The 55328-nt window shown below is 69.4% G+C and carries 58 protein-coding genes (2 of these 58 only partly in view); 30 read left to right on the forward strand and 28 right to left on the reverse strand.

Annotation, left to right across the window (positions count from 1 at the left end; translation table 11 throughout):
* The 4 genes from ACPCHZ_RS00940 to ACPCHZ_RS00955 all read right to left on the reverse strand — a co-directional run.
* A protein-coding gene (locus tag ACPCHZ_RS00940; protein ID WP_423483022.1) for an endonuclease domain-containing protein crosses the window boundary here: on the reverse strand, window positions 1-260 show its 5' portion. 646 nt of this gene lie to the left of the window's left edge; 260 of the gene's 906 nt are visible here — the first part of the coding sequence; it begins with the start codon at window positions 258-260; its stop codon lies beyond the left edge, outside the window.
* A 112-nt stretch (window positions 261-372) separates the two neighbouring features.
* Complete coding sequence (locus ACPCHZ_RS00945; RefSeq protein WP_423483023.1) at window positions 373-1227, reverse strand: 3-hydroxybutyryl-CoA dehydrogenase; 855 nt, start codon at window positions 1225-1227, stop codon at window positions 373-375.
* 67 nt (window positions 1228-1294) lie between these two features.
* Complete coding sequence (aceA, locus tag ACPCHZ_RS00950) at window positions 1295-2581, reverse strand: isocitrate lyase (protein ID WP_264013083.1); 1287 nt, start codon at window positions 2579-2581, stop codon at window positions 1295-1297.
* A gap of 267 nt (window positions 2582-2848) precedes the next feature.
* On the reverse strand, window positions 2849-3625 hold the full coding sequence (locus ACPCHZ_RS00955; protein WP_423483772.1) for an acyl-ACP thioesterase domain-containing protein: 777 nt from the start codon (window positions 3623-3625) through the stop codon (window positions 2849-2851).
* Between the two features lie 161 nt (window positions 3626-3786).
* Here ACPCHZ_RS00955 and ramB point away from each other — a divergent pair, with 161 nt between their 5' ends.
* Complete coding sequence (gene ramB / locus ACPCHZ_RS00960; RefSeq protein WP_364973513.1) at window positions 3787-5220, forward strand: acetate metabolism transcriptional regulator RamB; 1434 nt, start codon at window positions 3787-3789, stop codon at window positions 5218-5220.
* 54 nt (window positions 5221-5274) lie between these two features.
* Window positions 5275-5826 carry a carboxymuconolactone decarboxylase family protein gene (locus tag ACPCHZ_RS00965; protein WP_423483024.1) on the forward strand — a complete coding sequence of 184 codons (552 nt, stop codon included), beginning with the start codon at window positions 5275-5277 and terminating at the stop codon, window positions 5824-5826.
* Window positions 5827-5829: 3 nt separating this feature from the next.
* Here the strand turns inward: ACPCHZ_RS00965 and ACPCHZ_RS00970 are convergent, their stop codons facing one another.
* The 6 genes from ACPCHZ_RS00970 to adh are packed head-to-tail and all read right to left on the reverse strand — an operon-like array spanning window position 5830 to window position 10427.
* Complete coding sequence (locus ACPCHZ_RS00970; RefSeq protein WP_423483025.1) at window positions 5830-6099, reverse strand: hypothetical protein; 270 nt, start codon at window positions 6097-6099, stop codon at window positions 5830-5832.
* On the reverse strand, window positions 6096-7490 hold the full coding sequence (gene lpdA / locus ACPCHZ_RS00975; protein WP_364973520.1) for a dihydrolipoyl dehydrogenase: 1395 nt from the start codon (window positions 7488-7490) through the stop codon (window positions 6096-6098). The genes ACPCHZ_RS00970 and lpdA overlap by 4 nt, the downstream gene beginning before the upstream one ends.
* 31 nt (window positions 7491-7521) lie before the next feature.
* On the reverse strand, window positions 7522-8058 hold the full coding sequence (locus tag ACPCHZ_RS00980; RefSeq protein WP_423483026.1) for a hypothetical protein: 537 nt from the start codon (window positions 8056-8058) through the stop codon (window positions 7522-7524).
* The gene (locus ACPCHZ_RS00985; RefSeq protein ID WP_423483027.1) at window positions 8051-8329 is read right to left on the reverse strand and encodes a putative holin; all 279 of its coding nucleotides are present in this window, start codon (window positions 8327-8329) and stop codon (window positions 8051-8053) included. The genes ACPCHZ_RS00980 and ACPCHZ_RS00985 overlap by 8 nt, the downstream gene beginning before the upstream one ends.
* Window positions 8330-8359: 30 nt before the next feature.
* The gene (locus ACPCHZ_RS00990; protein WP_423483028.1) at window positions 8360-8875 is read right to left on the reverse strand and encodes a DUF779 domain-containing protein; all 516 of its coding nucleotides are present in this window, start codon (window positions 8873-8875) and stop codon (window positions 8360-8362) included.
* 28 nt (window positions 8876-8903) lie between these two features.
* Window positions 8904-10427 (reverse strand): aldehyde dehydrogenase, encoded by a 1524-nt coding sequence (gene adh / locus ACPCHZ_RS00995; RefSeq protein ID WP_423483029.1) that lies wholly within the window; start codon window positions 10425-10427, stop codon window positions 8904-8906.
* Window positions 10428-10491: 64 nt separating this feature from the next.
* Between adh and ACPCHZ_RS01000 the strand changes: the two genes are divergently transcribed.
* The 5 genes from ACPCHZ_RS01000 to ACPCHZ_RS01020 all read left to right on the forward strand — a co-directional run bounded on the left by ACPCHZ_RS01000 (window position 10492) and on the right by ACPCHZ_RS01020 (window position 14897).
* Window positions 10492-12525, forward strand: a complete 2034-nt coding sequence (locus ACPCHZ_RS01000; RefSeq protein WP_423483030.1) for a prolyl oligopeptidase family serine peptidase — start codon at window positions 10492-10494, stop codon at window positions 12523-12525.
* A 66-nt stretch (window positions 12526-12591) separates the two neighbouring features.
* Window positions 12592-13077, forward strand: coding sequence for a YkgB family protein (locus ACPCHZ_RS01005; protein ID WP_423483031.1), 486 nt, complete (start codon window positions 12592-12594; stop codon window positions 13075-13077).
* Window positions 13074-13736 carry an RNA polymerase sigma factor gene (locus tag ACPCHZ_RS01010; RefSeq protein WP_423483032.1) on the forward strand — a complete coding sequence of 221 codons (663 nt, stop codon included), beginning with the start codon at window positions 13074-13076 and terminating at the stop codon, window positions 13734-13736. Before ACPCHZ_RS01005 ends, ACPCHZ_RS01010 begins: the two co-directional genes overlap by 4 nt.
* A gap of 8 nt (window positions 13737-13744) precedes the next feature.
* Entirely contained in the window at window positions 13745-13969 is a 225-nt protein-coding gene (locus tag ACPCHZ_RS01015; protein ID WP_423483773.1) for an anti-sigma factor family protein, read from the forward strand.
* A 31-nt stretch (window positions 13970-14000) separates the two neighbouring features.
* Window positions 14001-14897, forward strand: coding sequence for a crotonase/enoyl-CoA hydratase family protein (locus ACPCHZ_RS01020; protein ID WP_423483033.1), 897 nt, complete (start codon window positions 14001-14003; stop codon window positions 14895-14897).
* Here ACPCHZ_RS01020 and ACPCHZ_RS01025 read toward each other — a convergent pair.
* From ACPCHZ_RS01025 to ACPCHZ_RS01045, 5 genes are all read right to left on the reverse strand, one after another.
* Window positions 14877-15749, reverse strand: coding sequence for a hypothetical protein (locus tag ACPCHZ_RS01025; protein ID WP_423483034.1), 873 nt, complete (start codon window positions 15747-15749; stop codon window positions 14877-14879). The two genes, ACPCHZ_RS01020 and ACPCHZ_RS01025, sit on opposite strands and share 21 nt — an antisense overlap.
* A gap of 40 nt (window positions 15750-15789) precedes the next feature.
* The gene (ppk2, locus tag ACPCHZ_RS01030; RefSeq protein WP_423483035.1) at window positions 15790-16647 is read right to left on the reverse strand and encodes a polyphosphate kinase 2; all 858 of its coding nucleotides are present in this window, start codon (window positions 16645-16647) and stop codon (window positions 15790-15792) included.
* 75 nt (window positions 16648-16722) lie between these two features.
* Complete coding sequence (locus ACPCHZ_RS01035; RefSeq protein ID WP_423483036.1) at window positions 16723-18243, reverse strand: aldehyde dehydrogenase family protein; 1521 nt, start codon at window positions 18241-18243, stop codon at window positions 16723-16725.
* Window positions 18244-18296: 53 nt separating this feature from the next.
* Entirely contained in the window at window positions 18297-18824 is a 528-nt protein-coding gene (locus tag ACPCHZ_RS01040; protein WP_423483037.1) for a PA-phosphatase, read from the reverse strand.
* Between the two features lie 7 nt (window positions 18825-18831).
* A complete protein-coding gene (locus tag ACPCHZ_RS01045) occupies window positions 18832-19350 on the reverse strand; it encodes a mycothiol transferase (RefSeq protein WP_423483038.1) in 519 nt (172 codons plus the stop codon).
* A gap of 72 nt (window positions 19351-19422) precedes the next feature.
* Between ACPCHZ_RS01045 and ACPCHZ_RS01050 the strand changes: the two genes are divergently transcribed.
* Window positions 19423-19884: a hypothetical protein gene (locus ACPCHZ_RS01050; RefSeq protein WP_423483039.1), complete on the forward strand. Its 462-nt coding sequence runs from the start codon at window positions 19423-19425 to the stop codon at window positions 19882-19884.
* Here the strand turns inward: ACPCHZ_RS01050 and ACPCHZ_RS01055 are convergent.
* Window positions 19881-20270, reverse strand: a complete 390-nt coding sequence (locus ACPCHZ_RS01055; RefSeq protein WP_423483040.1) for a VOC family protein — start codon at window positions 20268-20270, stop codon at window positions 19881-19883. The two genes, ACPCHZ_RS01050 and ACPCHZ_RS01055, sit on opposite strands and share 4 nt — an antisense overlap.
* A 22-nt stretch (window positions 20271-20292) precedes the next feature.
* On the opposite strand from ACPCHZ_RS01055, the gene ACPCHZ_RS01060 reads away from it, so the two are divergent.
* Both ACPCHZ_RS01060 and ACPCHZ_RS01065 read left to right on the forward strand, forming a co-directional pair.
* Window positions 20293-22017: an N-acyl-D-amino-acid deacylase family protein gene (locus ACPCHZ_RS01060; RefSeq protein ID WP_423483041.1), complete on the forward strand. Its 1725-nt coding sequence runs from the start codon at window positions 20293-20295 to the stop codon at window positions 22015-22017.
* The gene (locus ACPCHZ_RS01065) at window positions 22014-22571 is read left to right on the forward strand and encodes a carboxymuconolactone decarboxylase family protein (RefSeq protein WP_423483042.1); all 558 of its coding nucleotides are present in this window, start codon (window positions 22014-22016) and stop codon (window positions 22569-22571) included. The genes ACPCHZ_RS01060 and ACPCHZ_RS01065 overlap by 4 nt, the downstream gene beginning before the upstream one ends.
* Here the strand turns inward: ACPCHZ_RS01065 and ACPCHZ_RS01070 are convergent.
* Together ACPCHZ_RS01070 and ACPCHZ_RS01075 are read right to left on the reverse strand one after the other, a co-directional pair.
* The gene (locus tag ACPCHZ_RS01070) at window positions 22560-23378 is read right to left on the reverse strand and encodes an SDR family NAD(P)-dependent oxidoreductase (protein ID WP_423483043.1); all 819 of its coding nucleotides are present in this window, start codon (window positions 23376-23378) and stop codon (window positions 22560-22562) included. The two genes, ACPCHZ_RS01065 and ACPCHZ_RS01070, sit on opposite strands and share 12 nt — an antisense overlap.
* A gap of 17 nt (window positions 23379-23395) precedes the next feature.
* Entirely contained in the window at window positions 23396-24397 is a 1002-nt protein-coding gene (locus ACPCHZ_RS01075; protein ID WP_423483044.1) for a zinc-binding alcohol dehydrogenase family protein, read from the reverse strand.
* A gap of 93 nt (window positions 24398-24490) precedes the next feature.
* Here ACPCHZ_RS01075 and ACPCHZ_RS01080 point away from each other — a divergent pair, with 93 nt between their 5' ends.
* The gene (locus tag ACPCHZ_RS01080) at window positions 24491-26101 is read left to right on the forward strand and encodes a DUF222 domain-containing protein (protein ID WP_423483045.1); all 1611 of its coding nucleotides are present in this window, start codon (window positions 24491-24493) and stop codon (window positions 26099-26101) included.
* A 39-nt stretch (window positions 26102-26140) separates the two neighbouring features.
* Complete coding sequence (locus ACPCHZ_RS01085) at window positions 26141-26512, forward strand: pyridoxamine 5'-phosphate oxidase family protein (protein ID WP_423483046.1); 372 nt, start codon at window positions 26141-26143, stop codon at window positions 26510-26512.
* Between the two features lie 8 nt (window positions 26513-26520).
* On the opposite strand, the gene mbtM is transcribed toward ACPCHZ_RS01085, so the two are convergent.
* The 3 genes from mbtM to ACPCHZ_RS01100 form a co-directional block, all read right to left on the reverse strand.
* A complete protein-coding gene (mbtM, locus tag ACPCHZ_RS01090; protein ID WP_423483047.1) occupies window positions 26521-28101 on the reverse strand; it encodes a long-chain-fatty acid--ACP ligase MbtM in 1581 nt (526 codons plus the stop codon).
* Window positions 28102-28498: 397 nt separating this feature from the next.
* Window positions 28499-30124, reverse strand: a complete 1626-nt coding sequence (gene groL, locus ACPCHZ_RS01095) for a chaperonin GroEL (RefSeq protein WP_264015204.1) — start codon at window positions 30122-30124, stop codon at window positions 28499-28501.
* A 183-nt stretch (window positions 30125-30307) separates the two neighbouring features.
* Window positions 30308-30865 carry a TetR/AcrR family transcriptional regulator gene (locus ACPCHZ_RS01100; RefSeq protein ID WP_423483048.1) on the reverse strand — a complete coding sequence of 186 codons (558 nt, stop codon included), beginning with the start codon at window positions 30863-30865 and terminating at the stop codon, window positions 30308-30310.
* A gap of 98 nt (window positions 30866-30963) precedes the next feature.
* Between ACPCHZ_RS01100 and ACPCHZ_RS01105 the strand changes: the two genes are divergently transcribed.
* The 4 genes from ACPCHZ_RS01105 (at window position 30964) to ACPCHZ_RS01120 (ending at window position 35215) form a co-directional block, all read left to right on the forward strand.
* Entirely contained in the window at window positions 30964-31866 is a 903-nt protein-coding gene (locus ACPCHZ_RS01105; RefSeq protein ID WP_423483049.1) for an SDR family NAD(P)-dependent oxidoreductase, read from the forward strand.
* 19 nt (window positions 31867-31885) lie between these two features.
* Window positions 31886-32386, forward strand: a complete 501-nt coding sequence (locus ACPCHZ_RS01110; protein ID WP_269896677.1) for a cupin domain-containing protein — start codon at window positions 31886-31888, stop codon at window positions 32384-32386.
* Between the two features lie 32 nt (window positions 32387-32418).
* Window positions 32419-33303 carry a hypothetical protein gene (locus ACPCHZ_RS01115; RefSeq protein WP_423483050.1) on the forward strand — a complete coding sequence of 295 codons (885 nt, stop codon included), beginning with the start codon at window positions 32419-32421 and terminating at the stop codon, window positions 33301-33303.
* Between the two features lie 205 nt (window positions 33304-33508).
* Window positions 33509-35215 (forward strand): DEAD/DEAH box helicase, encoded by a 1707-nt coding sequence (locus tag ACPCHZ_RS01120; RefSeq protein WP_423483051.1) that lies wholly within the window; start codon window positions 33509-33511, stop codon window positions 35213-35215.
* Window positions 35216-35218: 3 nt separating this feature from the next.
* Here ACPCHZ_RS01120 and ACPCHZ_RS01125 read toward each other — a convergent pair whose 3' ends face one another.
* From ACPCHZ_RS01125 to ACPCHZ_RS01135, 3 genes are read right to left on the reverse strand one after another with little or no spacing between them, the layout of a single operon-like run.
* Window positions 35219-36034 carry an HAD-IIA family hydrolase gene (locus tag ACPCHZ_RS01125; protein ID WP_364976848.1) on the reverse strand — a complete coding sequence of 272 codons (816 nt, stop codon included), beginning with the start codon at window positions 36032-36034 and terminating at the stop codon, window positions 35219-35221.
* A 27-nt stretch (window positions 36035-36061) separates the two neighbouring features.
* Entirely contained in the window at window positions 36062-37510 is a 1449-nt protein-coding gene (locus tag ACPCHZ_RS01130; protein ID WP_423483774.1) for a PH domain-containing protein, read from the reverse strand.
* A gap of 38 nt (window positions 37511-37548) precedes the next feature.
* Window positions 37549-38055: a PH domain-containing protein gene (locus ACPCHZ_RS01135; protein WP_423483052.1), complete on the reverse strand. Its 507-nt coding sequence runs from the start codon at window positions 38053-38055 to the stop codon at window positions 37549-37551.
* A 40-nt stretch (window positions 38056-38095) separates the two neighbouring features.
* On the opposite strand from ACPCHZ_RS01135, the gene ACPCHZ_RS01140 reads away from it, so the two are divergent.
* From ACPCHZ_RS01140 to ACPCHZ_RS01165, 6 genes are all read left to right on the forward strand, one after another.
* Complete coding sequence (locus ACPCHZ_RS01140) at window positions 38096-39016, forward strand: SDR family NAD(P)-dependent oxidoreductase (protein WP_423483053.1); 921 nt, start codon at window positions 38096-38098, stop codon at window positions 39014-39016.
* Window positions 39017-39022: 6 nt separating this feature from the next.
* Window positions 39023-40228, forward strand: a complete 1206-nt coding sequence (glp, locus tag ACPCHZ_RS01145; RefSeq protein ID WP_423483054.1) for a gephyrin-like molybdotransferase Glp — start codon at window positions 39023-39025, stop codon at window positions 40226-40228.
* Window positions 40229-40277: 49 nt separating this feature from the next.
* Window positions 40278-40985, forward strand: a complete 708-nt coding sequence (locus ACPCHZ_RS01150) for a phosphatidylserine decarboxylase (RefSeq protein WP_423483055.1) — start codon at window positions 40278-40280, stop codon at window positions 40983-40985.
* Window positions 40982-41848 (forward strand): CDP-diacylglycerol--serine O-phosphatidyltransferase, encoded by an 867-nt coding sequence (gene pssA / locus ACPCHZ_RS01155; RefSeq protein WP_423483056.1) that lies wholly within the window; start codon window positions 40982-40984, stop codon window positions 41846-41848. The genes ACPCHZ_RS01150 and pssA overlap by 4 nt, the downstream gene beginning before the upstream one ends.
* 1 nt (window position 41849) lies before the next feature.
* Window positions 41850-44072 carry an AAA family ATPase gene (locus ACPCHZ_RS01160; RefSeq protein WP_423483057.1) on the forward strand — a complete coding sequence of 741 codons (2223 nt, stop codon included), beginning with the start codon at window positions 41850-41852 and terminating at the stop codon, window positions 44070-44072.
* Window positions 44073-44172: 100 nt separating this feature from the next.
* On the forward strand, window positions 44173-44610 hold the full coding sequence (locus ACPCHZ_RS01165) for a DUF1707 domain-containing protein (RefSeq protein WP_423483058.1): 438 nt from the start codon (window positions 44173-44175) through the stop codon (window positions 44608-44610).
* On the opposite strand, the gene ACPCHZ_RS01170 is transcribed toward ACPCHZ_RS01165, so the two are convergent.
* Window positions 44578-45189, reverse strand: a complete 612-nt coding sequence (locus tag ACPCHZ_RS01170; protein ID WP_423483059.1) for a TetR/AcrR family transcriptional regulator — start codon at window positions 45187-45189, stop codon at window positions 44578-44580. The two genes, ACPCHZ_RS01165 and ACPCHZ_RS01170, sit on opposite strands and share 33 nt — an antisense overlap.
* Before the next feature lie 21 nt (window positions 45190-45210).
* Between ACPCHZ_RS01170 and ACPCHZ_RS01175 the strand changes: the two genes are divergently transcribed.
* The 8 genes from ACPCHZ_RS01175 (at window position 45211) to ACPCHZ_RS01210 (ending at window position 52717) form a co-directional block, all read left to right on the forward strand.
* A complete protein-coding gene (locus tag ACPCHZ_RS01175; protein WP_423483060.1) occupies window positions 45211-45606 on the forward strand; it encodes a hypothetical protein in 396 nt (131 codons plus the stop codon).
* A gap of 158 nt (window positions 45607-45764) precedes the next feature.
* Window positions 45765-48623, forward strand: coding sequence for a Na+/H+ antiporter subunit A (locus ACPCHZ_RS01180; protein WP_423483061.1), 2859 nt, complete (start codon window positions 45765-45767; stop codon window positions 48621-48623).
* A complete protein-coding gene (locus tag ACPCHZ_RS01185; RefSeq protein WP_423483062.1) occupies window positions 48620-49093 on the forward strand; it encodes a Na(+)/H(+) antiporter subunit C in 474 nt (157 codons plus the stop codon). The genes ACPCHZ_RS01180 and ACPCHZ_RS01185 overlap by 4 nt, the downstream gene beginning before the upstream one ends.
* The gene (locus tag ACPCHZ_RS01190) at window positions 49090-50688 is read left to right on the forward strand and encodes a Na+/H+ antiporter subunit D (RefSeq protein ID WP_423483063.1); all 1599 of its coding nucleotides are present in this window, start codon (window positions 49090-49092) and stop codon (window positions 50686-50688) included. The genes ACPCHZ_RS01185 and ACPCHZ_RS01190 overlap by 4 nt, the downstream gene beginning before the upstream one ends.
* Window positions 50689-50699: 11 nt before the next feature.
* Window positions 50700-51272 carry a Na+/H+ antiporter subunit E gene (locus ACPCHZ_RS01195; protein ID WP_423483775.1) on the forward strand — a complete coding sequence of 191 codons (573 nt, stop codon included), beginning with the start codon at window positions 50700-50702 and terminating at the stop codon, window positions 51270-51272.
* Complete coding sequence (locus tag ACPCHZ_RS01200; RefSeq protein ID WP_423483064.1) at window positions 51269-51544, forward strand: monovalent cation/H+ antiporter complex subunit F; 276 nt, start codon at window positions 51269-51271, stop codon at window positions 51542-51544. Before ACPCHZ_RS01195 ends, ACPCHZ_RS01200 begins: the two co-directional genes overlap by 4 nt.
* Complete coding sequence (mnhG, locus tag ACPCHZ_RS01205; RefSeq protein WP_423483065.1) at window positions 51541-51918, forward strand: monovalent cation/H(+) antiporter subunit G; 378 nt, start codon at window positions 51541-51543, stop codon at window positions 51916-51918. The genes ACPCHZ_RS01200 and mnhG overlap by 4 nt, the downstream gene beginning before the upstream one ends.
* Window positions 51899-52717: an SAM-dependent methyltransferase gene (locus tag ACPCHZ_RS01210; protein ID WP_423483066.1), complete on the forward strand. Its 819-nt coding sequence runs from the start codon at window positions 51899-51901 to the stop codon at window positions 52715-52717. Before mnhG ends, ACPCHZ_RS01210 begins: the two co-directional genes overlap by 20 nt.
* Before the next feature lie 146 nt (window positions 52718-52863).
* Here ACPCHZ_RS01210 and ACPCHZ_RS01215 read toward each other — a convergent pair whose 3' ends face one another.
* The 3 genes in view from ACPCHZ_RS01215 to sodC are tightly spaced (at most 9 nt apart) and all read right to left on the reverse strand, a layout consistent with a single transcriptional unit that may run on beyond the window.
* Window positions 52864-53493: an LON peptidase substrate-binding domain-containing protein gene (locus ACPCHZ_RS01215; protein WP_423483067.1), complete on the reverse strand. Its 630-nt coding sequence runs from the start codon at window positions 53491-53493 to the stop codon at window positions 52864-52866.
* Window positions 53494-53502: 9 nt separating this feature from the next.
* The gene (locus ACPCHZ_RS01220) at window positions 53503-54633 is read right to left on the reverse strand and encodes a glutamate--cysteine ligase (protein ID WP_364976882.1); all 1131 of its coding nucleotides are present in this window, start codon (window positions 54631-54633) and stop codon (window positions 53503-53505) included.
* Window positions 54611-55328 carry the 3' portion of a superoxide dismutase[Cu-Zn] gene (gene sodC / locus ACPCHZ_RS01225; RefSeq protein WP_423483068.1) on the reverse strand. It continues 5 nt past the right edge of the window, so 718 of the gene's 723 nt are visible here — the last part of the coding sequence; its start codon lies beyond the right edge, outside the window — the gene reads right to left on this strand; its stop codon occupies window positions 54611-54613. Before sodC ends, ACPCHZ_RS01220 begins: the two co-directional genes overlap by 23 nt.

Consider the following 55328-nt stretch of genomic DNA (forward strand, 5'->3'; position numbering starts at 1 on the left):
GGGTATCTGACGCGGGCGAGTTCTGCCGGTTCATCGGCGGGCAACCACTTCGAGCCGAGCACGGCGGCGGCCGAACACCCCGCCACCACCGCAGCGCGACGTGACCAAAGCCATGCGGCGACGGCGCGGTCGAGCGCCGTCAGTTCCAAGTCCCTCGGCGCGTAGACGTCGCGGTGCAGCTTCAGGTATCGGCGGCGCAGGTCGTTGCGGGTCAATTGCCCGGCAGCGATCGCTTCTGACGCCAGCACGACTCCTCGCACACCTGTTAGGCGCGCGAACGGCCGCTTCGGTTCCCTCGAATTACGCCGAAACTACGGTTGTTGACGCATTTCGCGCGAAAACCGTCAACAACCGTAGTGTCGGCGCCAGGAATCAATACGTGTAGAAGCCCCGGCCCGACTTCTTGCCCAGCTGGCCGGCCTCGACCATCCGCTGCAGCAGCGGCGGCGGCCCGTAGAGCGGCTCCTTGAACTCCTCGAACATCGAGTCCGCGATGAGCTTCAGCGTGTCCAGGCCGACGAGGTCCGACAGCTTCAGCGGGCCCATCGGGTGCGACAGCCCGGCGACGACGGCGGTGTCGATGTCCTCGACGGTGGCGACGCCGGCCTCGGCCATCCGGATCGCCGACAGCAGGTAGGGCACCAGCAGCGCGTTGACGACGAAGCCCGACCGGTCGGTGCAGCGCACCACCTTCTTGCCGAGCGTCTCACCCGCGAACTGCTCGACGCGCGCCAGCGCCTCGTCGGTCGTGACGAGCGTCGGCACCAGTTCGACCAGCGGCAGCACCGGCACCGGGTTGAAGAAGTGCAGACCCAGCACACGGCTGGGGTTCTTGGTGGCCGCGGCGATCTTCATGATCGGGATGCTCGACGTGTTCGACGCCAGCACGGCATCGGGATCGGTGATGGCCTCGTCGAGCTGCGCGAAGACCTTCGCCTTGACGGCCGCATCCTCGACGATGGCCTCGACCACCAGCTGGCGGTCGGCCAGGTCGGCGATGTCGGTGGCGACGCTCAACCGCGCGAGCGCCTCGTCGCGTTCGGTTTCGGTCAGCTTGCCCCTGCTGACACCGCGCTCCAGCGACGAGACGATGCGCCCGCGACCCGCCTCGGCAAGCGCCTCGGTGGGCTCGTAGATGCGGACGTCCACACCCGCGCGCAACGACACCTCGGCAATGCCCGCACCCATCTGTCCGGCGCCGACGACGCCTACCCGCTCAATGCTCACTGCCACTCCTCACAGCATCAGGCCCCGCCCGAGAACACGGACGGGGCCTGACGCTATCAACTGACTCCTAGTGGAACTGGCCCTCTTCGGTCGAGCCGGTCAGCGCCGTGGTCGAGCTGGTCGGGTCCACGGTGGTGGCGATCCGGTCGAAGTAGCCGGCGCCGACCTCGCGCTGGTGCTTCGTCGCGGTGTAGCCGCGCTCCTCGGCGGCGAACTCGCGCTCCTGCAGCTCGACGTAGGCGCTCATCTGGTTGCGGGCGTAGCCGTAGGCCAGATCGAACATCGAGTAGTTCAGGGCGTGGAAGCCGGCGAGGGTGATGAACTGGAACTTGAAGCCCATCGCACCGAGCTCCTTCTGGAACTTCGCGATGGTCGAGTCGTCCAGGTGCTTCTTCCAGTTGAACGACGGCGAGCAGTTGTAGGACAGCATCTGGTCGGGGAACTCCGACTTGACGCCCTCGGCGAACTTGCGGGCCAGCTCGAGGTCCGGCGTGCCGGTCTCCATCCAGATCAGGTCGGAGTACGGCGCGTAGGCCTTGGCGCGGGCGATGCAGGGCTCCAGGCCGTTCTTGACCCGGTAGAAGCCTTCCTTCGTCCGTTCACCGGTGATGAACGGCTGATCGCGCTCGTCGACGTCGGAGGTGATCAGCGTGGCCGCCTCCGCGTCGGTGCGGGCGATGACCAGGGTCGGCACGTCGGCCACGTCGGCGGCCAGGCGCGCAGAGGTCAGGGTGCGGATGTGCTGCTGGGTGGGGATCAGCACCTTGCCACCGAGGTGGCCGCACTTCTTCTCCGACGCCAGCTGGTCCTCCCAGTGCGAACCGGCGACACCGGCGGCGATCATGGCCTTCTGCAGCTCGTAGACGTTCAGCGCGCCACCGAAGCCGGCCTCGCCGTCGGCGACGATCGGGGCCAGCCAGTTCTCGATCGAGGTGTCGCCCTCGACCTTGGCGATCTGGTCGGCGCGCATCAGTGCGTTGTTGATCCGGCGGACCACCTGCGGCACCGAGTTGGCCGGGTAGAGGCTCTGGTCGGGGTAGGTGTGGCCGGACAGGTTGGCGTCACCGGCGACCTGCCACCCCGAGAGGTAGATGGCCTTCAGCCCGGCACGAACCTGCTGGACGGCCATGTTGCCGGTCAGGGCGCCGAGCGCGTTGACGTACTCGAGGTCGTGCAGCTGGCTCCACAGCACCTCGGCGCCGCGACGGGCGAGGGTGTTCTCCTCGACGACGCTGCCCTGCAGCGCGACGACGTCCTCGGCGCTGTACTCGCGGGTGATGCCCTTCCACCGGGGGTTGGTGTCCCAGTCCTGCTTGATCTGCTCGGGTGATTTCGGGGTGCCAACGGTCGACATCGACTGCTCCTTCGTAAGTCTTGAATCGCTGCGGTGTGGCCGACTTTCCCGGCTTGCTAACACTCGAACGACTTCGCGGCTGTGCTCCTACGAGGATGCCTCAAGATATAAGTGCAGGTCCACCCGTTTTGCTTGCCAAGTTTCGCCAACACTCGCGGATATCCTGTGAAGATTGCGAAGGCGGTTCGCAGCTGTACCGGTTCAGATCCTACTGATCGGTAACCTGTTTTCGCTGGTCAGTACGCCCGTACTGTTAAACGGGCGTGACTACAGCGTGAAGAGCGAAGCGATCGCTTTCGTCTCGTCGCCGACCGCGGATGTGAGCGTTGTAACAGTCCGATCCGTCAGCTCCGCACCGAACTTGTCGGTCGAACCGGGCGGGTGGACGTGGGAGATGATCTCCAGTTTGTCGCCGAGGGCCACCGGGAGATCGTGCTCGATGGTGGCCCGCAGCGGCTTCTCCAGCAGCTCGGGGTGACTGAACAGGTAGTCCTCGACCACCGACCAGTACACCGAGTTGTTCATGTGGTCGAAGATGTCGATGTCCGAGACACGCACCGGGCATTCGCGGATCTCGGCGGCGTCCTCACGGGCGCCCGCGCTCAGGTAGGCCTTCCAGCGCAGCCGGTTCACATCGGTGGTGCGCTGCAACCCGGCGATGAAGTCGTCCGAGATGCGCGCCGGGCCCTGCGTCTCGCGATTGATGTTGATCCAGAACGCCTCGGACTCCATCAACCCGCCCTTGCGCCCGTCGATGCGCACCCGCATCTCGCACCACCGGTTCGACGTGCCCGAGCACCAGCGGCGCAACCGCATCATGTCCTGGAACTCGATGGGACGGATCAGGTCGATCATGGTGCGACGCACGATCCAGAGCGGGTGGGTCTCCTCGAAGCCCAGTTCGCGCAAATGATCGGAGCCGATGTCCTGGATGTGACGGGTCGCGGCGTCGAATTTCAGCCGGCCGGCGCGGTCGACGTCGGCGACGCGCAGCGGCCACCCGGTGTCGAACACGTCGGGGTGAGGGTCGGGCACCGGCATCATCGTCTTTGCCAGGCCGGCGCCTGCCGCTGCCTGCGTGCCGCTCACGTTCACCCTCCCAGGTCGTTACCCGGCCGGATCATGCCAGGCGACCCGATCCTCCCACAGCGGCCGTCCTGCGAACGCTGCGAAGCGGTCCTTCACACGTTGTTACGCTGGTCAGCATGGCCAAGACCTTCGTCGGCTCGCGCGTGCGGCAGCTGCGCAGCGAGCGGGGGTACAGCCAGGCGGCGCTGGCGCAGAAGCTCGACATCTCGCCGAGCTACCTGAACCAGATCGAGCACGACGTCCGGCCGCTGACCGTGGCCGTGCTGCTGCGGATCACCGAGGTCTTCGGCGTCGACGCCACCTTCTTCGCCTCGCAGGACGACACCCGGCTCGTCGCCGAACTGCGCGAGCTGACGATGGACCGCGACCTCGGCGTCGAGGTCGACGTCGCCGAGATAGCCGATGTCGTCGCCGCACACCCGACCCTCGCGCGCGCCATGGTCAACCTACACCGGCGCTACCGGCTGACCACCGCACAGCTCGCCGCGGTGACGGAGGAGCGGTTCGGCAATGCCGGCATGGGAGGCAGCGGGTCCGGCTCGATCACCATGCCCCATGAAGAGGTGCGCGACTACTTCTACGACCGGCAGAACTATCTGGACGAACTCGACACCGCCGCCGAGGACCTCACCATCCGGCTGCGCATGCACCGCGCCGAACTGGCCCGCGAACTGTCCGACCGCCTGACCGCCGTGCACGGGGTGCGGATCGTGCGGCGCAACGACCTCGGTGAGAACGTCATGCACCGGTTCGACACCGCGACGAAGACCCTCGAGATCGGCGGGCACCTCTCGTCGGGCCAGGTGGTGTTCAAACTCGCCGCCGAACTCGGCTACCTGGAATTCGGCGACCTCATCGACAAGCTCGTCGAGGAGGGCACCTTCACCAGCGACGAGTCCCGCACGCTGGCCCGCCTCGGGCTCGCCAACTACTTCGCGGCGGCGACGGTGTTGCCGTATCAGCAGTTTCACCATGTGGCGGAGAACTTCCGCTACGACGTCGAACGGCTCTCTGCCTTCTACGCGGTCAGCTACGAGACCATCGCACACCGGCTGTCGACACTGCAGCGGCCGTCGATGCGCGGCGTCCCGCTGTCGTTCGTGCGTGTCGACCGCGCGGGCAACATGTCGAAACGGCAGTCCGCCACAGGTTTTCACTTCTCCTCGAGCGGTGGCACCTGCCCGCTGTGGAACGTCTACGAGACGTTCGCCAATCCGGGCAAGATCCTGGTGCAGATCGCGCAGATGCCCGACGGGCGCGACTACATGTGGGTGGCCCGCACGGTGGAACGGCGCGCGGCGCGCTACGGGCAGCCCGGCAAGACCTTCGCGATCGGTCTGGGTTGCGAACTGCGGCATGCCCACCGGCTCGTCTACTCCGAGGGGCTCGATCTGTCCGGCGACGCCTCGGTCGCCACGCCGATCGGCGCGGGGTGCCGGGTGTGCGAGCGGGACAACTGCCCGCAGCGGGCCTTCCCGGCGCTCGGCCGTGCGCTGGATCTCGACGAGCACCGCTCGACGGTGACGCCGTATCTGGTGAAGCAGTCGTGATTCGTCACCAGAGCCCGGGTCCCCGCGGTCACAACCTGTGCCAGACTCGATGAGGTGAGTTCCGTAGAGCCTGCGCGCATCGAGCCCGGCGGTTTCCGCGAACTGGGTCCGCTCAACTGGGCCATCGCCAAGGCGGGCGCCCGCTCGATCCGCGCCCCGCGGTTCAGCCTCTTCAACGTGCTCGGCCAGCACCGCCTGCTGTTCCTGGCCTGGCTGCCCTACAGCGGTGTGCTGCTCGGCCCGCTCGGCAAGCTCACCCGCCGTGACGCCGAGACGGTGATCCTGCGCGTCGGCCACCTCCGCGACTGCGAGTACGAGTTGCAGCAGCACCGCAGGCTGGCCCGCAGCCGCGGTGTGGACGCCGCGACGCAGGCCCGGATCTTCGACGGCCCGGACGCCGACGGCCTCACCGACCGGCAGCGGGTGCTGATCACCGCCACCGACGAGTTCGTCGTCACCCGCGGCGTCTCACCGGAGACGTGGAAGGCGCTGGCCAAGCACCTGACCAAACAGCAGCTGATCGAATTCTGCATGCTCGCAGCGCAATACGACGGCCTGGCGGCGACCATCAGCACGTTGCAGGTGCCACTCGACTTCCCGGACTGACCACTACAGGTAGGTCACGCCGAGCACGATGATCGAGAACAGCACCGGCGCCGCGGGCAGGCACCACAGGAATGCCGCCCACACGTGCGACTTGCGTTGATAGTGGCGCCATCCCAGCACCCCCGCCGCGACACCGAGCAGCAGCGACACCGCCGCCACCAGCAGCACCCAGAAGCTGATGTCGGAGGTGCTGGTGGCCAGCGAGATGCCGATCAGCCACAGGACGTGGCCGATCACCAACCCGCCGATACCGGCGACGAGCTCGTTTCTCAAAAGTTGATCATGTGGCCGGTGAGGCCGTGGAAGCACTCCTGCAACGCCTCCGACATCGTCGGGTGGGTGTGCACGTTGCGGGCGAGCTCGGTGGCCGTCAGGTCCCACTTCTGCGCCAGCGTGAGCTCGGGCAGCAGTTCGGAGACGTCGTGGCCGATGAGGTGCCCGCCGATCAGCTCGCCGTACTTCGCGTCCGCGATCAGCTTGACGAAGCCGCTCGGGTCACCCATCCCGTGTGCCTTGGCGTTGGCGGTGAACGGGAACTTCGCCACGACGACGTCGTAGCCCTCGTCGCGGGCCTGCTCCTCGGTGAGCCCGAAGCTGGCCACCTGGGGCTGACAGAACGTCGCGCGCGGCATCATCCGGTAGTCGCCCAGCGGCAGCGTCTCCGCGCCGGCGATGGTCTCGGCCGCCACCACGCCCATCGCCTCGGCGACGTGCGCCAGCTGCAGCTTGCCCGTCACGTCGCCGATCGCGTAGACGTGCGGCTTGTTGGTGCGCATGTAGTCGTCGATGCCGATGCCGCCGCGCTCGGTGAGTTCCACCCCGGCCTTGTCGAGGTCGTAGCCCTCGACGTTCGGGACGAACCCGATGGCCTGCAGCACCTTCTCGGCCTTGATCTCCTGCGACTTGCCGTCCTTGCTGACGGTGACGGTGACCTCTTTGCCGTCGTCGTCGATCGACTCGACCTTGGTGCCGGTGAGGATCTTGACGCCGAGCTTCTTGAACTGCTTCTCGATCTCCTTGGAGACCTCGGCGTCCTCGTTGGGCAGCGCCCGCGGCAGGAACTCGACGATGGTGACCTCGGTGCCGTAGTTCTTCATCACGTAGGCGAACTCCATGCCGATCGCGCCCGCGCCGGCGATGACGATCGACTTCGGCAGCTCACGGTCCATGATCTGCTCTTCGTAGGTGACGACGTTCTCCGACAGCTTCGTGCCGGGCACCAGCTTGGTGTGCGCGCCGGTGGCGATGATGATGTTGTCGAACGTCACTTCCTCGGTGCCACCGTCGTTCAGGTCGACCGACAGCGTGTGGTCGTCCTTGAACTTCCCGTAGCCCTGGATCTCGGTGATCTTGTTCTTCTTCATCAGGAAGTGCACACCGGTGACGCGGCCGTCGGCGACCTTGCGGCTGCGGTCGTAGGCGACGCCGTAGTCGAACGTCGCCTCCCCGCTGATGCCGAAGGTCTTGGCCTCCTTGGTGAAGATGTGGGACAGCTCGGCGTTGCGCAGCAACGCTTTCGACGGGATGCAGCCGACGTTGAGGCACACCCCGCCCCAGTACTTGGGTTCGACAACGGCGGTGTTCAGCCCCAGTTGGGCGGCGCGGATGGCCGCGACGTACCCGCCGGGACCGGCTCCGAGGACGACGACGTCATAGTGGGTCACGCCTACCAGCCTAGTGGGCCGACGGCGTGCGCTACCGGGCGATCCAGCCGAACACGTAGCCGCCGTAGAGCACGGCCGCAGCGGCCGTCGACGCGAGCGGCGCCGACATCAGCCCGATGGCCATCGCCGCCACCTTCGGCCGGTGCTGGACCATCGCCGCCAGCAGCCCCGCCACGGTGCACGCCACCAGGTACACCAGCACCGCGAAGACCGGCCACCGCTTGGTCAGGTCGGGATCGATGTACCACCACTGGTACAGGCCGACGCCGACCCCGGCCGCGAGCACCCACACCCCCGCCACGACGAGGGCGAACATCCACCGCTTGACGAACTGGTAGGAGCCCGGCACGACGAGGGGCTGAGCGGCGACCACGGCTTCGGGCATCGGCTCGGACGGCACGTCCTCGAACGCGACGGGCGGCGCGTAGTCGGGCGTCGGCGCGAGCACCGGTTCGGGTTCGGCGGCTGGCTTGACCGGGTCACGCAGTGCCTCGAACCCGCCGGTGTCGAAGGTCGGCAGGTACGGCGAGGTGTTGTCGCTGGTCCGCTCTTCTGTCTTCTCAGGCACCGCTCACCACCTGGGTCAATGTCAGGACTCCGAACCACCCGGGCGCGATGGCGACGATGAACGCCCCCATCGTGGTCACCCAGCGTTGCGCCGACAACAGGATGGCGAGCATGCCGATGGTTCCGGGCACGCCGACGACCAGGCCGATCACCAGGTCCGGCCGGACGCTGGCGTCGACGAGCAGGATCGTCGTCACCCCGGCGAGCAGGCCCACCGCGGCGCCGACCAGCATCGCGCCGGTCAGCAGCCAGGCCCTGGGAAGGGGGATCACGATGGGAAACGATAAGCGCCGAAAACCGTGTCAGCGCTGAACCTGCGCGGCGCGCCCAGGTAACGGACATGCATCCGATTCGACACGGCCGGTCTCGGAAACGACGTGGGTGCCGTCCGCCTGCGGGCGCTCGCCGGCCTCGTACCGGGCGCCGGTGATCGGCGGATCCGCGGCGAGCGCCGCGTTCTCCTCGTCGGTGTAGGCCCGACCCCGGCTGAGGAACCGCTTGCCCTCCGGCGCCTCGAGGCTGAAGCCGCCACCGCGGCCCGGCACCACGTCGATCACCAGCTGGGTGTGCTTCCACGTCTCGAACTGCGGCCCCGAGATCCACACCGGGACGCCCGCCTCGCCGACGTCGAGCACGGCGAGCAGGACGTCGCGGTCGCCGACGATGAAGTCGCCGTCGGGGTAACACATCGGCGACGAGCCGTCGCAGCAGCCGCCGGACTGGTGGAACATCAGCGCGCCGTAGCGGGCCTGCAGCGTCTCGAGCAGGTCGGCGGCGGCGCGGGTGATCAGCGCCCTGTGCGGGCGAACGCTCGTCATGGTCCTCGTTTCCTCGCGCGAGCGCTCGTCAGAAGAACCCCTGGGCCTTGTCGCTGTAGGACACCAGCAGGTTCTTCGTCTGCTGGTAGTGGTCGAGCATCATCTTGTGGTTCTCCCGGCCGATGCCGGACTGCTTGTAACCGCCGAACGCCGCGTGCGCGGGATAGACGTGATAGCAGTTCGTCCACACCCGGCCGGCCTTGATGTCGCGCCCGGCGCGGTAGGCGGTGTTGCCGTCGCGGCTCCACACGCCGGCGCCCAGGCCGTAGAGGGTGTCGTTGGCGATGCGGATGGCGTCGTCGTAGCCGTCGAACGACGTGACCGCGACGACGGGCCCGAAGATCTCCTCCTGGAAGATCCGCATGGCGTTGTCACCGGCGAAGATCGTCGGCTGCACGTAGTAGCCGCCGTTGAGGTCGCCACCGAGGTCGGCGCGCTCGCCGCCGGTGACCACCCGGGCGCCTTCGGAGCGGCCGATCTCGATGTAGGACAGGATCTTCTCCAGCTGGTCGTTGGAGGCCTGGCTGCCGATCATCGTCTCGGTGTCCAGTGGGTCGCCCTGGCGCACGGCCTTGGTCCGGATCGCGGCCAGCTCGAGGAACTCGTCGTAGATGTCGGCCTGCACCAGGCTGCGCGACGGGCAGGTGCACACCTCGCCCTGGTTGAGCGCGAACATCGTGAAGCCCTCGAGCGCCTTGTCCTGGTAGTCGTCGGCGGCGGCCATCACGTCGGAGAAGAAGATGTTCGGGCTCTTCCCGCCGAGCTCGAGCGTCACCGGGATGAGGTTCTGCGACGCGTACTGCATGATCAGCCGTCCGGTGGTGGTCTCGCCGGTGAACGCGATCTTGGCGATCCGGTTCGACGACGCCAGCGGCTTGCCCGCCTCGAAGCCGAAGCCGTTGACCACGTTGAGCACCCCGGCGGGCAGCAGGTCGCCGATCAGTGACATCAGGTAGAGGATCGACGCCGGTGTCTGCTCGGCGGGCTTGAGCACGACGGCGTTGCCCGCGGCCAGGGCGGGCGCCAGCTTCCAGGTGGCCATCAGGATCGGGAAATTCCAGGGGATGATCTGGCCGACGACGCCGAGTGGTTCGTGGAAGTGGTAGGCGACGGTGTCGTCGTCGATCTGGGACAGCGACCCCTCCTGAGCGCGGATCGCCCCCGCGAAGTACCGGAAGTGGTCGACGGCCAGCGGGATGTCGGCGTTGAGCGTCTCGCGAATCGGCTTGCCGTTGTCCCACGACTCGGCCAGCGCCAGCGACTCCAGATTCGCCTCGATGCGGTCGGCGATCTTGTTCAGGATCACCGCGCGCTCGGCGGGCGAGGTCTTGCCCCAGGCCGGTGCGGCGGCGTGCGCGGCGTCGAGGGCCTTATCGATGTCGGCCTCGGTCGAGCGCGGGATCTCGCAGAACGCCTGCCCGGTGACCGGCGTCGGGTTCTCGAAGTACTCCCCGCCGGCCGGCGCCACCCACTCACCGCCGATGAAGTTGGCGTACCGCGACTCGAACGACATCAGCGCGTCGCCGGAGCCTGGGCGGGCATAGGTGGTCATGGGTGCCTCCCTCGATCAGCGGTGTAACTGAGGTCACAGTACGCTCGCCGCCACAATGAATTCCATGGCTTCTGAACAGCGCTCGCACCACGCGACCACCGCAGCCGATCCGCATCTGTGGCTCGAAGACGTCACCGGGGACGACGCGCTGGGCTGGGTGCGCGCGCACAACGAGCCCACGCTCGCCGGCCTGGCCGGGGAGCGCTTCGAGCAGATGCGCGCCGAGGCGCTGGAGGTGCTCGACACCGACGCCCGCATCCCCTACGTGCGGCGCCGCGGCGAGTACCTGTACAACTTCTGGCGCGACGCGGCCAACCCGCGCGGGCTGTGGCGGCGCACCACCCTGGACAGCTACCGCGGCGAGAACCCCGACTGGGACGTCGTCATCGACGTCGACGAGCTGGCGCGCGCCGACGACGAGAACTGGGTGTGGGCGGGCGCCGACGTCATCGAGCCCGAGCACACGCTGGCCCTGGTCAGCCTCTCCCGGGGCGGATCGGATGCCGCGATCGTCCGCGAGTTCGACATGCGGACACGGACATTCGTCGACGGCGGATTCGAACTGCCGGAGGCGAAGACCCAGATCGACTGGGTCGACGAGGACACCGTGCTGGTCGGCACCGACTTCGGCAACGGCTCACTGACCGACTCGGGCTATCCGAGGCTGGTCAAGCGGTGGCGCCGCGGTCAGCCCCTTGCCGACGCCGAGACGTTGTTCAGCGGCGAGCCGAGTGATGTCGTCGTGGCCGCATACACCTCTCGCACAACGGGATTCGAGCGAACCATGCTGCGGCGAGCGGTCGACTTCTACAACGACGAAGTCCATGAACTGCGCGGCGACGAGCTCATCCGGCTCGACGCCCCGACCGACGCCACCGTCTCGGCGCACCGCGAATGGCTGCTCATCGAGTTGCGGACCGACTGGAGCACCGGTGGCGCCGAGTACCGCGCCGGCTCCCTGCTGGCCGCCGACTACGAGCGATTCCTCTCCGGCACAGCGCAACTGCAGGTGGTGTTCGAACCGGACGAGCACACCTGCCTGCACCACTACACGTGGACCCGCGACCGGTTGCTGCTCGTGACGCTGGCCGACGTGGCGAGCCGGGTGCAGGTGGTGACGCCGGGCAGCTGGTCTGCCGAACCGGTGCCCGGGATTCCGGAGAACACCAACACCGTGGTGGTGGCCGCCGACCGCGACGGTGACGAGATCTTCCTGGACTCCAGCGGTTTCGACACGCCGTCACGGCTGCTGCACGGCACCGCGGGCAGTGAGCCGACCGAGATCAAGCGGGCGCCGTCGTTCTTCGACGCCGCCGACCTCGAGGTCAGCCAGCACTTCGCCACCTCGGACGACGGCACCCGGGTGCCCTACTTCGTCGTCGGGCACCGGCACAGCCAGGCGCCGGGACCGGTGCTGCTGGGCGGTTACGGCGGCTTCGAGGTGTCCCGTACGCCGGGGTACGACGGGGTGCTCGGCCGGTTGTGGCTGTCACGCGGCGGCACCTATGTGCTGGCGAACATCCGCGGTGGCGGGGAGTACGGCCCGGGCTGGCACACACAGGCGATGCGCGAGGGACGCCACCTCGTGTACGAGGACTTCGCGGCGGTGGCCGCGGATCTGGTAGACCGCGGCGTGACCACGGTCGAACAATTGGGCGCCCAGGGCGGCAGCAACGGCGGCCTGCTGATGGGCGTGATGCTGACGAAGTATCCTGAGCTGTTCGGCGCCCTGGTGTGCAGCGTGCCCCTGCTGGACATGAAGCGGTTCCACCTGCTGCTGGCGGGCGCGTCCTGGATGGCCGAGTACGGCGACCCGGACAACCCCGACGATTGGGCGTTCATCTCGGAATACTCTCCCTATCAGAACATCTCGGCCGATCGGCGCTATCCGCCGGTGCTGATCACCACGTCGACACGCGACGACCGGGTGCACCCCGGACATGCCCGCAAGATGACCGCGGCGCTCGAGGCGGCCGGCCAGCCGGTGCAGTACTACGAGAACATCGAGGGCGGCCACGGCGGAGCGGCCGACAATTCTCAGGCCGCGTTCCGGTCGGCGTTGATCTACGAGTTTTTGCACCGGAAGTTGAACGCGTAGCGGTGTAACGGATGGCGGGTCGCGCGGCACTCAGTCGTATCACCGATCCGACGTCAGGAGCCGCACATGATCACCATCCACGACCACGAGCGGGCGGGGGCGGTGCTGATCCGCTACAGCCTCGTCCTCGTCATCGGCTGGCTCGGCCTGATGAAGTTCACCACCTACGAGGCCAAGGGCATCGAACCGCTGGTCGCCAGCAGCCCGCTGATGAGCTGGGTGTACGACATCTTCTCGGTCACGACGTTCTCGGCGCTGCTCGGCGTCGTTGAGGTGACGGCCGCGGTGCTGCTGGCGGTCAAGCCGCTGTGGCCCCGCGCTTCGGCCCTCGGCAGTGTGATCGCCATCGGCCTGTTCCTCGCCACCCTGAGCTTCCTGTTCACCCTGCCCGACGCGTTCGCGGCGGAGGAGGGCGGCTTCCCGATGCTCACGCTCAGCGGTGGGTTCCTCGTCAAGGACGTCGTCCTGATCGCCGTCTCGGTGTGGACGCTGGCCGATGCGCTGAAGTCGGCCGAGAACGGCCGTCGCAGAGCTACTCTCGCGACGAGATGACCACCGCCACCGGCGATGAAGCGGCCCTCGTCGCCTCCCTACGGGGCGGCGACGAGGCCGCCTTCGCGCGACTGGTGGATCTGCACACGCCGGCCATGCTGCGGGTGGCGCGCGGGTACGTCCACACCCATGAGCAGGCCGAAGACGTGGTGCAGGAGACGTGGATCGCCCTGCTGAAGGGCATTGCGGGATTCGAGGGACGATCGTCGGTGCGCACCTGGCTGTTCACGGTGCTGATCAACATCGCCAAGTCCAGGGCGGTCCGCGAGCGGCGCGACGGCGACCTGCAGATCATGGCGTTCACCGACGGCACCGTGGACCCCGCACGGTTCCGCGACGCCGGTGACGCATGGCCGGGACACTGGCGCACCGATGCCGCACCCGCGCCTTTTCCCGACACCCCGGAGGGGTCGGTGCTGGGCGACGAACTGGTGGCGGTGGCGCGCCGCGAACTGGACAAGCTGCCGGAGCGGCAGCGGCAGGTGGTCACCATGCGCGACCTGCTCGACCTCGACTCGGCCGAGGTGAGCGAACTGCTCGGCATCACGACGGGCAACCAGCGGGTGCTGCTGCACCGCGGCCGCGCGGCAGTCCGGCAGGCGCTCGAACACTATGTGCGCGACGACGCGCTCGACAAAGACGGTGAGGACCAGCGATGACCGGAGACATGGACTGCAACGAACTCGTCGAACTGGTGACCGCCTACCTCGACGGCTCGCTGGACCCCGACACCCGGGCCCGCTTCGACGTGCACCTGGTCGAATGCGACGGCTGCGAGCACTACCTGCAGCAGTTCCGCGCCACCGTCGACACCCTCGGCCGAATCGGTGACGACGCCATCGATCCGGTGTTCCGGGACCGGCTGCTCGACGCGTTCCGCGACTGGCGGTGAGTCAGGCGCGCTCCCCTGCCACACTGCAGCCATGCCCGACTTCGAGACCCTGCTCTACACCGTCGCCGCGCCGATCGCCACGATCACCCTGAACCGGCCCGACCAGCTCAACACGATCGTGCCGCCGATGCCCGACGAGATCGAGACCGCGATCGGCCTGGCCGAACGCGACCCGGCGGTCAAGGTGATCGTGTTGCGCGGCGCGGGCCGGGCATTCTCCGGCGGCTACGACTTCGGCGGCGGCTTCGGTCAGTGGGGCGAGGCGATGAACACCGACGGCCGATGGGATCCGGGCAAGGACTTCGCGATGGTCAGCTCTCGCGAGACCGGCCCGACGCAGAAGTTCATGGCCATCTGGCGGGCGTCCAAGCCGGTGATCGCCCAGGTGCACGGCTGGTGTGTGGGCGGCGCGAGTGACTACGCCCTGTGCGCCGACCTCGTCATCGCCAGTGAGGACGCTGTCATCGGCACTCCCTACAGCCGGATGTGGGGCGCGTACCTCACCGGCATGTGGCTCTACCGGCTGAGCCTGGCGAAGGTGAAGTGGCATTCGCTGACCGGTGAGCCGCTCACCGGACGGGAGGCCGCGGACGTGGAGTTGATCAACGAGGCGGTGCCGTTCGAGCGGCTCGAGGCCCGCGTCGCCGAGATCGCCGGGCGGCTCGCCGCCATCCCGCTGTCGCAGTTGCAGGCTCAGAAACTCATCGTCAACCAGGCGTACGAGAACATGGGGCTGGCGTCCACCCAGACGCTCGGCGGCATCCTCGACGGGCTGATGCGCAACACCCCCGACGCCCTCGACTTCATCGGCACCGCTTCCGATCAGGGTGTGCGGGCCGCGGTCGAGCGCCGTGACGGACCATGGGGTGACTACAGCCAGGCGCCGCCGGAGCGCAGGCCGGATCCGTCACACGTGATCGAACCCTGAACGCCGTTCGCGACCGCGCAGCCCGCCGAGCATCGCCACCACCACACCGGCCGCCACCAGCGCGCCGCCCGCGGCCAGGGTCAGGTTGAACCAATGGTGCAGGCTGTCCTCGGCGTGGCCGACCATCGCGTCGGCGATCAGCCGGATGTCACCGGTGGTGTTGCCGAGCGCGCCGTCGACACGTCCGCGGGCGACCTCCAGTGCGGCCCAGCCCGCGGCACCCACCAGCAGCGCCGATACGCCCAGTGCGGCAACGGCTTTGCCGCGCGACCGGGCGGCGGCCAGGGTCAGCAGCGCGAACACCCCGGCCAGCACCGCCGAGCCGACGGCGGCCCACGGCGTCCACGTGGCCAGCGGCCGCAGCTTGCCCGGCCGCAGCTCCGCCGACGGGACGGTGATCGGCACCTCGAGCGTCTCGGGCACGCCGAGGTTGAGGTCGCCCAGCGTCGCACGAAACGACGAATCCGAGAGCATCGGCGCTACGTCGATCAGCCACTGGTTCTGCTGACCGCCGGGCTGCGCCGAGTCGGTGAACACGTAGCGGTGCGCGATGCGGTTGGCCTGCGCGAACTGGCCGGGGAAGCCGGCGTTGCCGGTGTAGGACGTGGCGACCTTGCGGACCAGGGCGGCGTTGAGATCCCCATATCCGTTGTCGCCGGCCAGGTCGAGGATCTGGGTGGTCAACGCGGCGGCGACCGCCTGCTGCAGCGAGGGATCCTCGGCGGCCGAGGCGGCGAATCCGGCGTAGCCGTCCTCGCTGACCACGGTCGTCTGGGCCCACGCGGTCGGGACCGCCACCGCGAGGGCTGCCGTCGTGACGAGCCACAGCAGCACCGTCATGACGAATCGCACGCCTCGGGCCTTCCCACGTCGGTGAGGGACCGCGAGGGATTCAGTCTGTCAGCGCCCGTCCCACGATCAGCGGGTCCGCACGGCCGACCACCTCGTGGTCCTTGTTGTCGTAGTCGAACTTACCGAGCACGTGCCGCATGGCGTTGATCCGGGCGCGCTTCTTGTCGTTGCTCTTGACCACGATCCACGGGGCGACCTCGGTGTCGGTGAGCCCGAACATGTCCTCTTTGGCTTGCGTGTAGTCGTCCCACTTGTCCAGCGACGCCAGGTCCGTCGGCGACAGCTTCCACTGCCGCACCGGGTCGACCTGCCGGATCGTGAAGCGGGTGAGCTGTTCGCTCTGGGTGACCGAGAACCACAGTTTGGTCAGGCTGATGCCGTCGTTCACCAGCATCTGCTCGAAAAGCGGTGCCTGCCTGATGAACTCGGCGTGCTGCTCGGCCGAGCAGTAACCCATCACGCGTTCGACGCCTGCGCGGTTGTACCAGGACCGGTCGAACATCACCATCTCCCCTGCGGCGGGCAGATGGGGTACGTAGCGCTGGAAGTACCACTGCGTCTGTTCGCGCTCGGTCGGCTTCTCCAGCGCCACCACCCGCGCGCCGCGGGGATTGAGGTGCTCCATGAAGCGCTTGATGGTGCCGCCCTTGCCCGCCGCGTCGCGACCCTCGAACACGATGACGTGCCGGAGACCGTTGGCCTGGCTCCACTTCTGCAGCTTGAGCAGTTCGATCTGCAGCAGCCGCTTCTGCTGCTCGTACTCCTCGCGGCTCATCCGCTCGTCGTACGGGTAGTTCTCCCGCCACGTGTCGACGGGCCGTCCGCCGGGCTGCACGAGCAGCACCGGGTCGTCGTCGTCATCGTCGCGGACGGTGTATCCGTCGGTCACCAGGGTCACGGCGCCGAACGTAACGGCTCCGCGGTACGCGGAGGTGACGCCGAAGTGAACCGGCGGTGGACTACGCCGTTGCGGCTAGCGGGATTCGCGGCGCGGGCGGATGAGCGCCATCTTCGTCATCAGCGTGTTCATCCGCTTGAGCGCCTTCTGGGACTGGTTGTAGTAGTTGCCGCCTGCGCCGACGCTGGTGCGCGGCGCCACCACCGCCTCCTGGCGGCAGAACTTGCGCAGCCCGTCCGCGCCGCCGAAGCGGGCACCGATGCCGGAGGTCTTCCACCCGCCCATCGGCGCCGTGGTGCACATCAGGTTGGAGATCACGTCGTTGACGTTGACCGCCCCGCAATCGAGTTGCAGCGCAACGGCTTTACCGCGTTCGACATCCTTGGAGAACACCGACGCGCTCAACCCGTAGGGGCTGTCGTTGGCGAGGCGCACCGCCTCCTCGACGCTGGACACCTTCATGATCGGCAGGGTCGGGCCGAACGTCTCCTCGGTCATGCACATCATCGAGTGGTCGACGTCGACGAGCACGGTCGGCGGGTAGAAGCTGCCCTCCCCTCCGGCCGGCCGCTCGCCGCCGGTCAGCGCGCGGGCGCCCTTGGTCTTGGCGTCCTCGACATGGCGCTCGGTGACGGCGACCTGGCTCTGGTCGATCTGGGCGCCGACGTCGTACCCGTCGCCCGCGCCCACCTTGAGGTCCTCGACGGCGCGCACGACGGCGTCGACAAACTGCTGATAGATCGCGTCGAGGACGTACACCCGTTCCACCGACACACACGTCTGGCCCGCGTTGAACATCGCACCCCAGACGGCGGCGTGCGCGGCGAGGTCGACGTCGGCGTCCTCGAGCACGATCATCGGATCCTTGCCGCCCAGCTCCAGGCTGACCGGGGTGAGCCGGCGGGCGGCGCGCTCCATCACCTTCGCGCCGGTCGCGCTGGACCCGGTGAACTGGATGTAGTCCGAGTTGTCGACGACGGCCTCGACGGCCTCGCGGGCGCCCTGCACGATCGCCATCACCTCGGGGGCGCCGGAGTCCAGCCAGCCGCGCTGCAGCAGCTCGGCGGTCAGTGGCGTCCGCTCCGACGGCTTGAGCAGCACCGCACAGCCGGCGGCCAGCGCGGCGATGCCGTCCATCAGCAGGTTGGCGACGGGGTAGTTCCACGGCGCGATGATGCCGACGACCGGGCGCGGCCGGTAGTGCACCGTGATCTTCTTGATCGACAGGAACGGCAGCGACGCGGGCCGGCTCTCCGGCGCCAGCGCCTTCTCCATGGTCTTGATGTAGTAGGAGGCGATCATGATCAGCAGCGGCACCTCCTGCGCCGCGTCGACCGCGGACTTGCCGGTCTCCTTGATCAGCAGCTCTTCGATCTCGTCGCGGTGCTCACCGAGCCACACGGCGTAGCGGGCGAGGACCTTCGCGCGCCCCTTGGCGCCGCGGGCCTCCCAGTCACGCTGCGCGGCGCGCAGCCCGGTCGCGATGCGTGGCACGTCCGCGGGGTCCGTCCAACGCACGGTCCCGGCTACAGCGCCGGTCGCGGGATTGCGGATGGTGCCGGTCTGGGCCGCGTCGACGTCGGGCGTAGCAGTCATGTCCCCATGCTAACCGCCTGCTGTGACGCAGATCGCAGTGGGGTTGACACCTGTCAAGTCGACGGCCGGACCGCGATGGCGGCCAGGGTCACGATCGCCGAGCCGAGCAGCAGCGCCCCGACCGTGTCGGTGAAGTAGTGGAAGGTCGATCCGACGGCCAGCATGCCGACCACCACGCTCAGCGCGGCGAGCGCCAGCACCCAGAGCCGGCCGCCGGCAGCCAGCACGACCAGGCCCGCCACCACCACCAGCGTCGTCACATGGCCGCTCGGATAGGCCAGGGCGCCGCCGCTCATCCGGCCGAACAACGGCTTGATGCTCCACACCACCGCGATGCCCAGCGGCGGCGCGACGGCCACGGCGATCGCGAGCCGCCACCGCCCGCGCCACAGCGCGACCGCCAACGTCGCGGCCAGCACGGCGACCAGCACCCGCTGGTCCACCACCACCCGCCACCACCCCGGGAACGCGCGATCACGGAACCAGGTGTCCAGACCCGTCGTCCCGGTGCCCACGGCGACACCCAGCAGCACCATCGCCGCGACCGCGACCGGCGGCCACCATGCGGCCGCCCTCGTCATCGACACCTCAGCCGGCGATGCCCTGCACGTACGCCGCCTGCCCCAGGTGCTGGGCGCAGTCGTCGACGATGCTGACCAGGCGCGCACTCGCGGTGACCGGCGGGTCCCACCGCTCGTCGACGATCCGGGCCAGATCGTCCGGGGTCACCGACGCGATGTACTCGAGCGTCACCTTGTGCACCGCGTGGTAGTAGCCGGCCAGCAGCTCGGCCGATGCGCTCACCTTGGCGACGTCGTCGGCGTCGTGGCCGTACCCGGTGTCGTCACGCGGGAGGTCGAGGCCGAACCGGTCCACCCAGCCGTCACGGGTCCACACCTGCTCGACGCCGGCGATGTCGCACAACTGCGCGTCCTGCACGCGGGCGCTGTGCCACAGCAGCCACGCGATGGTGTTGGCCGTCGGGGTCGGCCGGTACAGCGCCACCTCGTCGGTCAGGTCGTCGGCGATCGCGTCGACATGCTCGATGAGCCGGGTGAACGAGTCGCGCAGCAGTTCGCGGACCACGGTCGCATCGTCGTCAGACATGGTTCAAACGTACCCGCGGGCGGACGGTGATTGCCGCTCGGAACGCACCGCCGGTGTGCCTACGATCAGCCGATGGCAACGCTGAGCAGAGTCGTTGTGGCCGCGATGATCCCGATGAACCTCGCGATGATCCTGTGGGTCTGGGTGGGTCGCGCGATGTTCGGCGGGACGCTGGGCCTGATCGCGTTGGTGTCGACGGTCACGGTCGTTCCCGTGCTGGTGATGATGCTGTCGGCGTCCACCTGGTCGGCCTTGCGGCAGGCTCGTCGGCACGGGCGTCTGACGACCGCGCAGATCACGGCGCAGCTGCTGCTGTGGCTGGTGCTCCTCGTCGTCGGCGCGGTGCTGCCCGACGTCGCCGACAACAACGCCGAACAGTCGGTCCTGACCAGAGCCGTCGGCTGGAGCGGCGAGTTGCTGTCGGTCAGCTTCGAGCTGGCGAAGTGGCTCGCGGCGGCGGCGATGATCTGCTGGATCGCGTTGATGGCGCTGCTGTCGAAGGGACGCGGCGCGGTGCCGGTCCCGTCGCACTAACCAGCGGGTCCGCCACCGTGGAAGACGGCTTCGACGTTGTTGCCGTCCGGATCGCGGACGAAGGCGCCGTAGTAGTTTCCGTGGTACTCCGGCCACAGCCGCGGCTCGTGCAGCGGTTCGGCGCCCAGCGCCAGCGCGGTGTGAAAGAACGCCTGCACGCTCTCGGGATCCTTCGCCGCGAACGCGACGTGGGTCTCGCGGTTCGGGCCTGCCGCCTCACCGGAGTTCATGTCGGCGATCCAGAACGCCGGATGCCCCTCGGGGCCGTAGCCGATCGCCACCCCGAAATCCATCTGCCTGCTGTAGCCCAGCACGTGGAGCACTTTGTCGTAGAACTCCTTTGACCGCTCGAAGTCCGCACAGTTGATTCCGAAGTGATCGATCACACGGTCACCGTACATTCGAGCCATGACATATGACCTCGTCATTCGCAACGGCACCGTCGTCGACGGCCTCGGCGGTGAACCGTTCACGGCAGACGTCGCGGTGTCCGACGGCGTCATCGCCGCTGTGGGGGCAGTCGACGGGCCCGGCGCCAGGGAGATCGACGCCACCGGCCTGCTCGTCACACCCGGATTCGTCGACCTGCACACCCACTACGACGGGCAGGCCATCTGGTCGGATCGGATGACGCCGTCCTCGGCACACGGGGTGACCACGGCGGTGATGGGCAACTGCGGAGTCGGGTTCGCGCCGTGCCGCGCGGAGGACCACGACGTGCTGGTGGACGTGATGGCCGGCGTCGAGGACATCCCGGGTGTGGTGATGGTCGACGGTCTGCCGTGGACCTGGGAGACCTTCCCGGAGTTCCTCGACGCCCTGGACGCGCGGCACCGGGACATCGATGTCGCCGCCTTCCTGCCGCACTCCCCGCTGCGCGTCTACGTGATGGGACGGCGCGGTGTGGAGCGCGAACCCGCGACCTCCGAGGACCTGGCGATGATGCGCAAACTCGCCGCCGAGGCCGTTCAGGTCGGCGCGCTGGGCTTCGCGTCGTCCCAGCTGACCCTGCACAAGAGTGAAAGTGGCCAGCCCATACCGAGTTTCGGAGCTGCGTACGCGGAGTTCGACGCGATCGCCCGCGGCGTCCACGACGGCGGAGGCGGACTGATCCAGTTCGTGCCCGACCTGGTGGCCGGTGACTACGAGCCGGCGCTGCGGACGGTGTTCGACGTGGCCGAGGACGTCGGCTTGCCCGTCACCTTCACCCTGGCCATCGGCAACGCCGGCGACCCGTTCTTCGTCGACGCGCTCACCATGGTGGAGAAGGCGAATGCGAACGGCGGTGACATCAGCGCACAGGTGTTCCCGCGGCCGATCGGTCTGGTGCTCGGCCTCGACTTGTCCGGCCACCCGTTCGTGCTGTACCCGAGCTACCGCGAGCTGGCCGGGCTGCCGCTGGCCGAACGCGTCGCCGAGATGCGCAAACCCGAAGTGCGCGAACGCATTTCGAACGACACCGCCGCGAGCGACGGGCATCCGCTGATGTTCGCCGCGCAGGCGTTCGAGTGGATGTTCCCGCTGGGCGACCCGCCGAACTACGAGCCCGACCGGTCGGACAGCATCGCCGCCCGGGCGCGGGCCCGTGGCGTCAGCCCGCTCGAGGAGGCCTACGACCGGGTGCTCGACGACGACGGGCACGCCATGCTGTTGGTCACCCTGGCCAACTTCCGGGGCGGCTCCCTGGACACGGTGGCCGAACTGATCCGCCGCGACGACGTGGTGCTCGGCCTCGGCGACGGCGGCGCACACTACGGGATGATATGCGACGCAAGCTTTCCGACGTACATGCTGACGCACTGGGTGCGTGACCGCGCGGCGGGCCGGCTGTCGGCCGCCGAGGCGGTGCGGGAACTGACGTCCGCGCCCGCGCGGGTGGCCGGCCTCGCCGACCGCGGCCGCATCGCGGTCGGCTACAAAGCCGACCTGAACGTCATTGATTCCGGCGCACTGCGGCTGCACAAGCCGGTGGTGGCCCACGACCTGCCTGCGGGTGGGCGGCGGCTGGATCAGCGCGCCGACGGGTACGTCGCCACCGTGGTGTCCGGCGAGGTGATCGCCGAGCACGGAGTGCCCACCGACGCCAGGCCCGGGCGTCTGGTCCGGGGTCGACGGCCGGCGCCCATCGTATGAGTCGTGTCCAGCCGCTGGCGCCGCCCTGGAGTGACGACGACGCCGCCGAGATACACAGCTGGGGCCACCCGGATCGCACGTACGAACCACTGCTGCTGGTGCGGTGCCTGCAGCGGCACCCGAAGCTGGCGCACCGGCTGCGCAAGGTGGGCGAGTCGCTGTACGTCGACGCCCGCCTGCCCGCCCGGGTGCGCACCATCGCGATCCTGCGCATCTGCGCCCTTGTCGGATGCGCCTATGAGTGGGGCGGCCAGGCCGCGTTCTGGGGACCACTCGCCGGCGTGAGCGATGACGAGTGCGACGCGTTGGTCACCGGCGCGCCCGCGAACTGGACTGCGGCCGAATGCATCTTGATCGACGCGATCGACGAGCTGGAACACACCGGGTCGTGGTCGTCGGACACCTGGGACGCGCTCGGCGGCGAGCTCGACGACGAGCAGCGGATGGAGCTGCTCGTCGCCGTCGGCTGGTACCGCACGGTGTGCACGCTGTGCAACGGCCTTGCGCTGCCGGTCGAGGGTTGGATGCGACCCTGGCCGCTGTCAGCGGCGTGAGTTCTTCAGCCCGGGATGCTGTTTGGCGACGAGGGGCAGCAGCACGCGGTGTGGCAGGAGCTGAAACAGCCGGGTGCTGATCTGGCTCGGCAGGCCGGGAATCACGCTGCCGCCGCCGCCTTCGAGCGCCTCGATGCCCTTCTTTGCGACGGCCCGTGACGGCATCCACATGAACTTCGGGAACGCGTTGGCGAATTCGCGCTCATCGACACCGGCGGCCTGCAGGAAGCCAGTGCGCACCGGGCCGGGATGCAGGGCCGCGACGGTGACGCCCGTGCCTGCCAGCTCGCCGCGCAGGCCGTCGGTGTAGGTCTTCACGAAGGCCTTCGTCCCGGCGTAGCCGGCTTGTCCCGGGAACGGCTGGAAGCCGGCCGTCGAGCCGACGTTGAGGATGGCGCCCCGGCCGCGCGGCACCATCTGCTGCACCGCACGGGTGGTGAGATCGATGACGGCCTCGACGTTGACTCGGACCTGGGCGATCTCGTCGGCGACGCTCGATTCCGCGACCGGGCCGATGGTGCCGATGCCCGCGTTGTTGACCAGGACGTCCACGGCCAGGCCGCGCCGCTGAGTCTCGTCGAAGAGTGCGGCGCGCGCGTCGGGATCGGCGACGTCGCAGGCGATCACCTCGACCCGCACGCGGTCGCCGAGCTCCGCGGCCAGTTCGCGGAGCCGGTCCTCGCGGCGGGCGACCAGCGTGACGCCGTGTCCGCGCGCGACGAGCTCGCGGGCCAGATCGGCCCCGATGCCCGACGATGCACCGGTGACGACGGCGGTGGTGGTCGGTGACGGCTGCGGCAGTGGCATGGGGTTCAACCTAACTCTCAGCGGGTGATGACGATCTTGCCGGTGACCCGGCCCGATCCGACATCGCGGTGGGCTTCCTTAAATCCGGTCGACGAGAAGTCGTCGATGGTCCTGGTGACGGTGGTGCGCAGGACGCCACGGTCGACGAGGTCGGCGGTGGCAGCGAGCAGTCGCTGTTGCTCGATCATGTCCGGCGTCTCGAACATCGCACGGGTGAACATCAACTCCCAGTGCCAGGCGATGCTCTTCTTCTTCAGCGCAAGGAGATCCAGGCCGGGCGGCTCGTCGATCGCGGTGATGTGCCCGAAGGGTTTCACGATGTCGGCGTAGATGTCGATGTTGCCTGCCGAGTGCGGCGAGAACAGGAATTCGACGCCATCGGGGGCGACGGCGAGCGTCTCTTCACGCAGATTGCGGTGGTTGACGACAGCGTCGGCACCCATGCTCGTCGCCCACTCCCGCGATTCGTCACGGCTGGCGGTGCCGATCACCCGCACGCCGGTCAGCGCCTTGGCGAGCTGGATCATGATGGAACCGACGCCACCCGCGGCGCCGAGCACCAGCAGGTCACCGGTGGATTCCTTCGTCAGGCCGAAGCGGTCGAACAGTGACTCCCATGCGGTGATGGTGGTCAGTGGCAGGGCGGCCGCGTCGGCGAAGGACAGGGTGGTCGGCTTGCGGGAGACGATCCGTTCGTCGACGGCCTGGAACTCGGCATTGGTCCCGGGTCGGGTGAGGTCGCCGGCGTACCAGACCTCGTCGCCGATGGCGAGTGTTTCCACTTGCGGCCCAACGGGTTCGACGATCCCTGCCGCGTCGTAGCCGAGAATGGTGGGCGTGGCCGACTCCGGGACCACGGCGCGCTGCTTGACGTCGGCCGGGTTCACCGACACCGCGAGCACACGGACCAGGACGTCGCGCGGACGCAGTTCGGGGACGTCGACGGTGACGTCCTGCAGGGTCCGGGGGTCGTCGACGGGGCCGCCGGCGAAGGAACCGATCGCACGCATCGTGGTCATGACAGTCGACAACGTCAGCGGTGTCCGAGACCATCCCCGGTGCGCGGACGCAGTTTCGATTGCGTGTCAGTGGCGGCGGCTAGAATCGAATGTATGTTCGAAGCGTTGCCGCCGGAGATGGACGAGCTGCCCGAGTCCGCCGATGCCGAGGTGTGCGAGGCGATCACTGGCTGGGCGCGCATCGAAGCCGCCGCCTGCGCGCGCAAACACGCCGCCATGGCCGAACTGTTCACCCGCCGCACCGGCTGTGACACCGCCGAGGACCGCAACATCTGGTGGGTCGACCCCGACGCGGCCGTGGGCGCCGAGATCGGCGCCGCGCAGAACATCAGCAGCGGCCTGGCCCTGTTCCAGACCCACCGTGCCGTCGCCCTGCGCGACCGCCTCCCCCAGGTCGCCGCCCTCTTCGCCGACGGCCAGATCACCGAACTCCTCGTTCGGACGTTGGTGTCACGCACCAACCTGATCACCGACCCCGACGTTATGGCCAAGGTCGACACCGAGCTGGCCGCCCAGGCCCGCCGCTTCGGACCGCAATCGGCCAAGAAGACCGAAGCCGCCATCGATGCCGTCGTGGAGATGCACGACGCCGGCGCCGTGCGCCGCGTCCGTACCGCCATGCGTCGCCGCGACGTCGTCACCAGCACCGACGGCGAAGAGCCCGGTATGGCGTCGGTCTGGGCGCGGCTGTACGCCGGGGATGCCGCCGGCCTGGCACACCGCCTCGACGAGATGGCCCGCGCCGTCTGCGACGACGACCCCCGCACCCTGAGCGAACGCCGCGCCGACGCCCTGGGCGCCCTCGGTGCCGGCGCAACAATCCTGGCCTGCGCCTGCAGCGAGACCGACTGCCCCGCCACCAGCGACACCCCCACCCCCACCCGCAACACCATCGTCTACGTCATCACCAACGAGAGCGAGGGCGAGGCGGCCGACGCCGACGCGGACGCTGAGGCGGGCCCAGACGAGGCGGCGGCGGACACTGAGGCGGACGAAAAACCAGCCAGTGACGCCATCTCCGCCGAGCCGGTAGCTCCCGCAGAAGCTGCACCGGCATCCCAGCCCGCCGCGGCACCCACCCGCACGTCACCGCGCCGGCGGCCGATGGCGTTCGTGCTGGGCGCCGGGATACTGCCCACCGCGCTGCTGGCCGAGACCACCGGCACAGCCCGCCGCCGCACCGTGCGCCACCCCGGCGACGCTGCACCCGAACCCCGCTACACCCCCTCACGTGCCCTCGCCGACTACATCCGGTGCCGCGACCTGACCTGCCGCTTCCCCGGCTGCGACAAACCCGCCGACCGCGCCGACATCGACCACACCATCCCCTACCCCGCCGGACCCACCCACGCCTCGAACCTCAAGTGCCTGTGCAGATTCCACCACCTCCTGAAAACCTTCTGGTGCGGGCCATCCGGGTGGACCGACGTGCAATACCCCGACGGCACCATCGTGTGGACCGCACCCACCGGCCACACCTACACCACCCGCCCCGGCAGTGCGCTGATCTTCCCCACCCTCTGCCGCCCCACCGGCAACCTGCCCCCGCCACCCGATACGTCGCCACCCGACAACATGTTCCGCGGCCTCAAGATGCCCACCCGCCGACGCACCCGCGCCCAGAACCGCGCCCAACGCATCGCCGCCGAACGCAAACTCAACGACGACCACGTCGCCGAACGCAACAAACCCCCACCCTTCTGAGGCAGTGGCGATCCGAACCGGCGGCCGTATTGTCGGGGCATGAGTGTCAAGGTGAACATCGCCGAACTGTCCGGTGCGCTGGCCGACTACTCGTATGCGTACCTGGTCACCGTCGGCGACGACCACCGGGCCCATACCGTCGCGGTTGAGCCGTCATTGGCCGGCGGCGTGCTCACCGTCACCGGCGTCGGCCGCCGCACCGGCGACAACGCGACGCGGCACCCCGATGTCACGCTGGCCTACCCGCCGCGTGAATCCAGCGGCTACACACTGATCGTCGACGGCCGAGCCGACCTCGCCGGCGACACACTGACCGTCACGCCGAGCGGTGCAGTCCTGCACCGCAAAGCGGCAACCAACTCGGCCCCGACAGCAACCGGATGCGGTGACGACTGCGTGCCGTTGTCCTGATCGCGACGTCAGTCCCCGGCGCCGATGATGCTGCGCTTGACTTCCAGCCTCTTCAACTTGCCCGAGGAGGTGCGCGGCAGCGTGCCCGGCCGGACGAAGGTCACATCCGTCGGCACCACGCCGCATTCGGATGCCACCTGTTGGATGAGCTGGGTCCGCGCGTCATCCTCATTGGGTCCGCGGAACTCCGCGACGATTGCCAGGCCTGGCCGGATCGACCGTTCCCCGACACCGACCGCGACCACGGCGCCCTCGCGCACACCGTTCACCTGTGCCGCAACTCCTTCGACCTCGGCCGGGAAGATGTTCCGGCCCGCGACGGTGATCAGTTCCTTGGCCCGGCCGCATACGACTAGTCCACCGTCCACGAAGTAGCCGAGATCGCCTGTGCGGAACCAGTCGCCGGGACCGTGAACCGCCTCTCCGACGTATCCGGACATCATCGACGTGCCCCGGATGAGGACCTCCCCCACCTCACGGTAGGAGCCGTCGGCGCTGACGTCGTCGCGCGGTTCGATCCGCACCTCCATGCCCTCGATCGGCTCGCCCAGCACGGTGTGCCTGCGCGGCGTGGCCCCGGTGTCGGTCTGCACCACGGTCTCGTCGACGAGCAGGCCGCGTCCCGGCACCGGCACGGTGACCGCACACGTCGCCTCGGCCAGCCCGTAGGACGGGGCCAGGGCGCCTGCGTCGAAGCCGAACCGGGCCATCTCCGTCGCGAAGCGCTGGGTGAGCTCGAAGTCGACCGGCTCACCGCCGTTGAGAGCGAACCGCAAGCGGCTCAGATCAATCCCGGTGACGCGCCGGGAGTACTTGCCGATCATGCCGTACGCCATGTTCGGTGCGGCGGTGATGCTCGCGCCACCCTCGCTGAGCCAGTGCAGCCACCGGAACGGTGACGCCTGGAACGCCGCGGTCGGCGCCTGCCACAATTCCCTGCCCGCCAGCGCACCGGACATCAGGAAGCTCAATCCCATGTCGTGGTACAGCGGCAGCCACGAACAGCCGACGTCCGCGTCGTCGATCCCGATGCGCGCGTTGAGCCCCTGCAGATTCGCCAGTACCGCATCCGGCGACAGTCGCACGGTGCGGGGAGATCCGGTGGAGCCCGCCGTGCCCTGCAGGATCGCGACGTCGACCGTTGTCGCCGGAGCGGTGAGGGTGCTGGAACGGCGGGTGTGCGCGACCGCGGCGACGTCGTCGAGCAGTGGCGGCTCGACTATCGAGGACAGCTTCTCTGCATAACCGCCGTTGCTGAGGATGCGCTGCACACCAATGTGTTTGAAGCGGTCCACCGTCGACAGCGCCCACTGCCCGGGGTCGGCGCCCCGCACGGGTCCCGGCAGGATCGACACCGCGGCGCCGGCCACGAAGGCGCCGACGATCGACGCGATGAACTCGACGGTGGGCTCGCCGACCAGGCCGACCGCACCCACTCCGTCGTCGAGCAGCCGCTCTGCGACGTTCTCCGCCCGGACGAACACCTCCGGCCAGGGATGCCGCACCCAGTCGCCGCCATCGAGGACCACCAGATCGTTGGGACTGTGCGTCAAAGTCTCGGTGAGGGCCGCCCCGAGCGAACTGGTCATCGGTTCCTCAGCCGCGCAGCCACAGCGGGCGCACTGAGGGAATGAGACCTGGGCAGAACCGGACGCGCGTTTGCGCGCGGCCACGACAGCAACAACACGGGACGACGCTACGCAATTTATTGACGAATTGGTAGGCCTACGTTCGGGTGTGGCGCGGACGACGCGTCCCGCGCGCGGCTGACGCAGTCCCACAGGGTGACTGACGATCTTGATCGCACACCTCGGGCTGTCACATCACACGCAGCGCACGCGGGCAGACAGCCCGGCGCAAGGACCGATCGGTCGAGTCCGGCGAACGATTCCGCTTGCGCCACAGCAGGCCGATCGGGTCCTGCGGACACGAAAAAGCCCGGCCTGCAAGCAGGCCGGGCCTTCCCGTGTTCTGGTTGAGCAGGACTCAGAAGTCCATGCCGCCCATGCCACCGGTCGGGTCGCCCGCGGGTGCGGCCGACTTCTCCGGCTTGTCAGCGACGACGGCCTCGGTGGTGAGGAACAGCGCCGCGATGGACGCTGCGTTCTGCAGCGCCGAGCGGGTGACCTTCACCGGGTCGGCGACGCCGGCCTTGAGCAGGTCCTCGTACTCACCGGTGGCGGCGTTCAGGCCGGTGCCGGCAGGCGAGTTGGTGACCTTCTCGGCGACGACGCCGGGCTCGAGTCCACCGTTGAAGGCGATCTGCTTCAGCGGGGCCGACAGCGCGACGCGAACGATGTTCGCACCGGTTGCCTCGTCACCGGTGAGCGACAGCTCATCGAGCGACGGAGCCGACTGCAGCAGAGCCACGCCACCACCGGCGACGATGCCCTCCTCGACGGCGGCCTTCGCGTTGCGGACGGCGTCCTCGATGCGGTGCTTGCGCTCCTTGAGCTCCACCTCGGTGGCAGCTCCGGCCTTGATCACCGCAACACCGCCGGCCAGCTTGGCCAGGCGCTCCTGCAGCTTCTCGCGGTCGTAATCGGAGTCGCTGTTCTCGATCTCGGCACGGATCTGAGCCACCCGGCCCTGGATCGCGTCGGCATCGCCTGCACCCTCGATGACCGTGGTCTCGTCCTTGGTGACGACGACCTTGCGGGCCTGGCCCAGCAGCGTGATGTCGGCGGTCTCGAGCGACAGACCGACCTCTTCGCTGACGACCTGGCCGCCGGTGAGGATCGCGATGTCCTGCAGCATCGCCTTGCGGCGATCACCGAAGCCCGGAGCCTTGACGGCGACGGACTTGAAGGTGCCACGGATCTTGTTGACCACCAGGGTCGACAGGGCTTCGCCCTCGACGTCCTCGGCGATGATCAGCAGCGGCTTGCCGGCCTGAATGACCTTCTCCAGCAACGGGAGCAGATCCTTGACGGTCGACACCTTGGAGCTGACCAGCAGGATGTAGGGATCCTCCAGGACGGCTTCCTGACGCTCGGCGTCGGTCACGAAGTAGCCCGAGATGTAGCCCTTGTCGAAGCGCATGCCCTCGGTGAGCTCGAGCTGCAGGCCGAAGGTGTTCGACTCCTCGACGGTGATGACACCCTCGTTGCCGACCTTGTCCATGGCCTCGGCGATCAGGTCGCCGATCGACTGGTCGCCGGCCGAGATGCCCGCGGTCGCAGCGATCTGCTCCTTGGTCTCGACCTCCTTGGCCGACTTCAGCAGCGTCTCGGTGACCTTCTCGACGGCCTTCTCGATGCCACGCTTCAGACCCAGCGGGTTGGCGCCGGCGGCAACGTTGCGCAGACCCTCGCGCACGAGCGCCTGGGCCAGCACGGTGGCCGTGGTGGTGCCGTCGCCCGCGACGTCGTCGGTCTTCTTGGCGACCTCTTTGACCAGCTCAGCGCCGATCTTCTCGTAGGGGTCCTCCAGCTCGATCTCCTTGGCGATGGACACACCATCGTTGGTGATCGTGGGGGCGCCCCACTTCTTCTCCAGGACGACGTTGCGGCCCTTGGGGCCCAGCGTCACCTTTACCGCGTCGGCGAGGGCATTGAGGCCCCGCTCGAGGCCGCGACGGGCCTCTTCGTCATACGCAATTGTCTTGGCCATTGCGAAGTGATTCCTCCGAACAGGGATTGTGCACGTCTTTGTGGTCGGGCCCAGTGCCCGCGACGGACGACTCAGGTGTGCTCCGCATGCGCGGACCCTTGTCTCACCGTCCCGACCTAGCACTCACTGGTCGCGAGTGCCAACTGCATTTCTAGCACTCGACCAGGGCGAGTGCAAGGTAGTTCAGCCCGCGCGGAGGCCGTCGACGATGACCGCCACCACCCGGTCGGCAATACCGGCTCCGTGGTCCTGCGTGGACTTGCACACCATCAGCAGTGCCTTCACTTCGGCCGGACCGACGTCGGCCCGAACGGTGCCCGCGCGCTGACCGGCGGCCAGCAGGTCGGTGAGCACCTGGACGAACGCGGCTTCCGCGCCCGGTGCGGCCTGGTCGATGTCGACCCCGTAACTCGCCAGCGCGTCGGCCATCCCGTGATCCACGGCGGCCGTTCGCACCATTTCGCGCAGGAACTCGAAGAGCGCCGAGCCCGGATCGTCGGCGAGCAGCGCCTCGGCGGCGGCCACGATGCTGTGCACCCGGTCCTCGATGACCGCCTGGAACAGCGCCTCCTTGGTGGGGAAGTGCCGGTAGACGGTGCCGGGGCCGACGCCGGCGCGGCGGGCGATCTCGTCGATCGGCACCGCTACGCCCTCGGCCGCGAACGTCTCGTAGGCGACGGCGAGAACCCGCGCACGGTTGCGCGCGGCGTCCGCACGCAACGGCCGCGACGTCTCGGTCACCACGGATGTCCCTTCCGGTTGACAAAACGGAGCGCTCGTTCCGTATAGTTGGAAGGAACCGGAGCGCACGTTCCGATTCATTCTAACGAGGAGGACCCATGTCCCGCTGGACCACTGCCGACATTCCCGACCAGACCGGTCGCACCGCCGTCATCACCGGCGCGAACACCGGCCTCGGCTACGAGACCGCGGCTGCCCTCGCCGCCCGCGGTGCACGCGTCGTGCTGGCCGTGCGCAACCTCGACAAGGGCAAGGCCGCCGCCGACCTGATCGCCGTCCGCAACCGCGGAGCCGACGTGTCGGTGCAGGAGCTCGACCTCACCTCGTTGGACTCCATCCGGGCCGCGGCCGACGGACTCAAGGCCCGGCACGACGGCATCGACCTGCTGATCAACAACGCCGGGGTGATGTGGACGCCCAAATCGACCACGACGGACGGTTTCGAACTCCAATTCGGGACCAACCACCTCGGGCACTTCGCGCTGACGGGATTGCTGCTCGATCGACTTCTCCCGGTGGCGGGTTCACGCATCGTCACGGTCAGCAGCATCGGCCATCGCATTCGCGCCGCGATCCACTTCGACGACCTGCAGTGGGAGCGCAGCTACAACCGCGTCGCGGCGTACGGCCAGTCCAAACTCGCCAACCTGCTGTTCACCTCCGAGCTGCAGCGCCGACTCACCGCCGCCGGCCAGGACACCGTCGCCGCTGCCGCGCATCCCGGCGGGTCGGACACCGAACTGGGCCGGCACCTCCCCGGCTTCTTGGCACCCGCCTTCTCCCTGATCAGTCAGCCGGCCGCCATGGGCGCGCTGCCGACGCTGCGCGCCGCCACCGACCCCGGCGTGCTCGGTGGCCAGTACTACGGTCCGGACGGACTCTTCGAGATGCGCGGCCACCCGAAGGTGGTGGCGTCCAACGCGCGCTCACACGACACCGACGTGCAGCGCCGGCTGTGGACGGTGTCCGAAGAGCTGACCGGGGTGGCGTTCCCGGTCTGACGGATAGCAGACTGTTGGCGTGTCTCTGGTCGTTCCGCCCTATCCCCCGCCCCGATACACCGAGGACGAGCCTGAGGTCAGTGCGTGGCTCAAACGGGGTGACGAGCCGCCGGACTACGACTCCTTCGGCCTCGTCCAGTACCACTACCTCGCCAACCAGCAGGCCACCGGCGGCGATTACGGGCTGTACCGCGTCGAGATCGCACCCAAGGGCGGCGGACCGGGACCGCACTACCACCGGGCCATGTCCGAGGCGTTCTTCGTCCTGTCCGGCAGCATCAAGCTCTACGACGGCACCGACTGGCTGGACGGGACGCGCAACGACTTCCTCTACGTGCCGCCCGGCGGCATCCACGGCTTCCGCAACGAGGCCGACGAACCGGCGTCGATCCTCATGCTGTTCGCCCCGGGTGCGCCGCGCGAGCACTACTTCGAGGGGCTGGCCCAACTGGGAGAGCTGACCGACGAGGAACGGCGCGAGTGGTTCATCGCCAACGACAACTTCTTCGTCGAGCAGTAGCGGCCGGCCTGACTCTCGTGCTCGCCGGCTGCGTGACGTCCGACGAGAGTTCGGCGGCGCAGCGGATCGCAGACGCGATCCGCCCGTTGCCAGGGGTGGCCGCAGTCGGCAACGACTACCGGAAGACCTTCACCCACGGCGAGAACTTCGACCTCACCGTCGAGCTCGCCCAGGACGCCACCGTGGATCAGGCCCAGCGCGTCGCCCGGACCTTCGTCGCCGAATCCGAAGGTGTGGAATTCGACGTCCACTACGCCCAGCTGAACATGACCGCCGTCAAGGGTGACCTGACGCTCCGCCCGCTCAGCAGCGAAGGCAAGCCGCCCGAAGACACCGATTCGCCGGTGGCGCTGTTCTTCGACGGGATGGCGGCCGCGGCTGTCGAGGAGGTGTCGATGCAGCCCGGGTCCAACGTCCCGGGGCTCGACTTCGGCGTCGACATCTACCTGCGCCAACCAGTCGACACCACGGCAGCGGTCGAGCTGCAGCGGAAGCATCCCGCACTTGCCGGCGCCGACTGGACGCTGCGCAACCCACCGGCCGAATCGCATCGAAGCCCGAACACCTACGTCTCGACGGGTGTGGTCCCGGATGCCGTCACCCAGCAGGTATGGACCGAGGTGGTCCAGCTCGTCGACACCCATTCGGTGCACGGGGAAGACGGGCCCGGCCGCGCGACAACCGAACGGGTGACGTCATTCGAGGTCACGATCGTCCCCGCCGACGACGACACCCTGCTGCGGTTCGGCGAGCCGATCGCCGCGGCCCTGACCCGGCTGGACCGGCCGGTGGAACTCACCATGGACGGCGCCGGCGACTACATCCGGATCACCGTCGGCGGGTGCCGCCGCCACGATCCGGGCCACCGCCCATCGCGGGGCGAGGCGAAGTTGGCCCAGATCCACGAACGGTGCTGATGACGGCGGGCATGGTCGTTTGCTCCGCGGAACGGCCCGGCACCCCGCAGGCGGAGTGATCGCCGCGACCGGCCGCTCCGGGGCGCGGACCGCCCAGCGCCGCGCCCGCCCAGCGGACACGCCCGGCCACCCGGCGCGCCCTGCGAATGTGCGCCGCCGGAATCCGTTGTAATAGACTGCCCCTCGATCGGTGAGGAGACCTTGGGTGCGGGCATACGCAGCGCCCGACACCCAGGCCTTGCGTGGCTGGCAGCGTCGGGCATTGGTGAAGTATCTCGGCGCCAAGCCACGCGATTTCCTGGCGGTGGCCACCCCCGGTGCAGGTAAGACGGCGTTTGCCCTGCGGATCGCCGGGGAACTGCTGGCCGACGGCACCGTCGACCGGATCACCGTCGTGGTGCCCACCGAACACCTCAAGGTGCAGTGGGCGGCGGCCGCCGCACGCGTCGGCATCTCGCTGGACCCGCGGTTCAGCAACTCCGCGGCGCAGCATTCGTCGGAGTTCCACGGCGTGGTGGTCACCTACGCGCAGGTGGCCAGCCACCCGAGCCGGCACCGCGTCCGCACGGAGAACTACCGCACCCTGGTGGTCTTCGACGAGATCCACCACGGCGGCGACGCGAAGAGCTGGGGCGAGGCGATCCGCGAGGCCTTCGACGACGCGACGCGCAGACTCGCGCTCACCGGCACGCCGTTCCGCAGCGACGACTCCCCGATCCCGTTCGTCCGATACGAGCACGGCCCCGACGGGTTCGCGCGCTCACAGGCCGACCACACCTACGGGTACTCCGACGCGTTGGCCGACGGCGTCGTGCGGCCGGTGGTGTTCCTGGCCTACTCCGGCGAGTCGCGCTGGCGTGACAGCGCCGGCGAGGAGCACTCCGCCCGGCTCGGCGAACCGCTGAGCGCCGAGCAGACCGCCCGCGCCTGGCGCACCGCGCTCAACCCGGCGGGCGAATGGATGCCCGCCGTGATCGCCGCGGCCGACCGGCGGCTGGAGCAGAAGCGCAGGCACGTGCCGGACGCCGGCGGCATGATCATCGCCTCCGACCAGACCGCCGCGCGGGCCTACGCCGAGCTGCTGACCCGGCTCACCGGCGAAGCGCCGACGATCGTGTTGTCGGACGATCCGGGCTCCTCGGACCGCATCAGCCAGTTCTCGGCAGGTACCAGCCGCTGGCTGGTCGCGGTGCGCATGGTGTCGGAGGGTGTCGACGTCCCCCGCCTCGCCGTCGGCGTGTACGCGACGAGCGCGTCGACCCCGCTGTTCTTCGCGCAGGTGATCGGGCGCTTCGTGCGGTCGCGCAAACCCGGCGAGACGGCCAGCGTCTTCCTGCCGTCGGTGCCCAACCTGCTGCTGCTCGCCAGCGAGATGGAGGCGCAGCGCAACCACGTCCTCGGCAAGCCGCACCGCGAGGAAGAGGGCCTCGACGACGCCCTGCTCGAGGACGCGAACAAGACCAAGGACGAGTCCGGTGATCTGGACAACGGCTACGAGATGCTCGGCGCCGACGCCGAACTCGACCAGGTGATCTTCGACGGCTCGTCATTCGGCACCGCGACACCCGCGGGCAGCGAGGAGGAGGCCGACTACCTCGGCATCCCGGGCCTGCTCGATGCGACACAGATGCGGGACCTGTTGAGCCGCAGGCAGGAAGAACAACTGACCAAGCGGACCGCCTCGGGCGCCGCCGCCGCCGAGCCGACCCTGACGCGCGCCACCCACGGCCAGATCCGGGAACTGCGCCGGGAACTCAACGCGCTGGTGTCGATCGCCCATCACCGCACCGGCAAGCCCCACGGCTGGATCCACAACGAACTACGCAGGCTCTGCGGGGGACCACCGGTGGCCGCCGCCACCACCGATCAGCTCAAGGAGCGCATCGAGGCGGTACGCACGCTGCGGGCGTGAGCATTACAGCCCCAGCAGCGGCGGCAGGTCGGCGACCGAGTCGATCACGTGGTTCGGCTGCATCGCGAATTCATCTGCGGCCCAACGGTCCAGGGTGTCCTGCCGGAACTTGCCGGTGCGCACCAGCACCCCCGTCATGCCGACAACCTGGGCCGCCAGCACGTCGTTGTTGAGGTCGTCCCCCACCATGTACATCTCGTCGGGGTCGACGCCGAGCCTGCGCGCCGCGGCCAGGAAACCCTCGGGTGCGGGCTTGCCGACCGCGGTCGCCTTACGACCCGACGTCTCCTCCATGCCGAGCAGATACATGCCGGTGTCGATGCGCAGACCCTCGGTGGTGTTCCACGACGTGCTGCGGTGCATCGCCACCACCGGAACGCCCTGAGCCATCCAGTCGTAGACCCAGCTGAGGGTCAGGTGGTTGTATTCGCGGCCCGCGCCGCCCAGCAACACCACATCGGGCCGGTCGGGTGTGCCGCCGCCGTCGAACTCGTCGGCGTACACCAGGTCGACGCCCGGCATGTCCTCACCGATCCGGCCGCTGTTCACCAGGAAGCACTGCGCGCCGGGGTACCGCTCCCGGACGTACTCGGCGGTGAGCACCGCGGCGGTGATCACCTCGTCGGCGGTGACGTCCATGCCCGCGCCGGACAGCAGTTCGGCGATCTGCCTGCGGGTTCTGGTGGTGGTGTTCGTCAGGTACGAGCGCGCGATCTGGTTGTCGGCCAGTGCCCTCAACGTGTCGGCGGCGCCGGCGATCGGCTGCCACGAGGTCACCAGAACGCCATCGATGTCGAACAGCACTCCACCGACGGCCATGCTGCAAGACAGTAAACGGCGAATGCGTCAGCGCAACTCGGGCCCTGGTTCGGTCCGCGCCCATCCGGTGCCCGCGAGCCACGGCGACACCGCGGCCGCGACCGACCACGCCGCGCCCTCAGGCACGTCGACCACCCGGTAGGCCTTCACCCCGGCGGCGGTCGCCGCGACCAGCGTGGCCACCCCGGCGCGCCGCTGGAACAAGGACTGCCGCACCGTCCAGCCGACGACGCCTGCGCCGGCGACACAGTCCCGTCGCCGCTCGAGGCTGCCCGAGCGGGCGACCAGCCAGCCCTCGCCGACGCGGTGCCCCAGCGACCGCGACCGGTCCGCCGCGAGCAGGGCACAGCATGCGGTGAGCACCGCCCACCCAACCCACACCCAGATCGGTACGGCGACAACGACACTCATCGCCGCCAGGCCGATCGCCAGTACAGCGGGGCCGAGCAGCGCACGCGTCCAGCGCCGCCGGGTGGCCGCCGCGCCGTGCGCACGCAGCGCGCCGGTGACGGCGTCTGGCTGGTCGATCAGGTCCGTCAGCACCGACCGCGCGGTGGCCGCCGGGCAGGGCGGCAGCAGCAGCGACGACTCGCCCGCACCGTCGACGCCGGTCATCACCGCGTCCAGCCGGGCGCCCCCGAACATCCGCACCAGCAGCGGTTCCCGCAGCGTGCCACCCCGCAGCCTGCGCATGTCGTAGGTCTGCTCACGCACCCGCATCAGACCGTGCACCAGGTGCAGCACGTCCCCGTCGCGCCGTAGCAGGAGGTTCCCGTACGTCGTCAACGACCGCAGCACCGACAGCACCACCGACGCGACAACCACCGCCAGCACGGCCACGGCCACGCTCGCCGCCACCCCGAAGCGCTCGGCGGTGTCCAGGCCGGACTGCACGACGTCCGAATCCTGCACCCTCGAACCGATTCCCACCTGGTACACCAGACCGAACGCGGCGGCGATCATCGCCAGCCCGGTGAAGCTGAGCGGGCTGTACCGCAGCCACGAGGGCTGCCACCGTGCGAGCACCCGCCCGGGCGGCGCAGGGTTCTCCTGGCTCGCCGCGGCGGCGCCGGCCAGCGAGTCGGCCAGCAGCACCGCCCGCAGCCGTGGCACCTCGTCCGCCTCGACCGCGTCCAGGGCGAACGCGGCGTCACCACGCGCCTCCTGCCCGGTGCTCAGCCGCAGCACCGTCAGTCCGAACACCCGGTGCAGCAGCCGGGCGTCCGTCGACACCGAACGAATCCTGTTGCGGGGCACCGACAAAACACTGCGCTGCAGCACCCCGGCGCGCAGCTGCACCTCGTCGGCGTCGATCCGGTAGGTGGTGGTGAACCACCGCGCGACGCCGTACCCGACCGTGGCCACAAGCGCGGCGACCGCCCACAGCGGGTTTCCGGTCGCCGAACCCAGCACCACCGAGCCGATCAGCACCGGCACCTGGCGCACCACCTCGTGCACGGGATGCACCAGCAGCATCCGCGGGCTCAGCCGCTGCCACACCTGCGCGGGCGCGCTCACGTGGCGTCCTGCCCGCCGAGCGCGGCGATGTCGGTCAGCTGGGCGACGACGCGGTCGGCCACCTCGGAGTCCAGGGCGACGATGCGCACCGCGCCCGCCGAGGACGCCGTCGTCACCGTCACGTTCGCCAGGCCGAACAACCGGTCGAGCGGACCGCGCTGGGTGTCGACGGTCTGCACCCGCGAGATCGGCGCGATCCGGCGCTCCTGATTCAGCCAGCCCGTCCGGGTGTACACCGCCTGCGCATCGATCTCCCAGCGGTGCACCCGGTACCGCCACACCGGCGCGATGCCGACGAAGACGACCGCCCCGAGCACCGCCGCCGCCGCAGCCAGCCACGGCAACCAGGAGGCCCGCGAATCGACGGCGGACCACACCAGGGCGGCCACCAGCAGCGTCAGCCACGGCACCGCGGCGCCGATCGCCCACACCAGCGGCGCCTTGCGGCTGGGCGGGTTGGCCGGATCGGCGAGCATCACGGTCGGGCGGGGCGCACCGTTCATCCTTCGAGCATGACCGATCGCCGTGGGTAGGGTTTCGATCATGAGTGCTGACACCAAGTGGGGCGCGGGCGACGTGCCGGACCAGACCGGGCGCGTCGCCGTCATCACCGGCTCGAACACCGGGATCGGTTACGAGGCCGCCGCCGTGCTGGCCGCCCGCGGCGCACACGTCGTGCTGGCCGTGCGCAACCTCGACAAGGGCAAGGCGGCCGTCGACCGGATCACCTCGGCGACACCGCACGCCGACGTCACGCTGCAGCAGCTGGACCTGACCTCGCTCGACAGCATCCGGCGGGCCTCCGACGACCTACGTGCCGAGTACTCCCGCATCGACCTGCTGATCAACAACGCAGGCGTGATGACGACACCGAAGGCCACCACGTCGGACGGCTTCGAGCTGCAGTTCGGCACCAACCACCTCGGGCACTTCGCACTGACCGGGCAGGTGATCGACAACATGCTGCCCGTCGAGGGATCGCGGGTGGTGACGATCAGCAGCAACGGCCATCGCTTCGGCTCGATCAACTTCGACGACCTGCAGTCCGAGCGCGGCTACAACCGGCTGCGTGCCTACGGCCAGGCCAAGCTGGCCAATCTGCTGTTCACCTACGAACTCAACCGGCGGCTGTCGAAGAAGGGCGCGCCGACCATCGCCGTCGCCGCCCACCCCGGCAGCTCCAACACCGAGCTGACCCGCAACCTGCCCGGCCTGATCCGCCAACCGGTCGAGCTCGTCTGGCGCCAGATCGCCCAGGACGCCGCCGGTGGCGCACTGCCCACGCTGCGGGCGGCCACCGACCCGCAGGTGCGCGGCGGCCAGTACTACGGCCCGGACGGCATCGGCGAGCAGCGCGGGCACCCGAAGCTGGTGGAGTCCAACAGAAAGTCGCACGACGAGGACGTCGCGCGGCGGCTCTGGACGGTGTCCGAAGAGCTCACCGGCGTCACGTTCCCGGTATAGCAGTCGATGCGCTCCGTCTCCGAACACCAGAGTGTGGTCGCCGGCCTGATCGCCGCCCGGCCGTCCGTCACCGTCCCGCTGACCGAAGCGCTGGGGCTGGTGCTGGCCGCAGACGTCGTCGCACCGCTGTCGCTGCCCGGCTTCGACAACTCGGCCATGGACGGCTACGCGGTGCTCGCCGACGACGTCGCCGGGGCGAGCGCCGAGCACCCGGTGCGGCTGCCCGTGGCGGCCGACATCCCGGCCGGGCGGACCGATCCGTTGACCTTGGCGCCGGGCACCGTGCACCGCATCATGACGGGCGCGCCGCTGCCCTCGGGTGCCACCGCGGTCGTCCCGGTCGAGGCCACGGACGGCGACTTCACCGCCACCCCCGACACCGTGGAGATCCGGATCGCGCCCCGGCCGGGCCAGCACGTCCGCCGCGCAGGCGAGGACGTCACCGCGGGCACCACCGTGCTCACGGCGGGCCAGCCGGTCACCCCGGCCGCGCTCGGCCTGGCCGCCGCACTGGGTCTCGGCGAGCTCACGGTGGTGCCGCGGCCCCGGGTGCTGGTCATGTCCACCGGCACCGAGCTGGTCGCACCCGGCACGGCGCTGCTGCCCGGCCAGATCTACGAGTCCAACGCGGTGATGCTCGCGGCGGCCGTGCGCGACGCAGGCGGCGAGGTGGTGGCGGCCCCGATGACCGGAGACGACGTCACCGCCTTCCACGACACCCTGACCTCCTACGCCGGGCAGGCCGATCTGATCATCACCACCGGCGGGGTGAGCGCAGGCGCGTACGAGGTGGTCAAGGACGCGCTCGCCGCGACGGTCGGGTTCGTCAAGGTCGCGATGCAGCCGGGCATGCCGCAGGGCGCCGGACATGTCGGCGGCACACCGATCGTCACCCTGCCGGGCAACCCGGTCAGCGCATTGGTCTCGTTCGAGGTGTTCCTCCGGTCCCCGCTGCGGGCGGCGATGGGCGCCGCGCAACCGCAGCGACCCCGGCGCGCGGCGGTGCTCACCGAGGACCTCACGTCCCCGCGCGGCAAACGCCAGTTCCGCCGCGGTGTGCTCGACGCCGACGCGGGCACCGTGACCAGCTACGGCCCGCCCGCCTCCCATCACCTGCGGTGGCTCGCCTCGGCCAACTGCCTGCTGGAGATCGGCGAGGACATCACCGAACTCCCCGCCGGGTCGACGGTCGCTGTATGGGATCTGAGCTAGAGACAGCTGGCCGGTTCATCGACACCCTCCGCACGTAGAATCCACCCCGATGGCCAGACGCCCAAGAACCGAAGAGCTCAAATCCGGCCCCGAGCGGTTGATGGCCCTGGTCCGGACAACCGTTCCGCCGGTGCATCCGGCAGGCCTGCCGTTCATCGGCGCGGGTCTCGCGCTGGCGGCCGCCGGTCGCCGGAACCGCTGGCTGCGTGGCGCGGGCCTGCTCACCGCCGGTGCCAACGCCGCCTTCTTCCGGCATCCTCCGCGGGTGCCGCCGACGCGTCCCGGCGCGATCGTCGCCCCCGCCGACGGGCTGATCTGCCTGGTCGAGGACGTCGAGCCGCCCGCCGAACTGGGGCTGCCCGCACGTCCCCTGCCGCGGGTCAGCATCTTCCTGTCGATCTTCGACGCCCACGTGCAGCGCGTCCCCATCAGCGGCGAGGTCATCTCGGTGGTGCACCGGCCGGGGTTGTTCGTCTCGGCCGAACTCGAGGCGGCCAGCGAGGACAACGAGCGCAACAGCCTGGTCATCCGGACGGCGTCGGGCGCCGAGGTGATCGCCGTGCAGATCGCCGGCCTGGTTGCGCGGCGCATCGTCTGCGACGCCAAGGTCGGCGACAAGGTCTCGATCGGTGACACCTACGGGTTGATCCGCTACGGCTCCCGCCTCGACACCTACCTGCCGGAGGGCTCCGAGGTGCTGGTGCTGCCGGGCCAGCGGGCCGTCGGCGGGGAGACGATCCTCGCGGAGCTGCCGTGATCAAGCCCCGGGTGAAGCGGTCGGTCGTGAGCCTGCGCATGCTCCCCAGCGCGATGACGGTCGCCGCGATCTGCCTGGGGCTGTCAGCGGTGAAGTTCGCCCTCGACGACCGGCCGACCGAGGCGATGGCGTTCCTGGCTGTGGCCGCCATCCTCGACGCCCTCGACGGCCGGACGGCGCGGCTGCTCAACGCCACCTCGAAGATGGGGGAGGAGATCGACTCGCTGGCCGACGCGGTGAACTTCGGTGTGGCCCCGGCGTTCATCGTCTACGGCACGCTGCTGTCGCACTCGCGGATCGGCTGGATCGTGGTGCTGCTGTACGCGGTCTGCATCGTGCTGCGGCTGGCCCGGTTCAACGCGATGCTCGCCCAGGACCAACCGGGCTACATGAAGGAATTCTTCGTGGGCATGCCCGCGCCTGCCGCGGCCATCGGCGCGATCGGCCCGCTGGCGGCCAAGATGCAGTTCGGCGAAGGGTGGTGGACGTCGGAACCCGCCGTCGTCATCTGGATGATCGGGGTGTCGCTGCTCGCGGTCAGCAGCATCCCGATGCGCAAGGTGCACACGTTCGCCATACCGCCGAGCATGGTGGTGCCGCTGCTGGTGCTGCTGGCGCTCGGGGTCGCCGCGTCGATCCTGTACGGCTACCTCGTGCTGATGGCGATCATCCTGGCCTACGTCATCCACATCCCGTTCGCGATCCGCAGCAGCCGATGGGTGGCCGCCCACCCCGAGGCGTGGGACGACAAACCGAGGCAACGCCGGGCCACCCGCCGGGCCACCCGGCGGGCCACCCGCCGGGCCCAGCCGCAACGGCGCTCGGTGGCGCGCCTCGGACTGCGCAGACCTCCGGACCGGTGACATGACCGGGACCGAATTCGCCGAGGACGACTACGCGCTCACCCACCTGCGACTCACCGCCCGGCTGAACACCTCGGCACTGGACAATCGTCGCGGCGTGGTCCGGTTGCATCCCGAAGCCATTGCCGCCCTTGGCCTTCGGGAGTGGGACGCCGTCGCCCTCACGGGGTCCAGGACCACCGCCGCGGTGGTCGGAGTGGCCCCGCCCGGCACACCCACCGGTACCGCCCTGCTCGACGACGTCACACTGTCCAACGCAGGCCTGCGGGAGACCAGCACGGTGATCGTGGCACCGGTGACGGTGTACGGCGCGCGTTCGGTGACGGTGTCCGGCTCCAGACTGGCCACCCAGTCGATCTCGTCGGCCACCCTGCGACAGGCACTGCTCGGCAAGGTGATGACGGTGGGCGACACGGTGTCCCTGCTGCCGCGCGACCTGGGGCCGGGCACCTCCACCTCGGCGGCCACCTCGGCGCTGGCCTCGTCGGTGGGCATCACCTGGACCTCGGAACTGCTCACCGTCACCGGTGTCGATCCGGCCGGCCCCGTCAGCGTGCAGCCCAATTCGGTGGTCAGCTGGGGTGACGGCACCGCATCGGTGTCCGACGGCGCAGAAACAGGCGTGGACAGCACCGTCGGTCAGGTCACCGTCACCACCCCGACGCAACGGCCGTCGGTCAGCGCGGACGATCTCAAGGGTGTGCACAGCCAGGTGAGCCGGCTCACCGAATGGCTCAAGCTGTCCCTCGACGAGCCTGAACTACTCCAGACTCTGGGCGCGGCAGCGAATCTCGGTGTGCTGGTGTCGGGTCCGGCGGGTGTCGGCAAGGCGACGATGGTGCGGGTGGTGTGTGCCGACCGCAGGCTGGTGGAACTCGACGGCCCCGAGGTCGGCGCGCTGCATGCCGACGACAGGTTGCGCAGCGTCGCCGCCGCCGTGGAGACGGTCCGTGACGGCGGTGGGGTGCTGCTGATCACCGACATCGACGCGCTGCTGCCCTCGACCGCCGAACCGGTCGCCACCCTGATCTTGACCGAATTGCGTTCGGCCGTGGCCACATCGGGGGTTGCGTTCGTCGCGACGACGGCGATGCCCGACGGCGTGGACGCCCGGCTACGGGGGCCCGACCTCTGCGACCGCGAGCTCGGCCTCAGCCTCCCCGACGGGGCGACCCGCAAGGCACTGCTGGAGGTGCTGCTGCGCGACGTGCCCGCCGGCGAACTGCAGCTCGACGAGATCGCGGGCAGGACACCGGGATTCGTTGTCGCGGATCTGTGTGCCCTGGTCCGCGAGGCGGCGCTGCGCGCGGCGGCACGGGCCAGCACGGAAGGCACCGCACCCGCGCTCGAGCAGGAGGACCTCACCGGAGCACTCAGCGTGATCCGCCCGCTGTCGCGTTCGGCCACCCAAGAGGTGTCCGTCGGATCGGTGACACTCGAGGACGTCGGCGACATGGTGGCGACCAAGCAGGCGCTCACCGAGGCGGTGCTGTGGCCGCTGCAGCACCCGGACACGTTCGCCCGGCTCGGGGTGGAGCCGCCGCGCGGTGTGCTGCTCTACGGTCCGCCCGGGTGCGGCAAGACGTTCGTGGTGCGGGCGCTGGCGAGCTCGGGCCAGCTGTCGGTGCACGCCGTCAAAGGCGCCGAGCTGATGGACAAGTGGGTGGGCGCCTCGGAGAAGGCGGTGCGTGAACTCTTCCGGCGGGCCCGCGATTCCGCGCCGTCGCTGGTGTTCCTCGACGAGATCGACGCGCTGGCGCCTCGGCGCGGGCAGAGCTTCGACTCCGGTGTCACCGACCGGGTGGTCGCCGCGCTGCTGACCGAACTCGACGGCATCGAACCGATGCGTGACGTCGTCGTGCTCGGCGCGACCAACCGGCCCGACCTCATCGACCCGGCGCTGCTGCGGCCCGGCCGGCTGGAGCGGCTGGTGTTCGTGGAACCGCCCGACGCGGAGGCCCGGCGCGAGATCCTGCGCACCTCGGGCAAGTCGATCCCGCTGGCCGAGGACGTCGACCTCGATGCACTCGCCGACGACCTCGACGGCTACAGCGCGGCGGACTGCGTGGCGCTGCTGCGCGAGGCCGCGCTGACCGCGATGCGACGCTCGATCGACGCCGCCGACGTCACCGCCGCCGATGTGGCCGCCGCCCGTGCGGCCGTGCGGCCGTCGCTCGACCCGGTGCAGGTGGAATCGCTGCGCGCGTTCTCCGAGGGCCGCTGAGCATCGGCTGACCCGCCCACATCTTGACAGTGCCTAGTTACCGGGAGCAGACTCGTACACATCCGAACTAGCCGCTGACAAGTTTGAGGGGAGCGCAGTCATGACCGCCCCGGACACCACCTCCACCCGCGCTGGCGACCGCGAACGCGAGAAGACGGCGAGCGATCTCGGCCTCGCCCTCGCGCAGGGCTACCTCGACATGACGGACTACGAGCAACGCGTGCAGTCGGCGTTCGCCGCAGGGACCCGCGACGAGCTCCGCGCCCTGACCGCCGACCTGCCCGTCGCGAATCTCCGCCGCAACGATCCGCGGCGGCGCGACGCGCACGCGAGGGCCGCTCGGCGCGGCGCCGCCGTTCACCTCGCCGCCTACATCGCGGGTTCGCTGCTGATGCTCGGCATCTGGCTCGCCGTCGGGCTGACCGGCGGCGGATGGTACTTCTGGCCGGTCTGGCCGATCATGGGCTGGGGCATCGGAGTGGTCAGCCACACCCTGTCGGCCAGGTCAGGATCGCCCTGCGGGACGATGCGCCGCTAACAGCGCCCGCACCGCCACCGCCAGGTCGTCGGCCAGCCACGGTGGCAGTCTGTCGTCGCGCGCGTGCCGCCGGATGACGGCGTAGGGCAGGTCGACGACGGCACGCGTGACGACGTCCAGCCGGCGGTCGTAATCCTCGCCGGATTCGCCGAACAGCCGCCGGGTGACGTCGTGCAACCGGTCGATCAGCGGGGCGTTCATCGTCGCCAGCGTCTGCTGCAGCGCGGGGTCGGGCTCCCCGTCGACCAGATCGCCTGGACGCAACGCGAGAAGCAGGCGGGCGTCATCGGGTAGTTCCCGGGCGAAGTCGACGGTGGCGACGGCCAGCGCCACCGCCTCGTCCACAGGATCGCCGACCGCCGCCGCCAGCACCCGGGCCTGGAACCGCTCGAGCGCCCGCAGCCAGGCGGCCGTCACCACACCGTTGCGGTTGCCGAAGCGGTGATACAGCGTGCCGGCCGGGGCGCCGCTGGCCTTGGCGATCGCAGCCACGCTGGCCGCACGCGGTCCCTCGGTGAGGATCAGCGCGCGCGTCGCGTCGAGTATGACGTCGGTCTCATGCTTCCGCGGAGGTGCCACGATCTAGTATGTTCCTTCTATATGGAACGATTGCCCTATATCGATGAGCATGCCATATCGGTCGCTGCCTACCGTGCCACCTGCTGGACGGCCCTGCTGTCCGTGATGTGCCGCGACCGCCGCGACCCGTCGAGCGTCCCGCCCGGCTTCCACCTCGAATCGGCCACGCCGCCCAACCGGTTCGTCCTGCACGGTCGCCACCCGTTCGCGGTGTACCGGCTCGTGTTCGAACTCACCGACGACGGCCCCGGCCGCACCCGCGTGGCCGCGCAGACCTTCGCGGCGTTCCCCGGCGCCGCGGGGACGGTGTACCGGGCGATCGTCATCGGCACCGGCGGCCACGGCGTCGTCGTCCGCAGATTGCTCGGCCGGATCGCCGCGGTCGCCGAGCGGAACGCGGAGCGCGCCGTTCCGTAGGGGTGCGGGCAGCTCAGCGGGCATCCGTAGAATGGACGCGGACGGGCTGTTCCCACCACCGATGCGTTTCGCGCCATGCGTGCATCCAGCGGCTGACACCCCACGATCTGATCTTCGCCAGTCGGCTCATCGCCGACCCGACGAGACCACGGAGTGCCTTGCTTGCCATTCTGATCGCTCACGCGGCAGCGACCGCGATCGCACCCGTCCTGGTGGCGAGGTTCGGCAGGCTCGCGTTCTACCCACTGGCGCTGGTCCCCCTGACATCACTGATCTGGGTGGCGACGAACTGGCCATCCCCCGGCGACGCCAAGACCGTCGACCTGGTCTGGCTGCCCGAGCTGTCGATGAACATCACCCTGCGGTTCGACACCCTCGCGGCGATCATGAGCGTGCTGGTGCTCGGTATCGGCGCACTGGTGTTGCTCTACTGCGCCCCCTACTTCCACCATCACGACGGCCACACCGAGAATCGACTGCCGAGCTTCGCTGCCGAGATGGTGGCCTTCGCAGGGGCGATGTTCGGCCTCGTGACGAGCGACAACATGCTGGTGCTCTACGTGTTCTGGGAGATCACCACCGTGCTGTCCTTCCTGCTGGTGGGGCACTACGCCGAACGGGCCACCAGCAGGCGCGCGGCCACCCAGGCACTCCTGGTGACCACCCTGGGCGGGCTGGCGATGCTCGCGGGCATCGTCGTGCTCGGCAACCTGGCAGGCACCTACCGGCTCTCCGAACTCGTCGCGGCGCCACCGACCGGCGTGGCGGCCGCCGTCGGCGTGGCACTCGTTCTCGTTGGCGCGCTGTCGAAGTCGGCGATCATCCCGCTGCACTTCTGGCTGCCGGGAGCCATGGCCGCGCCCACCCCGGTCAGCGCCTACCTGCATGCGGCGGCGATGGTGAAGGCCGGCGTGTACCTGGTGGCGCGGATGACGCCCGGCTTCGCCGACTCACCGGTCTGGCGGCCGATGGTGGTGACACTCGGCCTGGTCACCATGCTGCTCGCCGGCTGGCGGGCGGTGCGCGAGTATGACCTCAAGTTGATCCTCGCCTTCGGCACTGTCAGCCAGCTCGGCCTGATCACCGTGATGGTCGGCGCGGGCGGGCGCGACATGATGCTGGCAGGTTTGGCGATGCTCGTCGCGCACGCGATGTTCAAAGCTGCGCTGTTCATGGTGGTCGGCGCCATCGACCACGCGACCGGCACCCGTGACATCCGCCGGCTCGCCTGGCTCGGACAGGCCAGCCGGCCGCTGTTGGTCATCGCCCTCGGCGCCACGGCGAGCATGGCCGCGCTGCCACCGTTCCTCGGCTTCGTCGCGAAGGAGGCCGACTTCGAAACCGTCTCGCACAGCGCATCACTCGGCGTCGCGGCGCCAGTGGTGCTCGCGGGCATCGCGTTCGGCTCGGTCTTCACCACCATCTACAGCCTGCGGTTCCTGTGGGGCGCGTTCGCGCGCAAAGGCCTGTCCCAGCCCAGCATCCGCGTCGCCGAGATGCACCGGCTGCCCACGACTTTCCTGATCCCACCCGCGATCCTGGCGTCCGCGGGGTTGCTGTTCGGACTCTGGCCCGCACCGCTGGACACGGTGCTCGACGACTACGCCGCCACGGTGCCGGGCGGTCAGCACTACGAGCTCGCGCTCTGGCACGGGCTGAACCTGCCCCTGCTGCTGTCGGTCCTCGTCATCGCCGCGGGCACCACGGCGTTCTTCGGCCGCGACCGGCTGCGCCGGGCCCGCACGCCGTATCTGCCGCTGGGCAACGCCGACCACGTGTACGACTCCTTCATCCGCGGGCTCGACGTGTTCTCGGTGCGGTTGACCGCGGTGACGCAGCGCGGATCGATACCCGCCACGCAGGCGGTGATCCTGTCGACGCTGGTGGCGCTGCCCGCGGCGGTACTGGCGTTCGGAGCGCGCGACCGGCCGGAGTTCCGGCTGTGGGACTCGCCGGTGCAGGTGGTGGTGGGCCTGCTGATGATCGCCGCGGCGCTGGGCGCGGTGGTGATGCGCAACCGGCTCGCCGCGGTGCTGCTGATCGGGGTGACCGGGTACGGCTGCGGCGCGATCTTCGCCTTCCACGGCGCACCCGACCTGGCCCTCACCCAGTTCCTGGTCGAGACGCTGGTCCTGGTGATCTTCGTGCTCGTGCTGCGTTCACTGCCCGCCGAGGCCGATCAGGCCGACATCGGCCGCTTCCGGTTGCCGCGGGCGGTGCTGTCACTGGCCGTCGGCGCCACGGTCACCTCGCTCGCCGTCTTCGCGATGGCTGCCCGCAGCGGCGCCGGCATCGCCGAACTGCTTCCCGACGCGGCGTACTACCGGGGACACGGCGCCAACACGGTCAACGTGCTGCTGGTCGACATCCGTGCGTGGGACACCATGGGCGAGGTCTCGGTGCTGCTCGTCGCCGCGACCGGCGTGGCATCGCTGGTGTTCCGGCACCGGCGATTCGGCGCCGCGCCCCGCGTGTCGGACGCCGGCCAGCCCGACATCGGCCCCGTCGGCACCTACGCCAATTCGCCTGCCGCCGGCGAGGTCACGTGGCTGCGCGGCAGTGAACTGCGCGACCCGCGGCACCGCTCGCTGGTGCTCGAGGTGGCGACCAGGGTGATCTTCCCGCTCATCATGGTGCTGTCGGCGTACTTCTTCTTCGCCGGCCACAACACCCCCGGCGGCGGCTTCGCGGGCGGCCTGACCGCGGGCCTGGCCCTGGTGCTGCGCTATCTGGCAGGCGGCCGCTACGAACTCGGCGAGACACTGCCGCTGGACGCAGGCAAGATCCTCGGCGTCGGGCTCGGGCTGTCCGCGGGCACCGCGGTGGGCTCGCTGCTGCTCGGCGCACCGGTGCTGTCGTCGGCCGTCGTCGAGTTCGACGTCCCGGTGCTCGGCACCGTCAAGTTCGTCACCGCGCTGCTCTTCGACCTCGGGGTGTATCTCATCGTCGTCGGCCTGGTGCTCGACGTGCTGCGCAGCCTCGGCGCGCGAGTCGACACAGAGATGGTGACCCGATGACCACCTACCTGATCCCGCTCATCCTCGTCGGGGCCCTCACCAGTGCCGGTGTCTACCTGCTACTGGAACGCAGTCTGACCCGGATGTTGTTGGGACTGTTGCTGATCGGCAACGCGGTGAACCTGCTGATCCTGATGGTGGGCGGACCGTCGGGCAATCCGCCGGTGCGCGGGCGCACCAGCAACGGCGAGACCACCACGGCGGATCCCCTTGCCCAGGGCATGATCCTGACCGCGATCGTGATCAGCATGGGCATCGCGGCGTTCGTGCTGGCGCTCACCTACCGGTCATTCCGGCTGACCACCGCCGAAGAGGTCGGCAACGACCCCGAGGACGCCCGGGTGTCCCGGCTGTCCGCCATGGACGCCACCCCCGTCGACGAGGACCGGCCACCCGAAGCGGACACCGCGAAGGACACCGACCTGCCCGACGAACTCGATGCGCTGCCCGGCCAGGAGGGCTCGCGATGAGCCTCTCGACCGTGCTGACACCCCTGCCGGTGCTGATCCCGACGCTGGCCGCGGCGCTGACGCTGTTCGCCGGCCGCACTCCCCGGCTGCAGCGCGCCATCACGTTGGTCGCGCTGATCGCGGTGGTGGCGGTGTGCGCCGTACTGCTGTACCTGACGGACCGCGACGGCACGCTGGCCCTGCAGGTCGGGGGCTGGGGTCAGAGCGTGCCGGGCATGGGGCCGCTCGGCATCACGCTCGTGGTGGACCGGCTCTCGGCGCTGATGCTGGTGGTGTCGTCGATCGTGCTGCTGGCGGTGGTCTGCTACGCGATCGGGCAGGGCATCCGCGACGGCGACGACCGCCAACCGGTGTCGATCTTCCTGCCGACCTACCTGGTGCTGTCGGCGGGCGTGTGCACCGCGTTCCTGGCCGGTGACCTGTTCAACCTCTTCGTCGGCTTCGAGGTGCTGCTGTCCGCCAGCTTCGTGCTGCTCACCATCGGGTCCAGTGCCGAGCGGGTCCGCGCGGGCATCGCCTACGTGATGGTGTCGATGGTCTCGTCGCTGATCTTCCTGATCGGCATCGCACTGGTCTACGCCGCCACCGGCACACTCAACATGGCCGAATTGGGTGTGCGTCTGGACGAAGTCGCGCCGGGCACCCGCACCGCACTCTTCGCGGTGCTGCTCGTCGCGTTCGGCATCAAGGCCGCGGTGTTCCCGCTGTCGACCTGGCTGCCCGACTCCTACCCCACCGCGCCTGCGCCCGTCACCGCCGTGTTCGCCGGACTGCTCACCAAGGTCGGCGTGTACGCCATCATCCGGGCACACTCGTTGCTCTTCCCCGGCGGCGGCCTGGACGCGGTGCTGTTGGTCGCCGCATTCCTGACGATGGTGATCGGCATCCTCGGTGCGATCGCGCAGAGCGACATCAAGCGGCTGCTGTCCTTCACCCTGGTCAGCCACATCGGCTACATGGTGTTCGGCATCGCGCTGTCGAACGAACTCGGCATGTCCGGCGCCATCTACTACGTCGCGCACCACATCCTGGTGCAGACCACACTGTTCCTGGTGGTCGGGCTGATCGAACGGCAGGCAGGCGCGTCGACCATGCAGCGACTCGGCGGACTCGCGGCCGCCAGCCCGCTATTGGCCTTCGTCTGGGTGGTACCCGCGCTGAATCTCGGTGGCATACCGCCGTTCTCGGGCTTCATCGGCAAGGTCGCGCTGATGGAGGCCGGCGCCGCCAACGGCTCCGTGCTGGCCTGGCTGCTGGTCGGCGGCGGCGTGCTGACCAGCCTGCTGACGTTGTACGTGGTGGCCCGGGTGTGGACCAAGGCGTTCTGGCGGTCCCGTGTCGACGCTCCGGAGGGCCATCTCTCGGCGGCCGTCCCGGCAGCGCTGCTCGTCGAGGACGAGGACATCGAATACGCCGATCGGGCGCATGTCGGCCGGATGCCGATCGGCATGCTGGTGCCGACGGGCGCGCTGATCGCGGTCGGCCTGACGCTGACGGTGGCGGCCGGGCCGATCTTCGCCTACAGCGTGCGCGCAGCCGAACAGGTGCTCGACCGCGAGCAGTACATCACCGCCGTCGTCGGGGAGCGGCCGTGACCGGCGACAGCATGCGGAGCAGGTGGCCGATGCGGCGGATCGCGCTGCGCGCGTGGGTGCTGTGCTGGCTGGTGCTGGTGTGGATCTTCCTGTGGGGCACCTTCTCTGCGGCGAACGTCGTCAGCGGGCTGGCCGTCGCGCTGGTGGTCACGGTGCTGCTGCCGCTGCCCCCGGTGCCGGTCGAGGGGCGGATCCACCTGCTGTCGGTGCTCCGCCTCATCGCGACCGTCGCCTACTACCTGGTGCTGTCCTCGGTGCAGGTGGCGTGGCTCGCGATCAAGCCGGGCCCGCCGCCGCTGACCGCCGTGCTGCGCGCGCACCTCGCGCTCAAGTCCGACCTCGTGCTGGCGCTGGCGGTCAACATCATGAACCTGACACCGGGCAACATCGTGCTCGAGATCGACCAGTCCCGGCGGATGATCTACGTACACGTGATCGACGTCGGGTCCGACCGCGCGCTGGCCCGGTTCTACCGCCAGGTCGACCAGTTCCAGCGGTTGCTGATCGCGGCGTTCGAACGCGACGCCGACTGGCGGCCCACGGCCCATCCGGCGGAGGCAGTGGAGGAGGAGGATCGCGCATGACATACGTGTGGATCATCGCCGCGGTGATGCTCAGCGCCGCGGCGACCATCGTGATGTTCCGGCTGCTGGCCGGCCCGAGCACGCTGGACCGGCTGGTCGCGCTCGACACCCTGGTGGCCGTCACGATGTGCGCGATCGGCACGTGGGCGGCGTTCAGCCTCGACACCACCGTCACCTACAGCCTCACCGCGCTGGCGCTCATCAGCTTCGTCGGTTCGGTGAGCGTGGCGCGGTTCCGGGTGCCCGACATCGAGAAGCGGAGGACCCGGTGAACAGTCCCGACATCCCCGACGTGGCCGCCGCGGTCCTGGTGCTCGGCGGGTCGACGCTGGCGCTGACCGCGGCGATCGGCGTCGTCCGGTTCCCCGACACACTGTCCCGCATGCACGCGGCGACCAAGCCCCAGGTGCTCGGCCTGCTGCTGGTGCTCGCGGGTGCGGCGATCCGGTTGCGGGGCAACGTCGATGTCGGCATGGTGATCCTGACCGGGCTGTTCACCATCATCACCGCGCCGGTGGTCGCGAACCGCGTCGGGCAGTTGGCCTACCGCGAACAGAACATCCGCGACGACTTGTTGACCAGGGACGAGATGCATGAGTTCGCGGCCGAAGGGGAACACCGTCCGCATGGCACGGACGGACTCTGACACCTGGAGCATCACCGAGGGCGTCGGTCCCACCGCGCTGGGCGTGGCGATGGCCCGGGCCGGTGAGTCCTCGGCCGGCTGCCCGCTGTTCGAGGATCCGTTCGCGCAGGTCTTCATCGACGCCGCCGTCGCCCGCGGCTGGGAGCTGCCGACGGATGCGATGGCCGAGCGGATCCGCGCGCTGTCGGGATATGCGGCGTCGCGTACCAAGTGGTTCGACGAGTTCTTCATCGCCGCGGGTGCACACGGTGTCGAACAGTCGGTGATCCTCGGCGCGGGCCTGGACTCCCGTGCCTGGCGGATGCCGTGGGTGAGCGGCAGCGTGGTCTTCGAGATCGACCAGCCGCAGGTGCTCGAGTTCAAGCTGGAGGTGTTGCGCGCCCACGGCGCCGAGCCCCATGCGCGGTACGTCCCGGTGCCGGTCGACCTGCGCCAGGACTGGCCGAAAGCCTTGCGTAACGCCGGTTTCGACTCCACCCAACCGGCAGCATGGTCGGCCGAGAGCCTGCTGCCCCACCTCACCGCAGAGGGCCAGGACCGGTTGTTCGCACAGATCGCCGAGATGGCCGTGCCGAGCAGCCGCATCGCCGTCGAGGCGTTCGTCGAGGACCGCACCGACGTCGCGGAATGGCTGACCGCGCAGGGCTGGGACGTCACGACGATCGACGCCCGTCGGCTGATGAATCGCTATGACCGGTGCACTCCCGACGACGCCGAGGACGCCTTCCCCAACACCGTGTTCGTCGACGCGAAGCTCAGTTCCGCGGCGACGACGGGGCCCATGGCAGCGACCGCCTAGCCCTCTGTTCCGCCCCTGCACGCGAGATTGCACAGACGGTCGTACTTCAACCGATCACAGCCCTCTGTGCAATCTCGTCCATAGGGACGCAGACAGGTCGTCCTGACCCGAACGCGACTCGGTCCCGGTCACGTCCGGCCGATGCGTCACTCCGAGAGCTGGAACTCGACCCGCGCGGTCACCGTGTCGACGGCTTCGCTCAACGCGTCCAGCCGTGATGCCGGTCCGGGCGCCGCCAGCACCGCATACCGGTCGGCAGGGCCCATCGGCAGTCGGTTGGCCAACGCGTACAGGCGCTTCGGCAGGTCGGGCTCGGCGCGCGCGAGCAGGCCGTCGCGGTCGCGGATCTCGATGTCGCGGGCGGCCGCGATCCGCTCGAACAGCGCGATGATGCGGTTCTCCACATCGGCGAGCCGGCTCTCGTCGACGCCGGCGTCGGGCTCGTCGGGCCACGGTTCGACGTCGGCCCGCGGGTACGGATCGTCGTCGAGCCACTCGGTGACCCGGATCCGCTCGCCCAGAGGGCAATTCATCCGGTACCGGCCCTCGCCGGTCGCGGCGCACTCGGCGATCCGGGCCAGCACTCCCACCCGGCTACGCCGGTCCCCGCCGCCCACCTCACGCCCGGCCTCGATCAGCACCACCCCGAACACCGGGTCGTCGGCGGCCAGGCAGTCGCGGACCAGGGCGGCGTAGCGGGGCTCGAAGATCCGCAGCGGCAGCTCCTCGCCGGGCAGCATCGCCACTTCGAGCGGGAACATCGGCGTGACGCTCATGGATCCAACCTATAGTTCGAGCTCGCCGACGATGGCGTCCACCACTGCGCGCAGGTCACCGTCGGTCTCCTCGGCCACCCGCCGCTGCCGCTGATAGGACGCGCCCAGCCGGTGCATGTCGACCACCGCGGCCAGCTCGTCGACGCAGCCGAGGGACTTCGCCACCGGCTGCAGCCGGTCCACCAGATTGTCGAGGTCCTCGGTGACCAGTCGCTCGTTGCTGTCGGCGTCGAGGATGATGATGGCGTCCAGGCCATATCGCGCGGCGCGCCACTTGTTCTCCTGCACGTGCCACGGCGGCATCATCGGGAGTTCCTCGCCCGCATCGAGCCTGCGGTCGAGGTCGACGATCAGACAGTGGGTGAGCGCCACCAGCGCGCCCAGTTCCCGCAGGTTCGACACCCCGTCGCACACCCGCACCTCGACGGTGCCCAGATGCGGTGAGGGCCGGATGTCCCAGCGGACCTCGTTGATGTGGTCGATGATGCCGGTCTTCTTCTGGTCGTGGACGAAGCCCTCGAACTCCGACCACTGCCGGAACTGGAACGGCAGGCCCGCCGTCGGCAGCTGCTGGAACATCATCGCCCGGTTGCTCGCGTAGCCGGTGTCCTCACCGTCCCAGAACGGCGACGACGCGGACAGCGCCAGCAGATGCGGGAACTGGTTGAGCAGTGACGAGATGATCGGCATCACCTTGTGCGCCGACGACACCCCGACGTGGACGTGCACTCCCCAGATCACCATCTGACGGCCCCACCACTGCGTGCGCTTGATCAGCTCGGCATACCGCGGCGCATCGGTGAGCTGGGCCGCCGACCACTTCGCGAACGGATGGGTGCCCGCACTGAACAGGTTCATCCCGCGGTCGCGCACCACCTGCTGCGCCGTGACCAGGCTGCCGCGCAGGTCGTCCATCGCCTCAGGCACGGAATTGCAGACACCCGTGACGATTTCGACGGTGTTGCGCAGGAGCTCCTTGTGCACCTTGGGGTTCTCGCCGATCTCGGCGATCACGGCGGCGGCCTCGTTGCTCAGGTCGCGGGTGACGGCGTCGACGAGCGCGAACTCCCATTCGACGCCGAGCGTCGGGCGGTAGGACCCGGCGAAGTCGATACGGCTACTGCGCGGGAGCGATGACACCGCAGGCCACCCGGCCGCCGGCGTCACCGGTCGCCAGCGTCTGCTCGTCGGGACCCGGCGTGCCACTGACCTGCTGATACTTCTCCGGCGGGATGTTCGCGAAGTTGTCGGCCTTCTCGTGGATGATGATCGCCGTCTTCTGATCGGCCAATAGCTCTTCGGCGGTGAACGCGTCGGTGGTGGTGACGAGCATCGCCGAGCCGTCCTTGCGGACCTGCAGCGAGCTGAGGTCGCCACCCGTCGGGTGCGTGGTCTGGCCGGGCATCTGGAGGTGCCCGCCCGCGGAGTTGAAATTGCCCGGCGCGCCACCGGTGGGGGCCACCGAGTCGGACTCGCACTTACCGACCGAGTGGATGTGCATGCCGTGGAAGCCGGGCGTCAGCTGTCCGGGTGCGGTGGTCCGCACCGTGACCGTCGCGTAGCCGCCGGTGAAGTCGATGTCAGCGGTGGCCACCGTGGTGCCGTCCGGCGTCCGCAATTCGGCGGCCAGTTTCTCGCCGCCGCCGCCTTCACCACCACCTTCACCGCCGCCCTCGCCTTCGCCCTGCCCTTCGCCCGGCGCGGCGGACGGAGACGGCGAGCCGGTCCACACCGACGGCGTGGTGCCGGGAGTGGTGGACGCCTGCTCGGGATTGCTGCAGGCGCTCAAAGCAAGAGCGGGAACGGCGAACAGGGCGGCGACGGTGGCGGACTTG

The sequence above is a fragment of the Mycobacterium sp. NPDC050041 genome, from assembly GCF_049541695.1.
Taxonomy (GTDB): Bacteria; Actinomycetota; Actinomycetes; order Mycobacteriales; family Mycobacteriaceae; genus Mycobacterium.

Coding starts and splice junctions, on each gene's coding strand:
- ACPCHZ_RS01075 (WP_423483044.1), bottom strand. CDS start 24,397: ATGACCACGATGCGTGCGATCGGTTCCTTCGCCGGCGGCCCCGTCGAC.
- ACPCHZ_RS01195 (WP_423483775.1), top strand. CDS start 50,700: ATGCGGAGCAGGTGGCCGATGCGGCGGATCGCGCTGCGCGCGTGGGTG.
- ACPCHZ_RS01105 (WP_423483049.1), top strand. CDS start 30,964: ATGTCCCGCTGGACCACTGCCGACATTCCCGACCAGACCGGTCGCACC.
- ACPCHZ_RS01165 (WP_423483058.1), top strand. CDS start 44,173: ATGACCGCCCCGGACACCACCTCCACCCGCGCTGGCGACCGCGAACGC.
- glp (WP_423483054.1), top strand. CDS start 39,023: ATGCGCTCCGTCTCCGAACACCAGAGTGTGGTCGCCGGCCTGATCGCC.
- ACPCHZ_RS01175 (WP_423483060.1), top strand. CDS start 45,211: ATGGAACGATTGCCCTATATCGATGAGCATGCCATATCGGTCGCTGCC.
- ACPCHZ_RS01135 (WP_423483052.1), bottom strand. CDS start 38,055: ATGAACGGTGCGCCCCGCCCGACCGTGATGCTCGCCGATCCGGCCAAC.
- ACPCHZ_RS01005 (WP_423483031.1), top strand. CDS start 12,592: ATGATCACCATCCACGACCACGAGCGGGCGGGGGCGGTGCTGATCCGC.
- ACPCHZ_RS01210 (WP_423483066.1), top strand. CDS start 51,899: ATGGCACGGACGGACTCTGACACCTGGAGCATCACCGAGGGCGTCGGT.
- ACPCHZ_RS01010 (WP_423483032.1), top strand. CDS start 13,074: ATGACCACCGCCACCGGCGATGAAGCGGCCCTCGTCGCCTCCCTACGG.
- ACPCHZ_RS01045 (WP_423483038.1), bottom strand. CDS start 19,350: ATGTCTGACGACGATGCGACCGTGGTCCGCGAACTGCTGCGCGACTCG.
- ACPCHZ_RS01190 (WP_423483063.1), top strand. CDS start 49,090: ATGAGCCTCTCGACCGTGCTGACACCCCTGCCGGTGCTGATCCCGACG.
- ACPCHZ_RS01140 (WP_423483053.1), top strand. CDS start 38,096: ATGAGTGCTGACACCAAGTGGGGCGCGGGCGACGTGCCGGACCAGACC.
- ACPCHZ_RS01130 (WP_423483774.1), bottom strand. CDS start 37,510: ATGCTGCTGGTGCATCCCGTGCACGAGGTGGTGCGCCAGGTGCCGGTG.
- ACPCHZ_RS01200 (WP_423483064.1), top strand. CDS start 51,269: ATGACATACGTGTGGATCATCGCCGCGGTGATGCTCAGCGCCGCGGCG.
- ramB (WP_364973513.1), top strand. CDS start 3,787: ATGGCCAAGACCTTCGTCGGCTCGCGCGTGCGGCAGCTGCGCAGCGAG.
- ACPCHZ_RS01050 (WP_423483039.1), top strand. CDS start 19,423: ATGGCAACGCTGAGCAGAGTCGTTGTGGCCGCGATGATCCCGATGAAC.
- ACPCHZ_RS01000 (WP_423483030.1), top strand. CDS start 10,492: ATGGCTTCTGAACAGCGCTCGCACCACGCGACCACCGCAGCCGATCCG.
- groL (WP_264015204.1), bottom strand. CDS start 30,124: ATGGCCAAGACAATTGCGTATGACGAAGAGGCCCGTCGCGGCCTCGAG.
- ACPCHZ_RS01015 (WP_423483773.1), top strand. CDS start 13,745: ATGGACTGCAACGAACTCGTCGAACTGGTGACCGCCTACCTCGACGGC.
- ACPCHZ_RS01085 (WP_423483046.1), top strand. CDS start 26,141: ATGAGTGTCAAGGTGAACATCGCCGAACTGTCCGGTGCGCTGGCCGAC.
- ACPCHZ_RS01160 (WP_423483057.1), top strand. CDS start 41,850: ATGACCGGGACCGAATTCGCCGAGGACGACTACGCGCTCACCCACCTG.
- ACPCHZ_RS01215 (WP_423483067.1), bottom strand. CDS start 53,493: ATGAGCGTCACGCCGATGTTCCCGCTCGAAGTGGCGATGCTGCCCGGC.
- mbtM (WP_423483047.1), bottom strand. CDS start 28,101: ATGACCAGTTCGCTCGGGGCGGCCCTCACCGAGACTTTGACGCACAGT.
- ACPCHZ_RS01185 (WP_423483062.1), top strand. CDS start 48,620: ATGACCACCTACCTGATCCCGCTCATCCTCGTCGGGGCCCTCACCAGT.
- ACPCHZ_RS01070 (WP_423483043.1), bottom strand. CDS start 23,378: ATGCCACTGCCGCAGCCGTCACCGACCACCACCGCCGTCGTCACCGGT.
- ACPCHZ_RS01035 (WP_423483036.1), bottom strand. CDS start 18,243: ATGACTGCTACGCCCGACGTCGACGCGGCCCAGACCGGCACCATCCGC.
- ACPCHZ_RS00955 (WP_423483772.1), bottom strand. CDS start 3,625: ATGATGCCGGTGCCCGACCCTCACCCCGACGTGTTCGACACCGGGTGG.
- ACPCHZ_RS01125 (WP_364976848.1), bottom strand. CDS start 36,034: ATGGCCGTCGGTGGAGTGCTGTTCGACATCGATGGCGTTCTGGTGACC.
- ACPCHZ_RS01150 (WP_423483055.1), top strand. CDS start 40,278: ATGGCCAGACGCCCAAGAACCGAAGAGCTCAAATCCGGCCCCGAGCGG.
- ACPCHZ_RS01080 (WP_423483045.1), top strand. CDS start 24,491: ATGTTCGAAGCGTTGCCGCCGGAGATGGACGAGCTGCCCGAGTCCGCC.
- ACPCHZ_RS01065 (WP_423483042.1), top strand. CDS start 22,014: ATGAGTCGTGTCCAGCCGCTGGCGCCGCCCTGGAGTGACGACGACGCC.
- ACPCHZ_RS00990 (WP_423483028.1), bottom strand. CDS start 8,875: ATGACGAGCGTTCGCCCGCACAGGGCGCTGATCACCCGCGCCGCCGCC.
- ACPCHZ_RS01040 (WP_423483037.1), bottom strand. CDS start 18,824: ATGACGAGGGCGGCCGCATGGTGGCCGCCGGTCGCGGTCGCGGCGATG.
- adh (WP_423483029.1), bottom strand. CDS start 10,427: ATGACCACCTATGCCCGCCCAGGCTCCGGCGACGCGCTGATGTCGTTC.
- ACPCHZ_RS01020 (WP_423483033.1), top strand. CDS start 14,001: ATGCCCGACTTCGAGACCCTGCTCTACACCGTCGCCGCGCCGATCGCC.
- aceA (WP_264013083.1), bottom strand. CDS start 2,581: ATGTCGACCGTTGGCACCCCGAAATCACCCGAGCAGATCAAGCAGGAC.
- ACPCHZ_RS01060 (WP_423483041.1), top strand. CDS start 20,293: ATGACATATGACCTCGTCATTCGCAACGGCACCGTCGTCGACGGCCTC.